At 68.9% G+C, this 50,508-nt stretch carries 47 protein-coding genes; 25 read left to right on the top strand and 22 right to left on the bottom strand.

Annotated features, from left to right (window positions below):
• The coding region (locus QZV94_RS02790; protein ID WP_293676278.1) for a PrkA family serine protein kinase at positions 1-1,254 on the top strand (1,254 nt) is incomplete at its 5' end.
• 139 nt (positions 1,255-1,393) lie between these two features.
• On the opposite strand, the gene QZV94_RS02785 is transcribed toward QZV94_RS02790, so the two are convergent.
• The 3 genes from QZV94_RS02785 to thrB form a co-directional block, all read right to left on the bottom strand.
• Positions 1,394-1,834: a MarR family winged helix-turn-helix transcriptional regulator gene (locus QZV94_RS02785; RefSeq protein ID WP_293676277.1), complete on the bottom strand. Its 441-nt coding sequence runs from the start codon at positions 1,832-1,834 to the stop codon at positions 1,394-1,396.
• Positions 1,835-1,909: 75 nt separating this feature from the next.
• Positions 1,910-2,362, bottom strand: a complete 453-nt coding sequence (rnhA, locus tag QZV94_RS02780; protein ID WP_293676276.1) for a ribonuclease HI — start codon at positions 2,360-2,362, stop codon at positions 1,910-1,912.
• Positions 2,359-3,324 (bottom strand): homoserine kinase, encoded by a 966-nt coding sequence (gene thrB, locus QZV94_RS02775; protein WP_293676275.1) that lies wholly within the window; start codon positions 3,322-3,324, stop codon positions 2,359-2,361. The genes rnhA and thrB overlap by 4 nt, the downstream gene beginning before the upstream one ends.
• A gap of 84 nt (positions 3,325-3,408) precedes the next feature.
• Here thrB and QZV94_RS02770 point away from each other — a divergent pair, with 84 nt between their 5' ends.
• Positions 3,409-3,630 (top strand): hypothetical protein, encoded by a 222-nt coding sequence (locus QZV94_RS02770; RefSeq protein WP_293676274.1) that lies wholly within the window; start codon positions 3,409-3,411, stop codon positions 3,628-3,630.
• 9 nt (positions 3,631-3,639) lie between these two features.
• On the opposite strand, the gene QZV94_RS02765 is transcribed toward QZV94_RS02770, so the two are convergent.
• The gene (locus tag QZV94_RS02765; protein ID WP_293676273.1) at positions 3,640-4,632 is read right to left on the bottom strand and encodes an SDR family oxidoreductase; all 993 of its coding nucleotides are present in this window, start codon (positions 4,630-4,632) and stop codon (positions 3,640-3,642) included.
• A gap of 148 nt (positions 4,633-4,780) precedes the next feature.
• On the opposite strand from QZV94_RS02765, the gene QZV94_RS02760 reads away from it, so the two are divergent.
• Complete coding sequence (locus QZV94_RS02760; protein ID WP_293676272.1) at positions 4,781-7,807, top strand: adenylate/guanylate cyclase domain-containing protein; 3,027 nt, start codon at positions 4,781-4,783, stop codon at positions 7,805-7,807.
• Between the two features lie 10 nt (positions 7,808-7,817).
• Here the strand turns inward: QZV94_RS02760 and QZV94_RS02755 are convergent, their stop codons facing one another.
• Complete coding sequence (locus QZV94_RS02755) at positions 7,818-8,543, bottom strand: methyltransferase domain-containing protein (RefSeq protein WP_293676271.1); 726 nt, start codon at positions 8,541-8,543, stop codon at positions 7,818-7,820.
• Between the two features lie 70 nt (positions 8,544-8,613).
• On the opposite strand from QZV94_RS02755, the gene QZV94_RS02750 reads away from it, so the two are divergent.
• Both QZV94_RS02750 and pdeM read left to right on the top strand, forming a co-directional pair.
• A complete protein-coding gene (locus QZV94_RS02750; RefSeq protein WP_293676270.1) occupies positions 8,614-11,112 on the top strand; it encodes a ligase-associated DNA damage response DEXH box helicase in 2,499 nt (832 codons plus the stop codon).
• The gene (gene pdeM, locus QZV94_RS02745; RefSeq protein WP_293676269.1) at positions 11,109-11,840 is read left to right on the top strand and encodes a ligase-associated DNA damage response endonuclease PdeM; all 732 of its coding nucleotides are present in this window, start codon (positions 11,109-11,111) and stop codon (positions 11,838-11,840) included. The genes QZV94_RS02750 and pdeM overlap by 4 nt, the downstream gene beginning before the upstream one ends.
• A 22-nt stretch (positions 11,841-11,862) precedes the next feature.
• Here the strand turns inward: pdeM and QZV94_RS02740 are convergent, their stop codons facing one another.
• Positions 11,863-12,861, bottom strand: a complete 999-nt coding sequence (locus QZV94_RS02740) for a hypothetical protein (RefSeq protein ID WP_293676268.1) — start codon at positions 12,859-12,861, stop codon at positions 11,863-11,865.
• Between the two features lie 142 nt (positions 12,862-13,003).
• Between QZV94_RS02740 and QZV94_RS02735 the strand changes: the two genes are divergently transcribed.
• Positions 13,004-14,548, top strand: a complete 1,545-nt coding sequence (locus QZV94_RS02735; protein ID WP_293676267.1) for a carboxylesterase family protein — start codon at positions 13,004-13,006, stop codon at positions 14,546-14,548.
• 29 nt (positions 14,549-14,577) lie between these two features.
• Here the strand turns inward: QZV94_RS02735 and QZV94_RS02730 are convergent, their stop codons facing one another.
• The 4 genes from QZV94_RS02730 to QZV94_RS02715 are packed head-to-tail and all read right to left on the bottom strand — an operon-like array spanning position 14,578 to position 19,466.
• Complete coding sequence (locus QZV94_RS02730) at positions 14,578-15,045, bottom strand: DUF3429 domain-containing protein (RefSeq protein WP_293676279.1); 468 nt, start codon at positions 15,043-15,045, stop codon at positions 14,578-14,580.
• Between the two features lie 6 nt (positions 15,046-15,051).
• On the bottom strand, positions 15,052-15,876 hold the full coding sequence (locus QZV94_RS02725) for a TIGR02186 family protein (protein ID WP_293676266.1): 825 nt from the start codon (positions 15,874-15,876) through the stop codon (positions 15,052-15,054).
• Complete coding sequence (locus QZV94_RS02720) at positions 15,873-16,796, bottom strand: sulfite exporter TauE/SafE family protein (protein ID WP_293676265.1); 924 nt, start codon at positions 16,794-16,796, stop codon at positions 15,873-15,875. The genes QZV94_RS02725 and QZV94_RS02720 overlap by 4 nt, the downstream gene beginning before the upstream one ends.
• A 42-nt stretch (positions 16,797-16,838) precedes the next feature.
• The gene (locus QZV94_RS02715; RefSeq protein WP_293676264.1) at positions 16,839-19,466 is read right to left on the bottom strand and encodes a Localization factor PodJS; all 2,628 of its coding nucleotides are present in this window, start codon (positions 19,464-19,466) and stop codon (positions 16,839-16,841) included.
• A 133-nt stretch (positions 19,467-19,599) separates the two neighbouring features.
• On the opposite strand from QZV94_RS02715, the gene QZV94_RS02710 reads away from it, so the two are divergent.
• On the top strand, positions 19,600-19,806 hold the full coding sequence (locus QZV94_RS02710; RefSeq protein WP_293676263.1) for a hypothetical protein: 207 nt from the start codon (positions 19,600-19,602) through the stop codon (positions 19,804-19,806).
• Here QZV94_RS02710 and QZV94_RS02705 read toward each other — a convergent pair.
• Positions 19,803-21,467 carry a phosphatidylglycerol lysyltransferase domain-containing protein gene (locus QZV94_RS02705; RefSeq protein ID WP_293676262.1) on the bottom strand — a complete coding sequence of 555 codons (1,665 nt, stop codon included), beginning with the start codon at positions 21,465-21,467 and terminating at the stop codon, positions 19,803-19,805. The genes QZV94_RS02710 and QZV94_RS02705 overlap by 4 nt on opposite strands.
• Before the next feature lie 116 nt (positions 21,468-21,583).
• Between QZV94_RS02705 and QZV94_RS02700 the strand changes: the two genes are divergently transcribed.
• The 7 genes from QZV94_RS02700 (at position 21,584) to QZV94_RS02670 (ending at position 30,406) form a co-directional block, all read left to right on the top strand.
• Positions 21,584-22,801, top strand: coding sequence for an acyl-CoA dehydrogenase family protein (locus QZV94_RS02700; RefSeq protein ID WP_293676261.1), 1,218 nt, complete (start codon positions 21,584-21,586; stop codon positions 22,799-22,801).
• Positions 22,802-22,826: 25 nt separating this feature from the next.
• Positions 22,827-24,035, top strand: coding sequence for an acyl-CoA dehydrogenase family protein (locus QZV94_RS02695; protein ID WP_293676260.1), 1,209 nt, complete (start codon positions 22,827-22,829; stop codon positions 24,033-24,035).
• Between the two features lie 56 nt (positions 24,036-24,091).
• Complete coding sequence (locus QZV94_RS02690) at positions 24,092-25,297, top strand: acyl-CoA dehydrogenase family protein (RefSeq protein ID WP_293676259.1); 1,206 nt, start codon at positions 24,092-24,094, stop codon at positions 25,295-25,297.
• Between the two features lie 146 nt (positions 25,298-25,443).
• The gene (locus QZV94_RS02685; protein ID WP_293676258.1) at positions 25,444-26,649 is read left to right on the top strand and encodes an acyl-CoA dehydrogenase family protein; all 1,206 of its coding nucleotides are present in this window, start codon (positions 25,444-25,446) and stop codon (positions 26,647-26,649) included.
• A 156-nt stretch (positions 26,650-26,805) separates the two neighbouring features.
• The gene (locus QZV94_RS02680; RefSeq protein ID WP_293676257.1) at positions 26,806-27,903 is read left to right on the top strand and encodes an acyl-CoA dehydrogenase family protein; all 1,098 of its coding nucleotides are present in this window, start codon (positions 26,806-26,808) and stop codon (positions 27,901-27,903) included.
• Positions 27,904-28,012: 109 nt separating this feature from the next.
• Positions 28,013-29,200: a DUF4238 domain-containing protein gene (locus QZV94_RS02675; RefSeq protein WP_293676256.1), complete on the top strand. Its 1,188-nt coding sequence runs from the start codon at positions 28,013-28,015 to the stop codon at positions 29,198-29,200.
• A 534-nt stretch (positions 29,201-29,734) separates the two neighbouring features.
• Positions 29,735-30,406, top strand: coding sequence for a hypothetical protein (locus QZV94_RS02670; RefSeq protein ID WP_293676255.1), 672 nt, complete (start codon positions 29,735-29,737; stop codon positions 30,404-30,406).
• A gap of 71 nt (positions 30,407-30,477) precedes the next feature.
• On the opposite strand, the gene QZV94_RS02665 is transcribed toward QZV94_RS02670, so the two are convergent.
• Together QZV94_RS02665 and QZV94_RS02660 are read right to left on the bottom strand one after the other, a co-directional pair.
• The gene (locus QZV94_RS02665) at positions 30,478-30,900 is read right to left on the bottom strand and encodes a VOC family protein (RefSeq protein WP_293676254.1); all 423 of its coding nucleotides are present in this window, start codon (positions 30,898-30,900) and stop codon (positions 30,478-30,480) included.
• Positions 30,901-31,034: 134 nt separating this feature from the next.
• A complete protein-coding gene (locus QZV94_RS02660) occupies positions 31,035-31,337 on the bottom strand; it encodes a hypothetical protein (RefSeq protein ID WP_293676253.1) in 303 nt (100 codons plus the stop codon).
• Positions 31,338-31,509: 172 nt separating this feature from the next.
• Here QZV94_RS02660 and ubiA point away from each other — a divergent pair, with 172 nt between their 5' ends.
• The 3 genes from ubiA to QZV94_RS02645 all read left to right on the top strand — a co-directional run bounded on the left by ubiA (position 31,510) and on the right by QZV94_RS02645 (position 34,954).
• A complete protein-coding gene (gene ubiA, locus QZV94_RS02655) occupies positions 31,510-32,487 on the top strand; it encodes a 4-hydroxybenzoate octaprenyltransferase (RefSeq protein ID WP_293676252.1) in 978 nt (325 codons plus the stop codon).
• A gap of 65 nt (positions 32,488-32,552) precedes the next feature.
• The gene (locus QZV94_RS02650; RefSeq protein ID WP_293676251.1) at positions 32,553-33,545 is read left to right on the top strand and encodes a fatty acid desaturase family protein; all 993 of its coding nucleotides are present in this window, start codon (positions 32,553-32,555) and stop codon (positions 33,543-33,545) included.
• Positions 33,546-33,589: 44 nt separating this feature from the next.
• Complete coding sequence (locus QZV94_RS02645) at positions 33,590-34,954, top strand: MATE family efflux transporter (protein ID WP_293676250.1); 1,365 nt, start codon at positions 33,590-33,592, stop codon at positions 34,952-34,954.
• A gap of 115 nt (positions 34,955-35,069) precedes the next feature.
• Here the strand turns inward: QZV94_RS02645 and QZV94_RS02640 are convergent, their stop codons facing one another.
• Positions 35,070-35,441 (bottom strand): MmcQ/YjbR family DNA-binding protein, encoded by a 372-nt coding sequence (locus tag QZV94_RS02640; RefSeq protein WP_293676249.1) that lies wholly within the window; start codon positions 35,439-35,441, stop codon positions 35,070-35,072.
• Between the two features lie 34 nt (positions 35,442-35,475).
• Here QZV94_RS02640 and QZV94_RS02635 point away from each other — a divergent pair, with 34 nt between their 5' ends.
• Together QZV94_RS02635 and QZV94_RS02630 are read left to right on the top strand one after the other, a co-directional pair.
• Positions 35,476-36,132 carry a methyltransferase gene (locus QZV94_RS02635; RefSeq protein ID WP_293676248.1) on the top strand — a complete coding sequence of 219 codons (657 nt, stop codon included), beginning with the start codon at positions 35,476-35,478 and terminating at the stop codon, positions 36,130-36,132.
• A 225-nt stretch (positions 36,133-36,357) separates the two neighbouring features.
• A complete protein-coding gene (locus QZV94_RS02630) occupies positions 36,358-37,662 on the top strand; it encodes a trypsin-like peptidase domain-containing protein (RefSeq protein WP_293676247.1) in 1,305 nt (434 codons plus the stop codon).
• A gap of 44 nt (positions 37,663-37,706) precedes the next feature.
• Here QZV94_RS02630 and QZV94_RS02625 read toward each other — a convergent pair whose 3' ends face one another.
• A complete protein-coding gene (locus QZV94_RS02625) occupies positions 37,707-38,957 on the bottom strand; it encodes an LLM class flavin-dependent oxidoreductase (RefSeq protein WP_293676246.1) in 1,251 nt (416 codons plus the stop codon).
• A gap of 175 nt (positions 38,958-39,132) precedes the next feature.
• Between QZV94_RS02625 and QZV94_RS02620 the strand changes: the two genes are divergently transcribed.
• A complete protein-coding gene (locus QZV94_RS02620; RefSeq protein WP_293676245.1) occupies positions 39,133-40,293 on the top strand; it encodes an amidohydrolase family protein in 1,161 nt (386 codons plus the stop codon).
• 54 nt (positions 40,294-40,347) lie between these two features.
• Positions 40,348-42,354, top strand: a complete 2,007-nt coding sequence (locus QZV94_RS02615; RefSeq protein ID WP_293676244.1) for a gamma-glutamyltransferase family protein — start codon at positions 40,348-40,350, stop codon at positions 42,352-42,354.
• 43 nt (positions 42,355-42,397) lie between these two features.
• Here QZV94_RS02615 and QZV94_RS02610 read toward each other — a convergent pair whose 3' ends face one another.
• Positions 42,398-42,958 (bottom strand): lipocalin family protein, encoded by a 561-nt coding sequence (locus QZV94_RS02610; protein WP_293676243.1) that lies wholly within the window; start codon positions 42,956-42,958, stop codon positions 42,398-42,400.
• 99 nt (positions 42,959-43,057) lie between these two features.
• Here QZV94_RS02610 and QZV94_RS02605 point away from each other — a divergent pair, with 99 nt between their 5' ends.
• Positions 43,058-43,399 (top strand): MmcQ/YjbR family DNA-binding protein, encoded by a 342-nt coding sequence (locus QZV94_RS02605; protein WP_293676242.1) that lies wholly within the window; start codon positions 43,058-43,060, stop codon positions 43,397-43,399.
• Positions 43,400-43,443: 44 nt separating this feature from the next.
• On the opposite strand, the gene QZV94_RS02600 is transcribed toward QZV94_RS02605, so the two are convergent.
• From QZV94_RS02600 to QZV94_RS02580, 5 genes are all read right to left on the bottom strand, one after another.
• Complete coding sequence (locus QZV94_RS02600) at positions 43,444-44,304, bottom strand: sigma-70 family RNA polymerase sigma factor (RefSeq protein ID WP_293676241.1); 861 nt, start codon at positions 44,302-44,304, stop codon at positions 43,444-43,446.
• Positions 44,301-45,194, bottom strand: coding sequence for an alpha/beta fold hydrolase (locus QZV94_RS02595; protein ID WP_293676240.1), 894 nt, complete (start codon positions 45,192-45,194; stop codon positions 44,301-44,303). Before QZV94_RS02595 ends, QZV94_RS02600 begins: the two co-directional genes overlap by 4 nt.
• A gap of 63 nt (positions 45,195-45,257) precedes the next feature.
• Positions 45,258-45,572, bottom strand: a complete 315-nt coding sequence (locus QZV94_RS02590; protein WP_293676239.1) for an EthD family reductase — start codon at positions 45,570-45,572, stop codon at positions 45,258-45,260.
• Positions 45,573-45,682: 110 nt separating this feature from the next.
• On the bottom strand, positions 45,683-46,702 hold the full coding sequence (locus tag QZV94_RS02585; protein ID WP_293676238.1) for an alpha/beta hydrolase: 1,020 nt from the start codon (positions 46,700-46,702) through the stop codon (positions 45,683-45,685).
• A complete protein-coding gene (locus tag QZV94_RS02580; RefSeq protein WP_293676237.1) occupies positions 46,699-46,923 on the bottom strand; it encodes a hypothetical protein in 225 nt (74 codons plus the stop codon). Before QZV94_RS02580 ends, QZV94_RS02585 begins: the two co-directional genes overlap by 4 nt.
• Positions 46,924-46,983: 60 nt before the next feature.
• On the opposite strand from QZV94_RS02580, the gene QZV94_RS02575 reads away from it, so the two are divergent.
• Together QZV94_RS02575 and QZV94_RS02570 are read left to right on the top strand one after the other, a co-directional pair.
• Positions 46,984-48,510, top strand: coding sequence for a UbiD family decarboxylase (locus tag QZV94_RS02575; RefSeq protein ID WP_293676236.1), 1,527 nt, complete (start codon positions 46,984-46,986; stop codon positions 48,508-48,510).
• A gap of 10 nt (positions 48,511-48,520) precedes the next feature.
• Entirely contained in the window at positions 48,521-48,922 is a 402-nt protein-coding gene (locus QZV94_RS02570; protein WP_293676235.1) for an MAPEG family protein, read from the top strand.
• 22 nt (positions 48,923-48,944) lie between these two features.
• On the opposite strand, the gene QZV94_RS02565 is transcribed toward QZV94_RS02570, so the two are convergent.
• Positions 48,945-49,193, bottom strand: coding sequence for a hypothetical protein (locus QZV94_RS02565; protein ID WP_293676234.1), 249 nt, complete (start codon positions 49,191-49,193; stop codon positions 48,945-48,947).
• A gap of 237 nt (positions 49,194-49,430) precedes the next feature.
• Between QZV94_RS02565 and carB the strand changes: the two genes are divergently transcribed.
• The coding region (gene carB / locus QZV94_RS02560; protein ID WP_293676233.1) for a carbamoyl-phosphate synthase large subunit at positions 49,431-50,508 on the top strand (1,078 nt) is incomplete at its 3' end.

Raw genomic sequence — 50,508 nt, 5'->3', positions numbered from 1 at the left:
AACAACCAGGACATCAGCTCGCTGGTCGGCAAGGTCGATATCCGCAAGCTCGAAATGCACGCGCAGAACGATCCTGACGCGTATTCCTATTCGGGCGGCCTCAACCGCGCCAATCAGGGCATTCTCGAATTCGTCGAAATGTTCAAAGCGCCGATCAAGATGCTGCACCCGCTGCTGACGGCCACGCAGGAAAGCAATTACGTCGGCACCGAGAATATCGGCGCGATCCCGTTCCAAGGCGTCATCATGGCGCACTCGAACGAGAGCGAATGGCAGACGTTCAAGAACAACAAGAACAACGAAGCCTTCATCGACCGGATCTACGTGATCAAGGTGCCGTATTGCCTCCGCGTGCAGGAAGAGCGGCTGATCTACGAAAAGCTGATCCGAGGTTCGGAGCTGTCGGAAGCGCCATGCGCGCCGGGCACGCTGGAAATGCTGGCGCGGTTCTCGGTGCTGTCGCGCCTGAAGGAGCACGAGAACTCCAACGTGTTCGCGAAGATGCGCGTTTATAACGGCGAGAGCCTGAAGGAGGTCGATCCGAAGGCGCGCACGATGCAAGAGTATAAGGACGCCGCCGGTGTTGACGAAGGCATGGACGGGATCTCGACGCGGTTTGCGTTCAAGGTGCTGGCCGCGACCTACAATCACGACACCACCGAAGTGGCCGCCGATCCGGTGCACTTGATGTACGTGCTGGAGCAGAACGTCCGGCGCGAACAATATCCCCAGGAGACCGAGAACAAGCTGCTGGAATTCGTGAAGGCCGAACTGGCGCCGCGCTATGCGGAGTTCATCGGCAACGAGATTCAGAAGGCGTATCTCGAGAGCTACCACGATTTTGGGCAGAACCTGTTCGATCGCTATGTCGATTTCGCCGACGCTTGGATCGAGGACATCGACTACAAGGACCCCGACACCGGCCAGCTGCTCAACCGCGAGCTGTTGAACCAAGAGCTGTCGAAGATCGAAAAGCCGGCTGGCATCGCGAACCCGAAGGATTTCCGCAACGAAGTCGTGAAGTTCACGCTGCGCGCACGCGCGGGGCATGGCGGCAAGAACCCGTCCTGGACTTCCTACGAGAAAATCCGCGAAGTGATCGAGCGGCGCATGTTCAGCCAAGTTGAGGACTTGCTGCCGATCATCAGCTTCGGCTCGAAGAAGGACGGCGACAGCGAGAAGAAGCACGAGGAGTTCGTGTTGCGCATGGTCGAGCGCGGCTACCTCACCTACGCGCCAGCCCAGCAAGACTGACGGCCGGACTTCCGGGCCGGTGGCGATGTACGCCTCGGCGGCCGGTTTTGGCCATCGATCGGGTGCCTGAGTTCAGCGGCCAGCCTGGAAGACGTGTCACCGAGCACAGCGCCGACATGGCCCCAAGGTGAAACTGGCCCTAGACCTGCTCGGTCATCCAGATTCTGAGCGCCCGCAGGAAAGGTAACGCGTCGCGGAATTCCTTCTGGGTGAAGCCATCGCGCAGCTTCTCCACCTTCGGCCGGATCGCCGCCATGGACCGTGCGTAGGCCTCGCGTCCGTTCGCGGTGAGCCGCACGCGCTTGCGCCGCCGATCCGCGCCGCACGGGTCCACGGTGATGAGCTTCGTCGCTTCGAGCCTCTGCAACGTGTTGGTGATCGCCCCGGGCGTCATCTTCAGAGACCTGGCGATGAACGCCGGCGTGAGGTCCTCGCCACGCCGGGCGATCAGGTTCAGCACCTCGTACTGCGGATACGTCAGCCCGACTGGCAGGCTGCGGCTGATCGCCGTTCGCACCCCGTACTCGATCATGCTGATCTCGTCGAAGACCTGAACCTCGGGATGGTCCTCGCTGACCATGCGCACAGCCTCCGAATCACCCGCCGGGCCATCATGATTCATTGCGCGCGAACAATCTAGTTCAAGATCGAACGATCAGCCCGTGGCTGCTTGCCGCGCCTCGGTCAGGCCCTGGCGGGCCAGCTCGTCGGCCCGTTCGTTCAGCTCGTGGCCAGCATGACCCTTCACCCAATGCCATTTCACGTCGTGACGCTGCCGCGCTTCATCAAGACGTCGCCACAGGTCTTCGTTCTTCACCGGCTTGTTGTCGGCGGTCTTCCAGCCACGGCGTTTCCAGTTGTGGATCCATTCGTGGATGCCCTTCTGCACGTAGGTCGAGTCCGTGTGCAGCTCGACCCTGCAGGGCTTCTTCAGCGCCTCCAGCGCTTGGATGGCGGCCATCAGCTCCATGCGGTTGTTGGTCGTCCCGGGCTCGCCGCCGCAGATCTCCTTGCGGCTCTCGCCGGAGATCAGGATCGCACCCCAGCCCCCCGGCCCCGGGTTCCCGGAGCAGGCGCCGTCGGTGAAGATCATCACGTGGGGCGTCAAGCACCGCCCCCGAACAGCACCAGGTCGGGCGACGACCTGTGCACTGCCAACTTGCGCTCGTACTCCAACGGATCCTTGGGGCGCACGAGCGCGCCGGCGGGCGTCGCGCCCCAGTCGTGCAGCCGGGTCAGGAAGAACCGCATCGCCGCGCCGTGCGCCAGCACCGGCAACACCGAGCGCTCCGCGTCCGACAGCGGCCTGCGCGCCTCGTACCCCGCCACCAGCGCGCGCGCCGAGGTGATGTTGAAGCTGCCGTCCGGCTCGAAGCACCAGGCGTTCAGGGCGACCGCGATGTCATAGGCCAGCGCATCGGTGCATGCGAAGTAGAAGTCGAAGGCCGCCGCGAACTTGCCGGCCTGGAAGAACACGTTGTCGGGGAAGTAATCGGCGTGGATCACGCCCTCCGGCAGCCCGGTCGGCCAGCCCGCAGCCAGCCGCGCCAGATCCCCCTCGATCACCGCCGCCAGCCCCGGCTTCAGCCCCTCAGCCTGCGCCTTCAGCGTCGAGAACATCGGCGACCAGGACGACTGCCCCAGGTCGTTCTCCCGTCGCATCGGGAACCCGGCGCCCGCCAGGTGCAGACGGGCCAGGCTGTCGCCGGCCTCGCGGCAGTGGGCCACGCCGGGCCTGCGCACCGACAGCCCGGAGAGGAAGCTCACCAGGGCGCAGGGCTTGCCCCGCATTCGCTTCAGCACCTGGCCGTTGCGGTCGGGGATCGGCCGCGCGCTAGGAAACCCGTGCTGCTCCAGCCACTGCATGAGGCCGAGGAAGAACGGCAGGTCCTCCTCCCGCACCCGCTTCTCGTAGACCGTCAGGAAGTACCGCCCCGTCTCGGTCTCCAGCAGGAAGTTGGAGTTCTCCACCCCCTCGGCCACGCCCTTGAACGAGGTGGCCGCGCCCAGGTTGAAATCGGCCAGGAGGGCGGCCAGCTCGTCATCGGTGATGTCGGTGTAGACCGCCATGGACGCCGCATGCGGTAGGTCGTGCGGCCGGTCAACCCTCGGCTCTGATTGTGCTACAACCGCGAGGACCTCGCGGAGGAACCCATGATTGCATTGAAGGTCGAGCAGATCGGCGACCGGGTGGCGGTCGTCCTCACCGAAGAGGCCTTGCACGCGCTGCACCTCGCCGTCGGCGATACGCTGCAGTTGGAGGCCGGCGGCGACGGATCCTTCCAGGCCGTGGGCCGAGCAGGCTGGGCCGAGGACCCCCATGCCAGGGGCCGCGCCTTCCTGCGCAGATACAACCGCAGCTTCACCCGGCTCTAGGGTTAGCGGCTACTTCGGCTCCGGGCCGGTTACCGAGGCCAGGCGCAGACCGCCCTCGGCCGCCATGCGCCGGCTGAAGTCGGGTTCGTAAGCCTGTTCGGGGTCGGCGCGGACCATGCGGTCCAGGACCTCCGCATCGTCGCCGACCAGGATCCGCCAGCGCTCGTCCTTGACGCCGTTGAGGATCACGGTGGCGGCCTGGGCGGCGCTCATCGGCGCGTCCTCCCGGAACCGGCGCGCCTGTTCGGCGATCATCCCCTGCACCGCCTCGTCGCTCAGCGCCTCGGCGTCGACGCCGCCGGCCGCCAGGCGCTTGCGGGCGCGCGCCATCTCGGCGGGCGAGAGCTTGTCGTCTTCGGTGTTGTTGATCACCTTCCTGGAGTTGGCGGAGATGTCGGTGCCGATGTGCCCCGGCATGACCACCGAACACTTGATGTGCGGGGCGTTGACCCGCAGGTCGGTGATCAGCGCCTCGGTGAAGCCCTTCACCGCGAACTTCGCCGCCGCGTAGGAGGTGTGGGGGACCCTTGGGCCCAGGCTGGCCCAGAAGCCGTTGATCGACGAGGTGTTGACGATGTGCCCCTCATCGGCGGGGATCATCAGCGGCAGGAAGGTGCGCACGCCGAAGTACACCCCGCCCCAGCAGATGTTGAAGGTGCGTTCCCACTCGTCGCGGTCGGTCTTGAACATGGAGCCGCCGCCGCCGATGCCGGCGTTGTTGAACAGCAGGTTCAGCTTGTCGCGGTCGTGGGCCTTCACGGCCTCGTCGCGGAAACGGATCAGGTCGCCCTCGATGGAGACGTCGGCGTGGTGGGCTGTGATCCTGGCGCCCTGCGGGATGCCGTCGGCGGTGGCGAGGCGGATGGTCTCGGCCATGGTCCGCTCGGAGACATCGCACATGGCGACGCTGCAGCCCTCGGCAATCAGCTGTCGGGCGAGCTCGCGCCCCATGCCCGTGCCCCCGCCGGTGACCACCGCGAACTTGCCCGCGAAATCCTTCATGGCGTTCCTCCCGCTCTGCTGCGGAGACCCTAGACGCGCGGGCCCGCGGCGGAAGTGGTCACGTGGCGTAAACGGGTCCTTCGCCGCCGCCGGGGCCCGTGACACCGCCTGAGATTGGGTGCGATAAGACAGTGGGCGGAGGGGTTTGATGGCGACGTCCGAGCAAGCGACGGGCCCGGAGCGGGCGGCGCGCGCCGGCGACCTGGCGCGGGGGCCGCGGTTCCTGTTCGCCCTGGCGGTCATCGCAGCCATGGCCCTCTTGTGCGCGCCGCTCTTCGTGGAGCAGATCGACCGCTCCGCCCCCAAGCCGGCCGCCGGCCTGGTGGACTACTCGGCCTACGGCGCCCTGAAGGGGCCGACGCCGATCTCGGGCGAATGGAAGCTCACCTGGCGGAGCGGGGCGCCCGGCCCGGCCGCCGGGTCGACCCAGCTGGTGGCGCTGCCCGGCCGATGGTCGGAGACGGGCAACGGACTGCCCGGCCAGGGCGCCGCGAGCTATCAGCTGACGATGCTGGGCGTGAAGCCCGGTCGCTACGTGCTCTACGTGCCGACCATCTATTCCGCCTCGCGCGTGGTGGTGAACGGTCGCGTCCTCTCGGAGGAAGGCGTGGCCGGGCTCAGCGACGCCACCACCCAACCGACGGTGCGGGCCCACGACGTGACCATCGACGCCGATGGCGGGCCGCTGGACGTGCGCCTGGACGTCTCGTCGTTCGGCCAGCGGGACAATGGCGTGGAAGGGGCGCCCCTGTTCGGGCCGGCCAAGGCCATGAACCGCTGGATCGCGCTGCACTGGATGCGCGGCATCCTGCTCCTGACTTCGCTCCTGGTGCTGGCCTGCTACGGGCTGATCATCTTCGCCTTCCGCCGCAAGGACCGGGTGTGGGCGTGGTTCGGGCTGGCCTGCCTGTCGATGATCCCGGTGATGGCGGTCTTCGCCCACGACAACCTGATCCTCCTGGCGGCGCCCGGCATGTCGCTCCTGACCATGCGGGCGATCGAGTACCTGACGGTCTGCGTCGCGATGGCCGCGCTGGTGGCCTACACCGACCACCTGTTCCCGAAGGAGAGCCCCAGGGTCCCGTTCTGGATCCTGGAAGGCATCATCGTCGCCGATTTCCTCGCCTATGCCGTGGCGATCCCGATCCACGGCACGATGGGGCTGTCCGAGGTGTCCTACTGGTCGGTATGGGTGCGGCTGGGCACGATGCTCTATGTCACCTTCATCGTGGCGCGCGCGGCGTGGCGGCGGAGGTCGGGCGCAGCGGTCTACCTGCTCGGCATGGCGATGTTCTTCGGCGCCATGATCTACACCGACTTCACGTCGAACGGCTTACTGCCGGAGCGCGGGATCGGCATCGACCTGATGCCATTGGGCATGCTGATCATGCTGCTGTGCCAGATCGTGGTGATGGCCGAGCGGTGGGGCGGGGCGATCGAGACCGCGGAGTCGACCAGCGGCGAGCTGCGCCAGCTTCTTGACGTCAACATCGCCATCGCCAGCGAGATCCACCTGGAGGAACTGCTGCGCAGGATCGTGCAAGTGACGTCGCAGATCATCCGCGCCGACCGCAGCTCGCTGTTCCTCTACGACGAACGAACCGACGAACTGTGGTCCGTTGTCGCCGAGGGGGTCGACGGCCGCGAGATCCGCTTCCCGGCGGGCTCGGGTCTGGCCGGCGAGTGCTTCACAATCAGCACGCCGATCAACGTCACCGACGCCTACGCCGACGAGCGGTTCAATCCCGAGGTCGACAAGGCCACCGGCTACGTCACCCGCAGCATCCTGTCGGCGCCGGTGGTGACCCGGGCGGGCAAGCAGCTGGGCGTGATGCAGGCCTTCAACCGGCTCGACGGCGAGGTGTTCGACGACGCCGATATCGCCCGGATGACCGCCTTCGCGGCGCAGGCGGCGGTGGCCATCGAGAACGCCACCCTGTTCGGCGAGGTGGCTTCGGAGCGGAACTACAACGACTCGATCCTGCGCTCGATGTCCTCCGGCGTGATCACCCTCGACCGCGCGGCCCGCGTGGTGAAGCTGAATGCTGCGGCGTGCGAGATCCTCGGCGTGGCGCCGGAGCTGGCCAGCGACCCGGAGACCCAGCGCGAATGGGCGTCCAGCAACCCTTGGCTGTCCGCCGAGATCACCGAGGCGGGGGCGACCGGGCGGCCGAAGTCGTTCCTGGACGCCGACCTGGTAACGGTGCGCGGCGACAAGATTTCGGCCAACGTCTCGATCGTACCGCTGATCTCCGACGAGGAGCAGGCCGGCCTGTTGATCATCGTGGAGGACATCACCGAGGGCAAACGCCTGCAGGGCGCCATGCGGCGCTTCATGAGCCAGGACGTGGTCGACCAGATCATGGGCCGCGAGGACGAGCTTCTGTTCGGCGCCGCCTGCGAGGCCAGCGTCCTGTTCGCCGACATCCGCGGGTTCACGAGCCTGGCCGAGCACCTCGGCCCGCGCGACACGGTAGACATGCTGAATGAGATCTTCACCGACCTCTTCGAGGCGGTGGCCGCCTCCGACGGCGTACTCGACAAGTATATCGGCGACGCCATCATGGCCGTCTACGGGGCGCCCTTGAGCACGGGCCGCGACGCCCAGAACGCCGTCGACAGCGCCGTCGAGATGGTGGGGATGATCGGGGCGATCAACGAACGGCGCCGCGACCGCGGGGCGCCCGACATCCGCCTGGGCGTGGGCATCGCCAGCGGCAACGTGGTGGCGGGCACCATCGGCTCCCCCAAGCGGATGGACTACACGGTGATCGGCGACAGCGTGAACCTGGCCTCGCGGCTGGAGGCGATCACCAAAGCCTACGGCGTCGCGATCGTGGTCTGCGAGGACACCGCCCGGGCGGTGGAAGACCTGCATCGCTTGCGCGAGCTGGACGCCATCAAGGTGCGCGGCCGTCAGCGGCCGGAGAAGATCTTCCAGGTCCTGACGCCAGACGCTGCGGTGAGCTCCGCCACCCTGGAGGCCTACGCTCGGGGACGCCGCGCGCTGAAGGCCGGCCGCTGGGACGGGGCGGTGGAAGCCTTCGCCGCGGCCCTGGCGGCCACCCCCGACGACGGGCCCGCGGCCCTGATGCTGGAGCGCGCCCGCCAGCTCGCCGCCTCTCCCCCGCCAGCCGGCTGGGACGGGGTCTGGGACTCGGCGAAGGCGGCGTAGCCGCGGCGGCTTATCGTGGGGCCTTGCAGGGCTTGATGCTGGCGGGTTGCGGGCGGGCCTTGGGAGCTTCGAAGATGGCGAGGTAGCCCACGCCGCCGTCCATTACGGTCAGGGACAACTGCTTGTAGCCAACGGCTTCGAACTCGCACTTCACCAGGGCGGGCGGCGCGCCATGGCCTTCGGTGGGACGGTCCAGGTCGATCACGCCGACACGGCCGTCGGGCTTCATGTCGGCGGCCAGGTTCCAGAGGAGCGCGTAGGGGTTGGCGATCTCATGGTACATGTGGACCATGATCGCCCGGTCGATCACGCCGTCCGGCAGTTCCGGATCATCCACGGTGCCCACCACGATGCGGACGTTCTTCAGGCCCCGCGCCTGCGCCTCCCTACGCAGGCCGGAGATGTAGGACTCCACGATGTCCTCGGCGTAGACGACCCCGGTGGGCCCCACGGCCGGCGACAACCGCAAGGTGTGATAGCCGGAGCCGGCGCCGATGTCCGCGACCGCCATGCCGGGCTTGATCTCCAGGCGGCGGATCAGCTGACCGGACTCATCGGCGATGTCGCGGTCGGGGCCGGTGGACCAGATCGGCGAGACGATGCCGGCGACCGGGCGGTCGGGTAGAGGGAAGCCTTCGGCGTCGCGCTTCACGGGCTTGGCCGCCGCGCCCTGCGGCGATGAGGGGGAGCACGCGGCGAGCGCGAGGACCGCGAGGATGGCGAGGCTGAAACGCATCGTTCCCTTTGCAGCCTGAATCCCGCGCCGACGCCAGTGAAACGGAACGGGAACGTGCTATAGGGCCGGCATGGCTGACGCCGGAGCGACCGCGCCCGATCTGTTGCCGCCCCGGTTCCAGGCGTGGTTCGAGGGGCGCGGCTGGGCGCCGCGCGCGCATCAGCTGGAGATGGTCGCCAAGGCGCGCGAAGGGCGCGACGCGCTGCTGATCGCGCCCACCGGCGGTGGCAAGACGCTGGCGGGGTTCCTGCCGACGCTGATCGAGCTTTCCGAGCGTCCGCCGGGCAATACGCCGCGCGGACTTCACACGCTCTACATCTCGCCCCTGAAGGCCCTGGCGGTGGACGTGGAGCGCAATCTCGGCAAGCCGATCGCCGAGATGGGCCTTCCGATCGTGGCCGAGAGCCGGACCGGCGACACCGGCGTCGCGCGACGACAGCGCCAACGGGTGAAGCCGCCGGACATCCTGCTGACCACCCCCGAGCAGCTGGCGCTGCTGTGCGCGTGGGAGGGCGCCAGGCTCTATTTCCAGGACCTGCGGTGCGTGATCCTGGACGAAATCCACACCCTGCACGCCTCCAAGCGTGGCGATCTGCTGGCCCTGGACCTGGCGCGGCTGCAGGTGTTGGCGCCGGCGCTCCGGCGAGTGGGGTTATCGGCGACGGTCGATGACCCGGAGGTGATCAAGAACTGGATGGCGTCACATGGGAGGGCGGACGCCCTCCCCTGCCCCCTGCGAGGAGGGGGGTCTTCAATCGACCTCGTCAGGGGCCCGCCCGGGGCCGAGCCGATCGTGGATGTGTTGCTGTCCGAAGGGCGGGTGCCGTGGAGCGGACACACGGCGCAGCACGCCATGGCTGAGGTCTACGAAGTCATCAAGAAGGCGCGGATCGCGCTGGTGTTCGTCAACACCCGCTTCCAGGCGGAGTTCGCGTTCCAGGAGCTGTGGAAGCTGAACGACGACGGCCTGCCGATCGCGCTGCACCACGGCAGCCTGGCGGCCGAGCAGAGGCGCAAGGTCGAGGCGGCGATGGCGCGCGGAGAGCTGCGCGCGGTGGTCTGCACCTCGACCCTTGACCTCGGCATCGACTGGGGCGACGTGGACCTGGTCATCCAGCTCGCCTCGCCGAAGGGCGCGTCACGGATGGTGCAGCGGATCGGCCGCGCCAACCACAGGCTGGACGAACCGTCCCGCGCGCTATTCGTCCCGGCAAACCGCTTCGAGATGCTGGAGTGCCAGGCCGCGCGCGAGGCGATCGCCGAGAACAAGCTGGACGGCGACCCGCCGCGGGTGGGCGCGCTGGACGTGCTGGCCCAGCACGTCATGGGCTGCGCCGTCTCCGAGCCGTTCGACATGCTGACGCTCTACGACGAGGTGCGTTCGGCGGGGCCTTACCGTGACCTGAGCTGGGAGGACTTCGAGGCGGTCGTGGATTTCGTGTCCACCGGCGGCTACGCGCTGAAAACCTACGACCGATTCCGACGCATCGTGAAGCTACCTGACGGGACGTGGCGGGTGCGCAACCTGCAGGTTGCACAGCGGCACCGGCTGAACGTGGGCGCCATCGTCTCGCCGGCCATGCTGTCGGTCCGCGTCGGGACGCGTCGGGGTCAAGGGGGCCGCAAGGTCGGCGAGGTCGAGGAGGGAATGCTGGAGATGCTCGACCCCGGCGATACGTTCGTCTTCGCCGGCCAGGTCTGGGAGCTGTTGGGCGTGACCAGCCTGGATGTGCTGGTTCGGCCGGCGAACGATCGGGAGCCGAAGATGCCCTCGTGGGGCGGCTCGAAGTTCGCGCTCTCCACCTACCTCGCCAAGCGGGTCCGGCAGCTGATGTTCGACGAGGAGCACTGGAAGGTGCTCCCGACCGACGTCTGTGAGTGGCTGGGCGCGCAGAAGGATCGCTCGCTGATCGTTGCAGAGGACGAGATGCTGCTGGAGACCTTTCCGCGCGGCCGGCGCAACTTCATGGTGGTCTATCCCTTCGAAGGGCGGCTCACCCACACGACCCTTGCCATGCTGCTGACGCGCCGGCTGGAGCGACTGGGCGTGGGGCCGTTGGGATTTGTCTGCAATGACTATGCGATGGCGATCTGGGCGCTGGAGCCGATGGACAGCCTGGATTTCGCTGAGCTGTTCTCCGAAGACATGCTGGGCGACGACCTGGAAGCCTGGCTCTCGGAGAGCTTCATGATGAAGCGTGCCTTCAAGGCCTGCGCGATCATCTCCGGACTGATCGAGAAGCGGTTCCCAGGCGCGGAGACGAAGACGGGGCGGCAGATCACCTTTTCCACCGACCTGATCTACGACGTGCTGCGGCGGCATGAGCCGGACCACCTCCTCTTGAGATGCGCGCGTGCGGATGCGGCGACCGGTCTTGTGGACGTGGCGCGGCTGGGCGACATGCTGACACGCATCAGGGGGCGCATCCGGCATTCTCCCCTGGACCGACTTTCGCCGTTCTCGGTGCCGATCCTGCTCGAGATCGGCAAAGAGCGCTCACCCGGCCAGGCCGGCGAACGAATCCTGGCAGAGGCGGAAGAAGACTTGATCGCAGAGGCTACTCGGTGAACGCGCCAGCGCCCTCCCCCTTTAATTATGCGTTCGCGGCCAGCGCCTGCGGCGGACTGGCCACCCGCGTGGCCCGCGCCGACGTGGTGATGCGCTGTTCGGGAGCTCTGTGGATCGAGGGGGCGCAGGCCCTGGTGGTGGCCGACCTGCACCTGGAGAAAGGCTCGTCCTACGCCAGGCGCGGACAGTTGCTGCCACCCTACGACACCCGCGAGACCCTCGGGCGGCTGGAGGCGGAGATCGCCGCGACGAAGCCCGCCGTGGTGGTGCTGCTGGGCGACACCTTCCACGACCGCAAGTCCGAGGCGCGTCTGGCGCCCGATGACGCCGAGCGGCTGCGGGGGCTGGCGACGGGGCGCAGGCTGGTGTGGGTGATCGGCAACCATGACGCCGACGGGCCGCAGACCCTGCCCGGCGAGGCAGTGGACGAGATCGTGCTGGGCGGGTTGACCCTGCGCCACGAGCCGCGGGCGGGCGCCCAGCCCGGCGAGGTGGCGGGACACCTGCACCCGGCGGCGCGCGTGGTCGCCCCGCGCGGGACGGTGCGGCGACGGTGTTTCGTCACCGACGGCGAGCGGACGGTGCTTCCTGCGTTCGGGGCCTACGCCGGGGGACTGAACGTGCTGGACGCGGCGTTCGCGGGCCTGTTCGTGCGGCCTCCGCTGGCGGGTGCGCTGGGGGCGGCGCGGGTGCGGGCGATCGGTTGGCGCCGGCTGGCGGGCGATTGAGCGGCAGCGCTCGCCGACCTCTCTAGGTATCGTCGCCGCCGTCGATGAGCGCGAAGGGACGATCCAGGCGGCGGGCGAGGTCGCGCGCGTCCGCCTCGAGCGCGCTCTGGTACATGCCGCTGGCGACGTGGAGAGCCTTGATCTGGTCGCCCGAGCGGATCGCAAGGCTAAGCGCCTCCCAGCCGCCGCCGCGCCCGGGGCGCACCCGCTCCAGCTCCAGGCGCACGACGTCCGCCATCGGCGCGACGAACAGGTAACCCACGCACAGCACGAGCCCCGCCCCATCCGCCGAGCGGCCCAGCCGGCCATTCAGCACGTCGGCGGACGGCGGCAGCGGGCGGGCGAATTCCAGGAGAAGCTCCGAAGCGGCGCTGTCGCGAATCTGCTGGGGTGTGAACCTCGGAGCATCCTCGAACAACGGGACGAAGGTGTTGACCCATTCCCGCTCCTGGGCAGACAGCGGCGGGCTGAAGCCCGTATTGACGCGGAGGTGGCAGGCGCCCTCCAGCCGCGGGTCGCGGGTCTCGGCGTCGATGGCCGCCTCGTAGGGGCCCTGCAGGTCGCGCGGCCAGGCGGTGAGGCGCACCGAGGCCGGGCCGAAGCGCCACTCCGCCTCGATGGTATTGTTGATGGGCGCGATCCGCTCGCGGCCGAACATCGGCGCGAGCTGGGCGGCCGCGGCCTTGAGGTTCGCCCGCGCGTCACCGCCGACGTTGAGCGCGCCGTGGAACTCGATGGCCGGCAGCCGCGTCGAAATCTCATCCCGCCAGTGGGCCGCAAGCGGGCGGAACAGCCCCGGCAGGAGCGGCGGCTCGGTCGGGACCTTGACGTAGTCCCCGCCGTAGGCCGGGTCGGGGGCGACGCCGTAGCGCCGGGCGAGCTCCGCGCGGCTGGCCCGCCAGGGGAATCCCGCGGCGTCGAGCCAGGCGTGGATCGGCGTGGCGTCGGGCGGGCCGGTCCAGCGCGGGGGACCCGCAGGGCGGCCGAGGCCGAAGAGGCGCAGGATCATGACGCCGATCATGGGCCGCGGGGCGGCCGAGGCAAGCCACAGCGTGAGTGGAGGGCCTGATCCTCCAGGGCCAGTTGGCAGGCGTGGTTCCGACTTGACCCGCTTCCTCGCCACTGCGTCAATTGTTCGAAGAACAGGTTTGGGGAGACGGTCGATGGGACTGCGCAGCTGGGCGGCGATCGCGGCGGGGCTGATGCTCGCGGCAGCCACAGGATCGGCCCAAGCCGGCGACACGGTGAAGGTGGCGCAGGGGACGATTCACGGGGCGACCGATGGGTCCGTGACCAGCTTCAAGGGCGTTCCGTTCGCCGCCCCGCCGGTGGGCGACCTGCGATGGAAGCCGCCGACCTCCCCGGCCGCCTGGAGCGGCGTGCGCGAGGCAACCAGGTTCGGGCCGGCCTGCATGCAGATGACCCGGGCGCGGGCCGGCGCGCCGCCGATGGAACAGTCGGAGGACTGCCTGTCTCTCAACGTCTGGACGCCGGCGACCGCCAAGCCCGGCGCCAAGCTGCCGGTGATGGTGTGGATCCACGGCGGGGCGTTCATCCTTGGGACAGGCGGCACGCCATTCTACGACGGAACTCACTTCGCCGAGCGGGGCGCGGTGATGGTGACCGTCAACTACCGCCTGGGCCGGCTCGGATTCTTCGCTCACCCGGCGATCAGCGCCGAGGGCGGCCCGCTGGGCAGCTATGGGTTGATGGACAACATCGCGGCGCTGAAGTGGGTGAAGGCCAATATCGCTCAGTTCGGCGGCGCCCCCGGCAACGTGACCATTTTCGGCGAGTCGGCGGGCGGCATCCTGGTCAACTTCTTGATGGCGGCGCCCGACGCGCGGGGCCTGTTCCAAAAGGCGATCTCGCAGTCCGGGTTTGGGCGCAGCAACGGCGTGCCGATCCGCGGCGAGGGCCGTACGGGCGAGGGCATGGGCGGCGCCTATGCGATCAAGGCCGGGATCACCGGGAGTGGGCCCGAGGCGGCCAAGGCGCTTCGAGCGCTGTCGGCGCAGCAACTGTCGGAGCCGGTGAGCGGCCTGACCGATCCGGCAATCCCCTCGCCGATCGTCGACGGCGTGTTGCTGAAGGAGGGCCCCGAGCTGGCGTTCGCGGGCGGGCGGCAGGCGAAGGTCCCCTACATCGCCGGCGGCACCAGCTATGAGGCCAGCCTGTTTCCGCAGGCGGCGCAGGCGCCGGATATCTTCCTGGCGCGAGCCGGAGCCTTGAAGGACCAGCTACTGGCGGCCTATGGCGGCGACAAGGCCGCGGCGGCCAACGACCTGATGACCGAATCGATGGTGACCGAGCCGGACCGCTACCTGGCGCGGCTGCACGCCAAAGCTGGGCAGAAGGCCTGGCTCTACCACTTCTCCTACCTGCCCGCGGCGCAACGGGGGAAGGTGCATGGCCTCGCGCACGGTGGCGAGATCGCCTACGTCTTCGGCAACCTTCCCACGGCGCCGGTCGTGATGGGACCCGTGACGATTCCGGCGGCGACGGCCGAGGATCGCCAGGTCTCCGACGCAGCGATCACCAGTTGGGTGAATTTCGCCAGGACCGGCGATCCTGGGGAAAATTGGCCGGCGTTCAGCGCGGGTGAAACGGTGCTGGAGTTCGGCGTCGATGGCGTGCACCCGCGGCCCAACTTCCGCAAGGAGAGCCTGGACCTGGTCGAGCAGATGGCCGCGTCAGGGGGACAGTAGCGCCTGCCATCCCAGCGACGGTCATCCCGCTACGCGCTCAAGGCCTTCTCCAGGCACAGGGCTAGCGAGACGCAGGCGGCGGTGGTGACGGCCGTTGAGAGAACCGGATAGCGCGAGGGCGTGTCGGGCGTCTGGTGGTCGAAGAGCCACTGGATCAGGAAGGCTGCGATGAAGCCTCCGATGATCCAGGTGTCGGGGGTGCGGCCGCGGGACAGCAGGATCACCCAGCCGGCGACGGCGCACATGGCGGAGAAGACCTGGCGCATGGGCCGCGGCGCAGGCTCCCGGGTTTCGAGCCCCCAGCGCACGCCCCCCAGGAAGGAGAGCACCACGGCGGACCACTGCAGCATCGCCGACAGAGCCGCCGCCATCGTCTCCTGGGGGCCGTAGCCATAGAGGCCGGCGGTGACCGGGAAGGGCGAGAGCGCCACCAGGGCGATGGCCCAAAGCGCGGGCGGAATCGACTCTCGTTTCGCGGGGACCCGCACGTCATCCATGAGCAATCAATCTCTCCGGAATGCCGCCGAGGCCGCCCAACCGGCTACCAGCGCGAACGCCATCGAAGCCAATCCGTAGGACCATGGCCTGTCATGCGCCCATACGTAAAGAGCCCGTTCGAAGCCGACCTTCTTCACGGTGAGGGTTCGCGTACGCGTGGAAACCGCCCGGCCGCCCTGGAACAGCAGGATGTCGGCGCGATAGACACCGGTCGGGGCGCCGGTGGGCAGCTCGATCTCGGCGCGAAACAGGCCGCGGTCGACGAAGCGCACGCCACGGCCGTCCTCGTGATAGAGGCCGGCCTTCTCCTTCAGCCGGACCACCGCGCGGCGCCATACGTAGTAGTCGGCGCCCTGGCGATAGACGACCACGTCGCGCACGCCATAGCGCGTCTCGATCCGCCGTTCCGCGGGCGCATTGATGGGCAGGTGGTCAACACCCGCGCCCAGGCGTCGCAAGGTGCTGAAATTGGCGATGTCCTCCAGCGGGCGGTTGGAGGCGGCGCGGTAGAAGCCCGGCGCCCCGCGGAACACCACGGGGCGGCTGTTCAGCCACAAGCCTGCGACCTTCTGCTTGCGGGTGATGCGCACCGGCTGTTCCGGCCCGCGCACCAGGATCACGACGTCGCTGGGCCGCGCCGCAGGGTCGAAGACGGCGCCGTAGAGCACGATACGGGCGCCCCGGAAATCGGACTTCACCTCGACCGTAGTGTCGGTCAGCGCCGCCGAGATAGCCGCCTGGCCTCCTGCTCCGCCCCCGGTGTGGGATGGGGCGGTGGAGGGGGCGGGAGGAGCAAGCGCGGCGGCGACGGCAAGGATGGGGCCGATCATCCGCCCAGCCCCGACATCAGGACGAACGGCTCGTCGGGGGCAAGGAACAGGTCGAGCCCCATGCGCAGGCCGACCACCAGGACGATGACGGCGAGGACGGAGCGCAACTCCTCCGCGCGGAACCTCGAAGAAGCACGGGCGCCGAACTGCGCGCCGACGATACCGCCGGCGATCAACAGCACTGCCAGCACGATGTCGACCGTCTGGTTGCGGCCGGCCTGGAGGACGCCGGTGAGGCCAGCGGTGACGATGATCTGCATCAGGCTGGTGCCCACCACCATGCCGGCGGGCATGCGCAGGACATAGACCATGGCCGGCACCAGGATGAAGCCGCCGCCCACGCCCATGATCGCCGAGAGCACGCCGACGAAGCCGCCCAGCGCCAGGGGCGGGATGACGCTGATGTAGAGACGCGAGCGGGGGAAACGCATCTTCAGCGGCAGGCCATAGAGCCACACCGGGCGGCGGTCGCGGCGCGGCGGCGGCGGCTGACCGCGGCGGCGACGCAGGATCGCCTGAAGGCTCTCCACCAGCATCAGCGCACCGATAACGCTGAGGAACACCAGGTAGGACGCCGCCACCACCAGGTCGGCCTGGCCCAGAAGGCGCAGGACGCGGAACAGTTCGACGCCGGCGAAGGCCCCGGCGATACCGCCCGCCGCCAACACCGCGCCCATCCGGAAGTCCACCGCGCGGCGGCGTCCGTAGGCGATGACGCTGGAGGTGGACGACGCGGCCACGTGATGGGCCATGGATGAGACCGCCACCGCCGGCGGAATGCCCAGGAACACCAGCATGGGGGTCATCAGGAAGCCGCCCCCGATGCCGAACATGCCGGAGATGAACCCGACGAAAGCCCCCAGGGCCACGATGAGCGGGGCGTTGACCGCGACCTCGGCGATGGGGAGGTAGATGTCCACGTTCCGCGCCTACGTCCGTGCGGGGCCGGGGTCCAGCGGCAATCAGCGCGACGCGAAATAGGGCTTGGGCCCCACGGCCTGGTCGCGCTGGTCCTGCTGATAGCGGAACAGAGCGACCTTGTAGGCCTCGCTGGCCTGACCGTCGGCGGGGCCATCATAGTAGCCGAGCTTGGCCAGTATGCCTTGGGCGTGCCGCACGTTCTCCGAAATCGCCGGCGGCGCCGCGGCGGCGCCGGAGGACGCGGGACGCTGGGCTGTGGGCCGCTGGGCTGTGGGCCGCTGGGCTCCGGGCGTGGCCATGTCGGCGAGCGCGCGCGTGGCTCCGGCGTCGCCCCGCTCAGCCGCCCGCGTGAACCAGCGGCGCGCCTCGGCCAGGTCGCGAGGCACGCCGCTGCCCGATTGGTAGAGCAGGCCCAGGTTGTACTGGCTCTCCACGACGCCGGCGGCGGCGGCCTTCTTGAACCACTGGGCGGCGGCGGTGAAGTCCGCGCCACCTCCCTCCCCGCGGAAATAGTAGACGCCGAGGTTGTGCATAGCGGCCGCGTCGCCGCTTTCGGCAGCCATGGCGGTAAGCCGCCTGGCCTCTTGCGGATCGCGGATCAGGCCCGCCTTCCCGGCGTCATACAGTTGGCCCAGGTAGAGCTGGGCCTGGGCGTCGCCGGCTTCCGCCAACGCCCGCAGCGACTGCAGCGCGCCGGGCGCGCCAGCTTCGACATCGGCGCGAACCTGGGCCAAGGTCGGGCGCGTGGCGCTGCCAGCCTGGCCCGGACCAGGCGCGAGGCCCGGGGTGAGGGCGACGGCGGCTCGAGGGGCGGGACCGAACGGCTGGGCGGCGGTTTCCTGGCGATCGTCCTGGCCCTGCATCAGGGCGATACCGGCCGCGCCGACACTGAGGAAGGCCGCGCCGCCGGCAACCATCAGGGCCGTCTGCAGCGTGGTGTTCTGGGCCCGGCGCGGACGGCCGCCGAAGGCCTGCCCGAAGCCCTGGAACAGCCGGCCGGTCGCCGCGCGCGGTGCGACCTTGGCGGTGACCTGCGGCATGGGCGGCTCGTCCTCGCCGCGGGCGGCGCGGGCGGCGGCGCGGGCCTGCTGGATCACCTCGCGCGTCGACAGCTGTGGCGGGTGCGTGGGCGGCTGGCCGTCAGGCAGTTCGTCCTTAGCGGCGGGCGCGGCGAAGATGTCGTCGTCGTCGGTCTCGGCGATGGGCGCGAAGGTGTCGGTCGCCTCAGGCTCCGGCGGATCGAGCTCCAGCCGTCGCCAAGTCGCGGTGACAACATCGGCGGCGGCCTCAGGGGCCTGAATGGTCTCGGGCCCCGACCGCAGCCCGGCTTCCGCGCGCGCGAAGAGCTCCGGCCCGAAGGGCGCGCCATCGGCGGGTTCGGGCTCCGGCTCGGGCGGCGGGCCGAGATTGTGCCGCCCAGCCTCCTCCAGCAAGCTGGCGGCCCGCTCCTCGCTCTGGCGGATCTGCGCTGCGACATCAGCGGTGGTGCGATCGTGGCGGGCCTCGATGCGCTCGGTGACCCTAGCCACCTGGTCGCCGACGCCTTCGATGGCGCTGGCCGCGCGCTGCTCGGACGCCGTGAGCCGCTCGGCAAGGCCCTGGCTGGCGCGGGTGAGTTCGGCGCTGAGGCGCTCGAAGGCCTGGGCCTGAGCCTGTTCGCCGCGGGCCAGGCGCAGTTCCACGGCGCCCGCTATGCGAGCGACCTCGACGCCGATCTGGTCGATGGCGTCGGCGCCGCGCTGATCGGCCTCCTCCAGCTTCTTCCCCACCGCCTGGGCCATCGACAAGACGTGGCGGCCGATCTCCTCAACGGCCTGGGTCGAGCGGCGCTCGGCCTGGCGGATGTGCTCCGCCATCTCGGCCAGGCGGGTTTCGACCGCACCGCCAGCGCTGTCGGCCAGCTTCTGGGCCACCTCGGCGCGGACGGCTTCGACTCGATGGGTGAGCACCTGGGCCAGGGACTCGAACTTCAGTTCCGCATGGTCGGTGGCGCCGTGCTCGACGCTCCAGACCCGCTGGTCGAGAGCCGACAGCGAATTCTGCAGCGCTTCGAGCGCCTGCGTCGTGCGGCCCTCGGCCTCGGCGATCCGCTCACCCAGTCGCTGCAGCACCGCCTCGACCACCGCGTCGGGCTCCGCGCGAGCCAGGCGGCCCTCCAGGGCGCGGATCGCCTCCAGCGAGCGCGGCCCGACCGCTGCCTCTACGCGCCCGAGGCGCTCGCCAAAGCCGTTCTGCTCGGCCACAGTCTCGGCCAGCGTGGCCTCCAGACGGCCCGCCACGACCGCCTGCTCGCGCTCGGTGGTGTCGATGCGGGCCAAGGCCTGTCGGACCGAATGCTCGACCCCGCCGATAGCCAGGCCGGTACGGGTCTCCGAAGCCTCGATGCGATCGGTAAGGCGGTCCAGGGCGAAGGCCACGCGGGCCAAGTCGGGAGACGTTGGGACCGCCGTTAGCCGCGGCGGCGCGGGCCGAAAGGGTTGCGCGGCCGCGCGGTGCGGCCGCTCGGTGAACTGGCTCTCCGCGCTGACCTCCTCGGGGAGGTCATCATCTAGGATCACGCGGTTCAGCCACTCGCCCAGGGTCATGCCGGAGCGCCGCGCAAGGTCCTTCGCGACCTCACGGGCCTTGGGGTCGATCCCCTTTACGCTCCAGGGCGCCCCCGCGCTCATCCGAATCGCGTCTCCGTGCAGTTAAGGACGTTAGGCGCCGATTGCTGGGGTGTAAACGCGGCGTAGACGCTACATCTGGTGTGCGGCAGCGGTACCTGTGGATGAGGTGGCCCGTCTCGGTTAGGGCTGTCCGATGGATGTTCGTATCATGCTGGGCCTGGCGGGAGGCCTCGCGGCGCTGGCCGGGTTCGCCGGTTGGCGGGGCGCGCGCCCGCCCAATCCCATGAAAGGCCCGCGCCTGATCCCGTGGCGGATGATCATGGTCCTGGCGACGGCGGCGGCGATCGCCGTTCTGTTCACCGCCCTTCAGGCGCTCGGCATCCACCGGCCGGGCGGCTAGGCGGCCTTCGGCAGCGCAGGCTCATCGGCCTTCTTCGGGCGCTTGGCGAGGCCAGCCATGCCGCCTGAGGCCAGCAGGCCGGCATCCGCGAGCAGCAGCGGAATCGCCCACATGCGCGTAGCGGCGACGAAGCGGGGTTGCCAGATGGGATCGTACTTCGACTTGTAATGGCGCACGCCCTGGAAGTTGTAGATCTCCTCCCCACGGTCAAAGATCAGCCGTCCAACGCGTGAGAGCGTCGGGGCCAGGGGACGGTCATCAAGGCCCGACAGCGGCGCCATGCCGAAATCGAAGGCTGCATAGCCCTCAGCTCGACCCCAGTTGATGAGCTCCACGAACAGGTAGTCCATGATCCGCGGCGGCCCCTCGGGCACGAACCGCATGAGGTCGATGGAGAAAGCACTGCGCGAAGCCACGGTCCACAAGGTGGCGAAGGCGATGATCCGGCCTTCCCAGCGCACCAGGGCCACCGGGAACTCTCCGACGTAGCGCTCGGAGAAACCGCCGAGAGAAAAGCCCTTCTCGCCGCCCGCGTGAGTTTCGAGCCAGGCGTCGGAGATTCGCTTTAGCTCCGGCATGATCGGGCCCAGGTCGTCCGGCTGGACGATCTCGAAGGTGGCACCCTCCTCGCCGGCCTTGCGCCACGCACGGCGCAGGTTGCCCCGCTTGGTTCCTTCTATGGTGAAGCTCTCCAGCGGGGCGACGGCCCCCTCGCCCATCTTCTGGATGGCGAAGCCCAGCTCGACCACGTCCGGCAGGTCCTCGGCCTCGAGGTTGTAGAACCCCGGCCGTGCGGCGTGCGCGTCGGCCAGTTCGCGGAAGCGCCAGAGCAGGTCCAGCCGCTCGTCACGGCGACCCACCGTGGCGCCGAGCGCGATCCAACTGCGGCCGCGGACCCCGAACATCAGGAAGCTCTCGCCGGAGGCGGAGAACAGAAACCGCTTGTCGCCCAGCAGCGCGAGGTTCGACGTCGGCCGGGACACCTCGGCCTTGGCCAGGATGGCGCGCACGCGCTCGTAGTCGGGGTCCGCCTCGCCGACGATGGGCGGCGTGGCGGCCGATCCCAGCAACCGCCACACGCCGAAAGCCAAGAGAGCCAGCGCGGAGCCCGCCCACGCCCGAAGCGAGCGGGCGGCGTCCTCGTCGGCCATGACGCGCCACCAGGGGAGGTCGCCGTAATCCGCGTTCTGGAACGACCACAGCCCGATCATCCCGGCGCCGATAACCAGGCACGCGGCCGACGCCAGCCAACCCGGTGTCACTTCCATGCGGCTCAGGCGCGCGGTCCGGGGGAAGGCGTGGTGGAAGGGCGCCAGCAGGGCGGCCAGGCCGAGGAGCAGGGCGCTCTCCTCCCAGACGAAGCCCTTCACCAGGCTGAGCGGGGCGGCCACCAGCAAGGTCACCAGCGTGGCCACCCATGCCCCACCGAGCCGGGCGCGCAGGCCGAACGCCAGCATCACGAGGACCAGGCCCAGCACGCTCGAGACGAAGTGGCTGATCTCGATCAGCAGGACCGGCTCGAACTCCATCAGGCGGATGAACCGGGTGGGCATCGACGGCCGCGCGCCCGAGGCCAGCAGCAGCACGCCGATCCCAAGGGTCAGCAACGCGGCTGTCCAGGGGGCGGCGGCGGTCACGGCGGGATGGCGGAAGAGGCGCATCAGGAGCCTGTATAGGCGAGGTTGCGTGCAGTCCGCTCAAACAACTGTTTCATCCCGCTTGCCCTGGCCCCGACGGGCGCTAAGTTCGGGGCCGACTTAAGTTCCTGGAGACCGCCATGGCCGACTTCGGCGCCACCGAGCTCGACGCGTTCCGCAAGGAGGCGCGTTCGTGGCTCGAGGCCAACTATCCGGCCGAGCTGAACGATACAACGACCCGGACCGATCCCGAGGCGGTGTGGGGCGGACGGCGGTTCGCGGACTCCAGCGATCCGCAGATCGTCTGGATGCGCCGAATGGCGGCCAGGGGCTGGACCACACCCACGTGGCCCAAGGAATACGGCGGCGGCGGGCTGTCGCCCGCCGAGGCGCGGGTCCTGGAGCAAGAGCTGTCGCGGATCAAGGCGCGGCCGGCCGTGCTGGCCTTCGGTATCTGGATGCTGGGCCCGGTGCTGATGGAATACGCCACCGAGGCGCAGAAGCAGACTCACCTGCGCCGGATCGTCAACGGCGAGGTCCGCTGGTGCCAGGGTTATTCGGAACCCGGCGCAGGCTCCGACCTCGCCGCGCTCGCGACCCGGTGTGAGGACAAGGGTGACCACTGGCTGATCAACGGCTCGAAGATCTGGACAAGCTACGCAGATCGCGCCGACTGGTGCTTCTGCCTCGTACGTACTGATACGTCCAAGAAGCACGAGGGCATCTCGTTCGTGCTGATCGACATGGCCACGCCAGGCATCGAAACCCGGCCGATCGCTCTGATCAGCGGGGAGAGCCCGTTCTGCGAGACCTTCTTTACCGACGTGAAGATCCCCAAGGAGAACCTGGTCGGCCGAGTGAATGGCGGCTGGGAGATCGCCAAGCGGCTGCTGCAGTACGAGCGGCAGAACATCTCGGCCGGCTTCGGTGATGGGGGTTCTGCAGGCGGCGCCTCCGGCGACCTGGCCATCCTGGCCAAACAGTATGCCGGCGACGACGGCGAGCTCAGCGACGTCGATCTGCGGGCCCGGATCACCAGGAACAAGATGGACTTCCAGGCCCTGCGCCTGACCATCGCGCGCTCCGCGGCGGAGTCGAAGGGCGGGAACGGGCCATCGGCGACCACGTCGATCATCAAGTACACCGCGGCCGAGTTCGCCAAGGAGCGATCGGAACTGATGATCGAGGCGCTCGGGCACCAGGGCCTGGGCTGGGAGGGCCAGGGCTTCGAGACACCGGAGATCGTCGCCACCCGCGGCTGGCTGCGGACCAAAGCCAATTCGATCGAGGGCGGCACCTCGGAAGTGAACCTTAACGTGGTGGCCAAGCGCGTGCTCGGCCTCCCGGATCCCAAGTAAGAACGAGCTAGGTAGGAGCAGTGTGATGGCGGACTTCGGCGGCGACGTGGAGACCTTCCGGACCGAGGTCCGCGATTGGCTCGAAGCCAACTTCCCCAAGGCGCTCGCGGGCAAACCGGAGCTGCAGCTGGCCAAGCTGCAGGCCCAGCCCGAAACGCCCGAGGCCACGGCCTGGCGCAAGGCGTTGGGCGCCAAGGGCTGGGGCGTGCCGCACTGGCCCAAGGAGGTGGGCGGCGGCGGCCTTTCGCGCGAGCAGATCAGGGTCCTGCAGGAGGAGATGGCCAAGATCGGCGCCCGCAACCCGATCGGCGGCATGGGCGTGACCTTCTTCGGCCCGACCCTCTTGGAGTATGGCAGCGAGGCCCTGAAGAAGGAGCACTTCCCCGGAATCGTGAGTGGCGACGTCTGGTGGTGCCAGGGCTACTCCGAGCCCGGGGCCGGGTCGGACCTGGCGAGCCTGGCCTGCCGGGCGGAGGACAAGGGTGACCACTTCCTGGTCAACGGTTCGAAAATCTGGACAAGCGGCGCACAGCACGCGGACCGGTGTTACTGCCTGGTCCGTACGGACACGTCGAAGAAGCACGAGGGCATCAGCTTCCTGCTCATCGACATGAAGGACCCGGGCGTCACGATCAAGCCGATCCACCTGATCAACGGGACTGCGCCGTTCTGCGAGATGTTCTTCACCGACGTGAAGGTGCCGAAGGACCAGCTCTGGGGACCGCTGAACGGCGGCTGGACGGTGGCCAAGCGGCTGATGATGTTCGAGCGGGACTCCATCGCCGGCTCCCTGGGCGGCGGCAACATCGGCCAGACCGGGCCCGTGCAGACGATCCCGGAGGCGGCGAAAGAGCGGCTAGGCGTCGACGAGACCGGGCGACTGAACGAGCCGGACCTGCGGCGGCGGATCACCGACCACCTGATGGAAAACCGCACCTTCCAACTGACCATGAAGCGCGCGGCGGACGATGCGCGCGCGTCGAACGGGCCGTCGAACACCGCGGCGATCATGAAGTACGCCGGCGCCAAGATCGCAATGGAGCGCAACGAGCTGATGCTCGAGTCGCTGGGCCTGGCCGGCCTCGGCTGGGAGGGCGACGGCTTCGCCGAGCAGGAGCTGGGGGCGGTGCGGTCCTGGCTCCGCTCGAAGGCCAACTCCATCGAGGGCGGGACTTCGGAGATCAACCTCAACATCGTCGCAAAGCGGGTGCTCGGATTGCCCGATCCGAAGTAGACTGCCGGGATTGAAGACGCGGTATTTGAAGCGCTGACATTTCTGGGAGGACGGTGATGGCCGATTTCGGCGGATCCGAGCTGGACGCCTTCCGGGCCGAGGCCCGGGCATGGCTGGAGGCCAACTATCCGCAGTCGCTGCGCGACGACCCCGACGCCGGGACGCGGATGATGATGGGCGGCGTGAAGCCCAGCGGCGACCACCTGGCCTGGAAGCAGGCCATGGCGCAGAAGGGCTGGGGCACGCCGACGTGGCCGACGGCCTACGGCGGCGGCGGCCTCTCCGGCCCGCAGGCTCGCGTCCTGCAGCAGGAGATGGACCGGATCGGGGCCTACAACCCGATGGTCGGCATGGGCCTGTCGATGCTGGGCCCGACGCTGCTGGAATACGGCACCGAGGCCCAGAAGCAGCGCCACATCCCGCCGATCGTGAAGGGCGAAGTCCGCTGGTGCCAGGGCTACTCCGAGCCGGGCGCGGGGTCGGACCTGGCAGGTCTCCAGACGCGCTGCGAAGACGCCGGCGACCACTGGAAGATCAACGGCCAGAAAACGTGGACAAGCGGCGCGCAGTACGCCGACTGGTGCTTCTGCCTGGTCCGCACGGATACTTCGCGGAAGCATGAGGGTATCTCGTTCGTGCTGATCAAGATGGATCAGCCGGGCGTGGAGACACGGCCGATCAAGCTGATCAACGGCGTCTCGCCGTTCTGCGAGACCTTCTTCACCGACGCTCGGGCCGAGAAGGACGACATGCTGGGGCCGCTCAACGGCGGCTGGACGGTGGGCAAGCGCCTGCTGCAGCACGAGCGCGTCGGCCAGGGCGGCGCCCGCACGGCGGGCGGCGGCGGGGTGAGCCTGCCGGACCTGGCCAAGAGGTACGTGGGCGCTGACGCCAAGGGCAGGCTCGCCGACGCCGACCTGCGCGCCCGTCTCGCCGCCCACCAGATCAACGCCAAGGCCCACGTGCTGACGGTGCTGCGGGCCATGGACGAGGCCAAGGGCAACGTGAACCCCTCGGCCACCACCTCGGTGATGAAGAACTCCGGCACCTGGATCGGCCAGAACCGGGCGGAACTGATGCTCGAGATCATGGGTCACCAGGGGCTGGGCTGGGAAGGCGAGGCCTTCGACAAGGACGAACTGGAGACCGTGCGGACCTGGCTCTACGGCAAGGCCACGACCATCTTCGGCGGCAGCCAGGAGGTGCAGAGCAATATTGTCTCAAAGCGCATCCTGGGCCTGCCGGACACGACGCAGGGGTAGGACGCCACCAAGACTCGTCATGGCCCGGCTTGTCCGGGCCATCCATGATCTCGGCCTCGGGAATTTTACCTGCCAGCGCAGCGATCATGGGTCCCCGGACAAGCCGGGGGATGACGATCCTAGATTTTGAAGAGGACGTATTTCACATGGCTGATTTTGGCGGGACGGATCTGGAGGCCTTCCGGAAGGAAGTCCGCGAGTGGGTGGCGCAGAATTTTCCGGCGTCGCTGAAGGGCGCGGGGGTCTCGGCGCTGACCGAGGAGCGCACCGAGCCGACGCCGGCCATGGAGGCGTGGCGCAAGGCCGTCGGCTCCAAGGGCTGGGGCACGCCGACGTGGCCGAAGGAATACGGCGGCGGCGGGCTCTCCAGCGCCGAGGCGCGCGTGGTGAGCGGCGAGTTCGCCCGCGCCGGCGCCTACAATCCCATCGGCGGCATGGGCGTGATGATGTTCGGCCCGACGCTGCTGGAATATGGCACCGAGGCGCAGAAGCAGGAGCACATCCCACCGATCTGCCGCGGCGAGGTGCAGTGGTGCCAGGGCTTCTCCGAACCGGGCGCGGGCTCGGACCTGGCGGCGCTCTCCACCAAGGCGGTCGACAAGGGCGACCACTTCCAAATTGACGGAAGTAAAATTTGGACAAGCGGCGCCCAGTACGCCGACTGGTGCTTCTGCCTGGTGCGCACGGACACGTCCAAGAAGCACGAGGGCATCTCGTTCGTGCTGTTCACAATGCACCAGCCGGGCGTCGAGGTTCGGCCGATCGGGTTGATCGCCGGGTCCTCGCCCTTCTGCGAGACCTTCTTCACCGGCGCGCGGGCCGAGAAGAAGGATCTGGTCGGGCCGCTGAACGGCGGCTGGACGATCGCCAAGCGGCTCCTGCAGCACGAGCGTTCGGGCCTCACCGGGGCCGGCGGGTCGCTGGGCGGCGCCGGCAAGGCGCTGGAGGACCTGGCCAAGGACTATGTGGGCGTGGACGCCAAGGGCAGGATCGCCGACTCCGACCTGCGCACCCGGTTGACCACCAACGCCATGAACATGCGCGCCTTCCAGCAGACGGCGGTGCGCGCGATGATCGAGGCCAAGGGTAACGCCAGCCCTTCCTCGGCCACCTCGATCATGAAGAACGCCGGTACGGAGCTGCTCCAGGAGCGCCACGAGATGACGCTGGAGATCATGGGTTGCCAGGGCCTGGGCTGGGAGGGCGACGCCTTTTCGGCCGCGGAGCTGGCGGCGGTGCGCGGCTGGCTGTTCGGCAAGGCGTTCACGATCTTCGGCGGCAGCCACGAGGTGCAGGCCAACATCGTCAGCAAACGCATCCTGGGCTTGCCTGACCTTACGCAATCCAAGTGAAGTCGTATCAACAACATCCGTCATCCCGGACGGCCTGAAAGGTCGAGCCGGGACCCAGAGGCCGGCGCACGGCCCCTCCTGGGTCCCGGCTCGGCGCCCCGCTCGCGCGGGGCTTGTCCGGGATGACAGCCTATTTTGAGAGAGGAAGAACTACCGATGGCCGTTCTCACCGAAGAACAGAGCATGCTGCGCGACGCGGCCAAGAGCTGGGTGCAGGAGAAGTCGCCCGTCACCGCCTTTCGCAAGATGCGCGATAGCGGGGTCGAGGTCGGCTACGACGTCGCCGCCTGGAACGAGATGGCCGAGATGGGCTGGGCCGGGGTGGTGATCCCCGAGGAGTACGGCGGCTCGAACTTCGGCTACCTCTCCCTGGGCCTGGTGCTCGAGGAACTGGGCCGCACGCTCACCGCCTCGCCGCTGATCGCGTCCGGACTGGGTGGCGCCTCGGCGCTGATCCTGGGCGGCAGCGATGCGCAGAAGCAGGCATGGCTGCCGAAGATCGCCGAGGGCTCGGCCATCGCCGCGCTCGCCATCGACGAAGGTCCCCACCACGCGCCGGACAAGGTCTCCGCGGAGGTGAAGGGCGGCAAGCTGTCGGGCAAGAAGGTGTTCGTGCTGGAGGGCATGGCCGCCAACGTGTTCGTGGTCTCCGCCAAGTCCGGCGGCAAGGTCGAGCTCTACCTCGTGCCGGCCGACGCGGCGGGGGTGAGCCGCACCAAGCTGTCGCTGGCCGACAGCCGCGGCGCCGCCAACGTCGAGTTCAAGGACGTGGCGGTGGGCGACGACGCCAAGCTGAACGGCGGCGCTGAGCTGCTGGAAAAGGTGCTGGACCGCGCCCGCGCCGGCCTCGCCGCCGAAATGCTGGGCGCCGCCACCCAGGCGTTCGAGGTCACCCTCGACTACCTGAAGACCCGCGTGCAGTTCGGCCAGGTGATCGGCTCCTTCCAGGCGCTGCAGCACCGGGCGGCCAAGATGTTCACCGAGCTGGAGCTGTCGCGCTCGGCGGTGGAAGCCGCACTCGCGGCGATCGACGCCGATAGCGCCGAGGTGCCGGAGCTGGCGTCCCTGGCCAAGGCCAAGATGGGCGACACCTTCCACCTGGTGAGCAACGAGATGGTGCAGATGCACGGCGGCATCGGCATGACCGACGCCCACGACGCGGGCTTCTACCTGAAGCGCGCCCGGGCGGCCGAGGCGGCGTTCGGCAACCAGGCGTACCACCGCGACCGGTATGCGCGGATCCAGGGGTACTGATCAGCGGCGGCTCGCGTCAGCGGGCCGCTAGCGGCTGAGTTGCGGGAGCCCCGTCGGTCACTGGCCGGCGGGGTTTTTGCTGCTATGCGACTCGCGTCACTCTAAGTGAGTGGCTGAACACAAGCGCCAGCACTATGTGCCGCGGTCCTACCTTCAACGCTTTGCAAATAATGCCGAGCGCACGACTATCTGTATCGGCAACATTTCCACGCAGCGCGTTATTCTGGGAGCAAGCATCCGAGATCAATGCTACAAGAATTATTACTACGGAACGGATGGTAAACTTGAGGTTGCGATATCATCCCTAGAAGGTCACGCGATCGATCTGTTCCGAAACATAGATCGGTTCGATAATTACCTTCCCAACCGCGCTGAGCGTGAGATTCTCTGGCTCTACGTTGCGACACTGCGCGGCCGCACAGAGGCTGGCGAATTACTGATAGCCAGCTTCCACGAAGGCAGCGCCGACCTCATGGCCAAGCTCTACGGGGCCGCCGCGGCGAAGAAGGCTCTCGAGGAGACACGGCCGCGCACGGACGTAATCGACTCTCTCAGGGCGCACACGCTTTCGTCGGCCTCCTTGTATGACCTCCGCGTGGTGTTCCTGCGGGCCGCTCCGGAAACTCATTTCCTCACCAGTGATGCCCCGGTAATCCAGACAAACATGTTTCGACCTTCGTCGAGGCCAGACCACTCTTCAGGCATGATAACCGCCGGGCTAGTGGTCATAATGCCAATCTCACCTTCGCACTGCTTGTTGGCTTTCGCCCCTGGCGTCTATTCGTACCGGGATACCAATCCAGGTCGAGTAACACTTACAAAGCGAGCGGACGTAATTGCGATAAACCGAGCGATCTCCGCGTCGTCTCTACGAAACATCTACTTTTCCGATCCATCTAGAATTGGATTCTCCGTCAACAGGCGATTGGCAGAACTGGCGCGGGAGGACCGGGAAGGCAAGGTGGTGCTCCAAGTCTATGCCGAGGTGGAGGCGGGAAAGTACGTTCGGACGACCGCTGATGCCGAGGAGGGAAAGAAAGGCTCCTACCTCATCAGCCACCACTTCACCCGGCCGACCGGAGTGCTTGTCCTGGGAGACTTCAATGTCCGGATGAAGCCGAGTTTCGCGGACACCCGAAGCGCAGCGGGACTCGTCCGAGACCGCGCCTGGGCGCAGATCGTGCAAGAGTATTCTGACTTGGGTCGAAAACCGGGATTGGTTCCGTCCGCTCGGGACTTCGCTCTCGCCCATCCCTTGTTTGAGAGGGTCGGTGGCTGGAAGGCTTGGCTAGCTTAGTTGCCCACACCGCGCCCTGAAACCCATGGACGGAGTTTGCCTGCGGGGTGAGGCGCTTCGCCTCGGCCCTGCGCTTGCGCTCCGGGCGTTCGTTGCTGCGATCAGTCTCCCGGACTGATCGCTCGGGCTGGCGCCCGACCGCGCCTCGCCTCAAGGACGGCCCGCAGGGCCGCCGCGGGGCGGCGCGCCAGAGGCGCGTCCTTGACACGCCTCACCTCGCAGGCTCGCAATCAACCATGGGGTTTAAGGGCGGGAGGCATCCTGAAGGATGGGCTTCCGAGGCGCCCCTTCCCGTTCACGGGAAGGGGGGACCGCTCGCCGAGCGTAGCGGAGAGCGAGGGGTGGGAAGGGCGAGCGGCCGGCAGGGCGGTTGGGCCGCCCGGTCGATCCGCTGAGCTTGAGGCTTGCCCTTTCCACCCCCCGCTCTTCGGCCTTCGGCCTCGGCGGGCGGTCCCCCTTTCCCGCAGGCGGGAAAGGAAGGGTGGTGGGGAGGGTGCGTCCGGATCTGGCGTGGTGGGCCCGTAGGGTGAGGCCATGCGCGACGACCGCTGCCCGGCCCGCGAGTGGGCCATTCCGCCGATGGACAAGGAGGCCGGGGACAAGTCCACCGCATTCACTTGGCCGATGGGGAACCTGATCCTGCGGCGGATCGCCGAGGGCGAGACGGTGAAGGCGATCACCGCCGATCCGCGGATGCCGGCCTACTGCACCGTGTTCCGCTGGATGCAGGTCGTGCCGGAGTTCGGGGCAGCGGTGGCGGAGCTGCGGGCGGAGCTCGCGCGGCTGCGTCGGGAGGAGCGGGCGGCCGTCGCGGCCGTGCGGCGCCGGGCGCACGGGCGGTGGTGGCGGGCGGGGCGCAAGAGCACCTATGCGCCGGCGCGGGCGAAGGCGGTGCTGGCGGCCGTCGCGGGCGGGGCCAGCCTGAGCGAGGTCGTGGCGCGGCCCGGCGCGCCGTCGTTCAAGGCCTGGTACCGGTGGCTGCAGGTCGTACCGGGCCTGGCGGAGGCGTACGCCGAGGCGTGCCGGCAGCGTGACCTGATGCTGGAGTTGGCGCGCTATGAGGTCATCGACGCGGCCGAGCCGGGAGGGTTGCGGGCGGCGGGCGCGGCGTTGCGGCGGATCGACGGGCGGCGGGGGCGGATACGGCCGAAGCTGTACCGGTTCGACGCCGAGGATACTCAGCCCACCACCGGCACGAACCGATAGGCTGAGCCGCCCTCTCCCTGCCCCTCGCTCCCCGCGCTGCGCGCGGGGGGAGAGGACGTGGACGGCGAGGCTCAGCCCTTGACGCTGAGCAGCTCGATCTCGTGGCCTTCGGGGTCGAGGATGAAGGCGACGCGCAGCGTGCCGGCGTCGAAGGGCTCGCGCTGGGCCTTGGCGCCTTGGCTGAGCGCGTGGGCGTAGCTGGCGTCGACGTCGCGCACGAAGAAGCCCACCGGGCCGTGGGCGTCGCCGAGGGTGAGCTTGCGGCCGTCCTTGTGCTGGAAGAGGACGAGGTTGGCGCCGCCCTGCTGGCCGGGCTTACCCAGGATGCGTTCGGCGATCTCGTCCATGTCGATCGACTGGGCGACCACGAGGCCGAGCACGCGGCCGTAGAAGTCGACGGCGCCGTCCAGGTCGGAGACGATCAGCTTCGAGAAGGCGTAGGTGGCCGGGGAGACGGTCGCGGCGGCGGCGGGGGCGGTGGCGGTTTCGGACATGGGACTTCCCTGAGCAGGCGGACGCAGAATGGCGCGGAGCCACGCTGTCAGGGGACGCCGCCGAGGTCAAATGGCGGACGCCTCCGCTGTCGCCCAAGCGACAGGGAGGCGGGATCGGCGACCGCGGCGCCGCCTTAAGGTGGCGGGGCGTTGACGGGTGGCGGGCTGCCTTCGGGCATGGTGGTCCCGCCTTCGGGCACGGTGGTCGCGCCCGCGCCGGGCGTCGCCGCCATGCCCGCCTCGCCGGCGGTCACAGGCGGCGGGGTGGTGCTCATGGCGCTCGCGTCGGAGGCGGGGACCGGCGGCATGGCGTCGGGCGCCTGGCCGGTGGCGTTGGCGGCTGCGGCCTCGGCCGCAGCGGGGTCTTCCGGCCTCTTGCAGGCGGTGACGGCGAGCGCGGTGGTGGCCAGCGCGACGAGGTAGAACAGCGGCCGCATGAGAGGCCCTCCCTGACTGAACGTGATCCAGGGGGTAACTGGCGGGAGGGGCCGGGGGTTCAACGCGTCGGTGAATCTTCTCCCCGAGGGGGCGCGGATGGCGGCCGGCGCCTGGCTGGCCGGCGACGAATGGTGGCTTTCGACGCAGCCCACGCCGGCCTAAACAGCGGCCATGGTCGCCCTGCCCGACGCCAAGCCCAGCAACTGGGTCGACGCCTATGCGCCGGCGGCGCTGCGGCCGTGGCTGAAGCTGGGCCGGTTCGACCGGCCGACGGGCATCTGGCTGCTGATGCTGCCGGGCTGGCAGGGCGTGGCGCTGGCCGCGGCGATGCAGGGGCGCTGGCCCGACCCGGCGATGCTGGTCCTGGTCTTCGCGGGGGCGGCCCTGATGCGGGCGGCGGGCTGCGCCTACAACGACATCGTCGACCGCGACATCGACGCGAAGGTGGCCCGCACCGCCGGCCGCCCGATCCCCTCCGGCCAGATCAGCGTGAAGCAGGCGTGGGCCTTCGTGGCGGCGTGCAGCCTGGCGGCGCTGGGCATCCTCGTGTGGCTGTCGCCGCTGGCGATCGGGCTGGGCGCGGCTTCGCTGGTGCTGGTCGCGGCCTATCCGTTCATGAAGCGGATCACCTGGTGGCCGCAGGCGTGGCTGGGGCTGACGTTCAACTGGGGGGTGCTGCTGGGCTTCGCCGCGGCCACGGGCGCGTCGGCGGCGTACGCGGCCTGGACATGGGCGACGCAGGGCTGGTTCCTGTGGGAGCCGGGCCTGCTCACCCTGCCGGCCCTCGTGCTCTACGCCTCCGGCGTCTGCTGGACCCTGGGCTACGACACCATCTACGCGATCCAGGACCTGGAGGACGACGCGCTGGCGGGGGTGAAGTCCTCCGCCCGGCGGCTGGGGCCCCGAGCGCCGCGGGCGGTGGCGCTCTTCTATCTCCTCACCCTGGCGTTCGCCTATCTGGCCGGGCTGGCGGCGGGCCTGGGCCTGGCGTTCTCCGTCGCCATGATCGCCTACGCCATCCACCTAGGCTGGCAGGCGCGCCAGGTGAAGGTGGACGACCCGGCCCTGGCGCTGCGGCTGTTCAAGTCCAACACCTGGGCGGGGCTGATCCTGGTCGTCGCGCTGGTCCTTGGCGGGCTCACGCCATAGCCGCCGGGGCGGGAAATTCGCCCGGTCACTGTTTTCATTCAGGCTGTCGCGTTACACTCACGGACATGCCCGCCGCCACCCGCGTCGCCCCCAAGGACTACTTCACCGCCGAGGAGTGGGCTCCGCTGGCTCGGAAGTCGGCGTGGAAGGGCCCGGCGCTGATCGCGCACGCCTGGATCGTGATCCTCGCGGCCGGTGCGGTGACGCTGTGGCAGCCGTGGCTGCTGCCGCTGGCGGTGATGGTCATCGGCGCGCGCCAGTTGGGCCTGGGCATCCTGATGCACGACGCCGCCCACAGCGCGCTGCACGGCGACATGAAGGTCAACGACTTCCTGGGCGACAAGCTGACGCCCGGCGGCCTGGCCGCCTACCGGCACTATCACCTGGGCCACCACAAGTACGCCCAGCAGTCGGAGGATCCGGACCTCGGCCTGTCGGCGCCGTTCCCGATCACCCGGCTCTCGCTGCGCCGCAAGCTGATCCGCGACCTCACCGGCCAGACCTACTACAAGCAGCGCTGGGCCAACCTGGTCGCGCGCCTGGGCGCCTGGCGGCTGGGCCAGCCGCTGTGGCCGATCCTCAAGGACGCCGTCGTCTCGCGCCGCCGGATGCTGCTGGGCATGGCCGTGACGATCGCGGTGACCGCGCCGTTCGGCTTCTGGTGGGCGTGGTTCGCCCTCTGGCTGCTGCCCCAGGCCACCTGGCTGCCGATGATCACGCGGCTGCGGAACATCGCCGAGCACGCCTGCGTGCCCAAGGACGAGCCGGACCCGCTGCGCCACGCGCGCACCACCCGCGCCAACCTGCTGGAGCGGATCTTCCTGGCCCCCTACTGGGTGAACTACCACTGCGAGCACCACATGTTCATGCATGTGCCCTGTTACAACCTGCCCAAGGCCCACCGCCTGCTGGCGGCGAAGGGCGTGCTGCCGCGCATGCTGACGGCGCCCAGCTACCTCGACGTCCTGCGCCAGGCGTCCTCCAAGCCGGCCAGCCAGGACAAGGGCGGCAACATCACCCCCGAGCAGCGCGGCGTGGTGCGGACGGTGATCCAGTAACGGCGCTGTCCTGCCGCTGCGACAGGACGCTAGCTTGGCCGGCGATGACCGCCGCCGCCGCGCCCCACCCACTGCTCACCGCCCCTGTCGCCTCGACGCTGGCGCGGCTGGCGGCGCCCAACCTCATGGGCATGCTGGCGACCACGGCGGTGTCCATCGCCGAGACCGCCTACATCGGCCGGCTCGGCCGTGAGCCGCTCGCGGCGGCGGCCCTGGTGCTGCCCCTGATCATGCTGATGGGGATGATGAGCGGCGGCGCGATGGCCGGCGGCGTGGCCTCGTCGATCAGCCGCGCCCTGGGCGCCGGCGACACCGAGCGCGCCGAGACCCTGGCGCGGCACGGCGCCTTGATCGCGCTCGCGGGAGGCCTGGTCTTCACCATAGCCCTCAGCCTGTTCGGGGCGCCGCTGTTCCACCTGCTGGGCGGTCGCGGCGAAATCCTGCGCCTGGCGACGCTCTATGGCGGCGTGGCCTTCTCCGTCTCGATCGCCGTCTGGCTGATCAATGTGCTGGCCGCGGTCCTGCGCGCCAGCGGCGACATGGTGCGGCCGTCGATCGTGATGATCTGCGGCGCCGTGCTCCAGATGGTCGTCGGCGGCTCGCTGTGCTTTGGCTGGGGCCCGGCACCGCGGCTCGGGCTGGTCGGGGTGGCCCTGGGCCAGGCCCTCACGACCATCCTGTCGCTCACCATCTTCATCGTGCTGCTGCGGGCGAAGGACGCGCGGGTGCGCCTGCGGTTCGGTGGGCCCCTGCATCGCTGGGCGTTCGACGATATCCTGCAGGTGGGCCTCCCGGCGCTGCTGTCGCCGGTGCAGACGGTCGGCGCGATCCTGATCCTCACCGCCATCGCCGCCCGGTTCGGGCCCGAGACCTTGGCCGGCTACGGCATCGGGTCGCGGCTGGAGTTCCTGCTGGTTCCCATCGCCTTCGCGGTGGGGGTCGCGGCCTTGCCGATGGTGGGCCTGGCGATCGGCGCGGGCGATGTCGCGCGGGCGCGGCGGGTGGCCTGGACCGCCGGCGGCATGGGCGGGCTGGGGCTCGGATCCATAGGGATCGTCCTGGCGCTGTGGCCTCAGCTCTGGGTGAGCGTCTTCACTCAGGATCCGGGCGTCTCGGCGGCCGCCCAGCTGTACCTTCGGTTTGCCGGTCCCGCGTTCATCTTCTTCGGGGTTAACCTCGCGCTCTATTTCGCCTCGCAGGGCGCGGGGCGGATCCTCGGGCCGCTGCTGGCGGGCACGTTGCGGCTGGTGGTGATCGCCGTAGGGGGCTGGCTTCTGGTGCGCGCCGACGCGCCGGACTGGACGCTGTTCGCGTTGGTCGCGGCCGGCATGGTCACCGCCGGCACAGCAACCGCGGCCTTCGTCGCGGCGACGCCATGGGGCCCGCGAGGCAGGCCTTCCCTCCCCTAATGGGGAGCGACAGATCGCCGAAGGCGATCAGGGTGGGGAAGTGTGGGCCAAACGCAGACGTCGGGGAGGATCTTGACTCCCCCACCCTGACCGCTTCGCGGTCTGTCCCTCCCCATTAAGGGAGGGAAGAGCGCTGCAGCTGCTTCGGCGCAGCCAGCCGCCAGCTGGTCTTCAGCCGCACCTCCACCAGATCCCAGTCCGCCCGTTCCAGGACGATCCCGACCCAGCCGGAGGGCCACAGGTAGGCCGGCTTGATGTAGGTCGCCGGATCGGCCTCCCACAGCATCTCCTGCTCGTCGCGGCCGGACGTCTTCACGCAGACCACGGTCATGCCATCGGCGTGATGGTCGTGGCGGAAGTAGGCGAACATCTTGCCGGCCACATCGAAGGCTGGGATCCCGTGGCTGACCCGCTCACCGGTCTCGGGCAGGGCCAGGCACAGGGCGCGGACGCGGGCTTCGACGGCGGTGGGGTCGGCGGCGAGCATGGCGGCAAGCTAGCCGGTCGGATAGAGACCGCCAATGATCCCGCCCGGCGAACGCCGCCAGTTCATCCTCGACAACACCCGCCGGCAACGACCGCCGCACACCCCGGAGCTGGAGCTCCACCTGGCCGACGAGGTCACGCCGATCTGGCGGCTGACCGAGGAGGCCCTGGAAGCGATCGGCCTGCCGCCGCCGTTCTGGGCCTTCGCCTGGGCGGGTGGCCAGGCGCTGGCCCGCTATGTGCTGGACAATCCGCAGGTGGTGGCCGGCAAGGCGGTGGTCGACTTCGCCTCGGGCTCCGGGATCGTCGGCATCGCCGCCGTCCGCGCCGGAGCCTCGCGCGTGCTGGCGGCCGACATCGACGGCTTCTGCGGCGCGGCGTTGGCGCTGAATGCCGAGGCCAACGGCGTGATCGTGGGCTTCACCGACGCCGACCTGCTGGACGCCCCGCCGCCGGCCTGGGCCGACCTCATCCTGGCCGGCGACATCTGCTACGAGAAGCCGCTGGCCGAGCGGGTCATGGCCTGGCTGGGCGCGGCGCGAGCCGCCGGCGCGACGGTGCTGATCGGCGACCCGGGCCGCAGCTATTTCCCGCGCCAAGGCCTGGTGAAGCTCGCCGAATACCAGGTGCCGACCACGCGGGAGCTGGAGGACATGGAGGTCAAGAAGACGGCGGTCTGGACTCTGCCCTGACCGCGCCCTAAGTTGGAACAAATATGGAACATAGAGATGGAACCAAGGTCTGCGCCGCCGGCGGGACCATCATGCGCCCCGTCTACGGCTTGCCCGGTGGGCGGAGTTTTCCACCCCGCCGGTCCGGCGGGAAACGAGCCGGCGGTGTGGAGCGAGGCGTAGGCGTGGAGTTCAGCCCGCTGCAACCTTTGCACTTGTAAGCTTGGCTGCGGCCTTGGGGGAGCGATGCGTACGATCCTGATGATTGCGGGACTGGTCCTTGCACTGGCCCACCCAGCGTTGGCCGCGGGGAAGCCCTGGGACTTCGTGGTGGGACCGACGACCACCGTCCAACCGTTGGGAGTTTCCGCCAAGCCGCGCTCCGTCTCCCTCGTCAGGGCCTTCGTCGACATGAGCGAAGGTCGAGAGTGGGCGACCTTGTACGACGGCGGCAGCATCGGAAGTGACGTGCTCGCTTGGAAGGGCAGCCGATCCGACGTGGCGACAACCGACTTGGCGCATGAATTTGCCGACGTCCTGGGCGCCTCGGGATTCTCAGATGGACCGAAGACACGACTCTTCGCAACGGACTCTGAGGCGGAGCTTCAGGTCGGGGTAGTCATTGGCAACCTCGCGGCACGGTTCTGCGCGGGATGCGGCCTGACCACGCCCGGCGATTACTTCAAAGGCCAAGTCTACATGACCGTGGAGTGGCAGGTCTTTTCACCGCTGGAGCGAAAGGTCGTCCTCACGGTTAAGACCGCCGGGGCATACGATGCGCCCAAGAGCCAGCCCGGGATGGCTCACATCCTGAACGGCGCGTTTCGCGAGAACGTGCGGCAGTTGCTGAACGCCGGCGAGTTCCGAGCGCTGATGGCGTCCGCTCCTGGCGCGGTCGCGGCGAGCTCCGCGAACCCAGCCGCCCTGGCTCCGTTGGCGCTAGCAGGCGCCGCCGCAAAGCCGCGCCCGATTCCAGAAGCCATGAAGTCGGTCGTCGCTGTGTTCGCGAACTCCGGGATGGGCAGTGGTTTCCTGGTCTCGGAGGATGGCTGCATCCTGACCAACCAGCACGTCGTCGGCGACGCGAAGTTTGTGAAGGTGAAGTGGTCGGACGGCGCTGAGTCCCTCGGCGAGGTGCTTCGCTCCGATCGCCGCAGGGACGTCGCCCTCGTGAAGACGGAACCCAGGCCGCACAGGGTTCTGGCCCTGCGGACGGACGCGCCGCCGCCACTAGGCGAGACGGTCTGGGCCATCGGCACGCCCCTCGACGAGAAGTACCAGAACACCCTGACCAAGGGCATCGTCTCAGGCCACAGGACGTTGGAGGGGCTGACCTACATCCAAAGCGACGTGGCCACCGACCACGGCAACTCCGGCGGGCCGCTCCTCGACGAACAAGGACGCGTCGTCGCGGTCGCCGTTGCGCGCGACGAGCGCGATGGCGTCGGTCACGACATCAACTTCTTCATTCCGATCGAGGACGCCCTGCGCGCACTGGGTCTCATCGTGCGCGCTCCGCCAGCGACGGCCGCCAACGGCGCCGCACGATAGGCGTCGCCGGAGCCTATCGGTGCGGCGGCCGCCCAGCCGGCCGCCTACTTGCCTGCCTTCATCGCCTCGGCCGCCTTGTTCAGGTCGGGCGCGTTGGGGGAGTTGAGCGAGACCGAGCCGGCCTGCATGCCTTCCTTCAGCGCCGCGGCGGCGCCCTCGTGGGACATGATCTTGCTCAGCACCGCTTCGCCGGCGCGCGTGAACACGTCGCGGTGCTCGACCACGTACTGGCGCGAGGTGCGGTAGCCTTCGAGCAGGCCCTGGATCTCGGGGATCACATAGCGCGCCACCAGCTCCCAGCTGCGGTTGGTGTTCTCGCGGTTGGCCCAGTCGTGGACGAAGCCCAGCACCACGCCGAACCCGCCCGCGGAATCGTGCAGTTTGCGGATCGCGGCGATCAGGTCGTCCGGCGTGCCGATCACCGCCGCCGCGCCATCGGCGAACGCCGTCAGGTCCACGGCCTCGTCCGGGCTCTTGAAGACGGGCGCGCCCGGCCGCATCAGGGTGCCGACGGTGTATTCGTTGTGCCAGTGCATCAGGCCCTGCCCGGCCTGGGCGCGAGCCTCCTCGCGGGTCTCGGCGATGTGCCAGCTCATCAGCACGCGCCAGTCCTTGCGGTCGATGGCCTTGCCGGACTTGGCGGCCGCCTGCTCGGCGAAGCCCCACTGGGTGGGGAGCGCCGCCAGGCCGGCGTTGGAGTTGGAGCCGATCGACAGCACGCCCATGCCGTACTTGCCGGCCAGCGTCATGCCCGACGGGCTGACCGAGGAGGCCGCGACCATCGGCATCTCTTCCTGCAGCGGGAACAGCTGCAGGCGGGCGTCCTGCAGGGTGAACCAGTCGCTCTTTTGCGTCACGCGCTCGCCCGCGAACAGGCGGCGGATCACGCCGATCGCCTCGTCCTGGCGGTCGCGCTGGGTCATCGGGTCGATCCCGAGCATATGGGCATCGGACGGCAACGCGCCGGGGCCGGTGCCGAAGATCACCCGCCCGCGGGTCTGGTGGTCCAGCTGGACCATGCGCTGGGCGATGGTGAAGGGGTGGTGGTAGGGCAGCGAAACCACGCCGGTGCCCAGGCGGATGTTCTCCGTCCGCTCGCCGACCGCGGCCAGCAAAAGCTCCGGCGAGGCGATCACCTCCCAGCCGGTGGAGTGGTGCTCGCCCACCCAGAACTCGTCGAAGCCCAGGGCGTCCAGGTGCGCGCCGAACTTGATGTCGTTGCGCATCTGCAGCATCGGGTGCTCGCCGATCGGATGGTGCGGGGCGAGGAATGCGCCGAATTTCATGCGGGCCATGGGGTCTCCGGAAGGCGGGCGTTGAAGAAGTTAGAGACGACTCTAACTGAATGCCGCAACGGCGCGCCTAGCTTTTTTTTCGACCGCAGGGAACGCGTCGGATTCGGCGCTCGCCATCGGTTGCTGGACGTCCGACTATGCGGGGCGCTCGGGAAGCGACGGAAGAGGAATGCCGATGACCTACGCACAGGGCCGCGTCATCAACGATGCCGACAGCCACATCATGGAGCTGCCGGACTTCCTGAAGGGCTATGCCGATCCCGGCATGGGCGACCGCGTGCCGACCTTCCCCGTCCCGACCGTGGGTGCGCTGGCGGTGCTGGACCCCGCGTCGGCCGCGGCCGGGCGCCATCCGCCCGAGAAGGTGGCCGAGCTGGTGGCGCTGGGCGACCGCCTGATCGCCGGTCCGAAGGGCCATGCGGCCCTCGGCGCCTTCGACCCCGAAGAACGCACCCTGGCGCTCGACCTCTTCGGCTTCCAGAGCCAGCTGGTGTTCCCCAGCTACTCCGCGGGCCCGGCCTTCGATCCCAGGCGGACGGTCGAGGAGCGCTACGCCGCGGCGCGGGCGCACAACCGCGCCATGGCCGACTTCTGTTCGCGCGACCGCCGGCTGTTCGGCGTCAGCCTGCTGCCGCTGGACGAGCCCGACCTCGCGCTGAAGGAACTGGAGCACATCGTCTCCCTGGGGCTGAAGGCCGCGTGGATCGCCCACCGCATCCCTGGCGATCGCTCGCCGGGCCACACCGACTTCGACCCGATCTGGGCGCGGATGGCGCGGGCGGGCATCCCGTTCCTGCTGCACGTGGCCGGCGCGCCGATCCAGGTCGACAAGCGCTGGTTCAACAACGGGCGCCCCGAGCCGAAGGACTTCATGGGCGCGGGCGAGAGTGTGCGCGGCAAGGACATGACCAGCCTGCACCACGCCGCCGAGACCTTCATTGGCGCCCTGGTGCTGGACGGCGTGCTGGAGCGGCATTCGACCCTGCGCGGCGGCGCGATCGAGCTGGGCGCCGGTTGGGTGCCGTCGATGCTGCGGCGTCTCGATTGGATCGCCGACATCTGGAAGAAGTCCGAGCCGGAGCTGGCGGCCCTGAAACGCCGGCCGTCGCAGCAGGTTATCGAGCAGCTGGCCTTCACCCCGTTCCCCTACGAGGACGTCGCCGCCCTGATCCGCGAGTCGGACCCGCGGCTCTACATGTTCTCCAGCGACTATCCGCACATCGAAGGCGGCCGCGCCCCCATCGCCAGGTTCGACGCGGCGCTGGCGGAGGCCGACGACAGCGCCAAGGATGCGTTCTTCGCCGGCAACTACGCGCGCCTGTTCGCGATGGCGTGAGGCGGTTGCGCAGGCACGTCCGTTTCTGACGCGGCGCGCCGCTAGCCTCGGCACATGTGGCTCTGCGAACCGCTGCCCTTCGACCCGCCGGACGCCGTCCCGCCGCCGATGGACCATGCGATCGGCGGCCACAAGCCGCGCCAGTACAGCAACGAGACCGCCCGCATCGTCCTGGCCCGCGCGGCCCGCGGCGAAACGATGAACGCCATCCTGGCCGTCCCCGGCATGCCGTGCCGCCCGTCGCACCCGCCACTGATCCTGCTAACCTGCGCCCCTCGCCGACCCGGAGCCCGCATGCGCCGTCGCACGTTCATCGCCAGCCTGCCCGCGGCCGCGCTCTCCGGGCCCTCTTTCGCCACCGCACGGGCCGAGAACCCCAACCGCGACCGGCCGGACGTGCGCATGGGCGATCGGGTGGACGGGGCCACCTGGGCCGGGCGCTCGGCGGTGTGGGGGACGCACGGCGCGGCGGCGACCGCGCATCCGCTGGCGAGCCTGACCGCCATCGAGATCCTGAAGGCCGGTGGGTCAGCGGCAGACGCGGCGATCGCGGCCAACGCGGTGCTGGGCTTTGGCGAGCCGATCGCCTGCGGCATCGGCGGCGACTGCTTCGTGCTGTTGTGGGACCCGAAGGCCGGGAAGGTCGTGGGTCTGAACGGGTCGGGCCGCAGCCCGCGGGGGCTTTCGCTGGAGACGGTGCGCCAGCGGGCGACACCTGCGGGGCTGATCCCGTCGCACGGCGCGATCTCGGTCAGCGTGCCGGGCTGCGTGGACGCCTGGGCGAGCCTGCACCAGCGCTATGGGAAGCTTGCGTGGAAGGACCTGTTCCAGCCGGCGATCCGGGCCTGCGAGGAGGGTTATCCGGTCATCCAGAACACCGCCTTCTACCTCGCCGCCTCGCAGCGCAACTTCAACAAGCCGGACGCCGGCATCGAGGAGGTGGCGAACTTCAACGCGCTGTGGGCGCCTGACGGCAGGACGCCGCGGGAGGGCGACCTGTTCGCGAACCCGCAGCTAGGCCGCACCTACCGGCTCATCGCCGAGGGCGGCGGGCGGGCCTTCTACGAGGGCGAGATCGCGCAGACCCTCGAACGCTACTTCAAGCGGATCGGCGGCTGGATGACCAAGGCCGATCTCGCGGCCCACAGGAGCGAGTGGGTGGAGCCGGTGAGCGTCAACTACCGCGGCGTCGACGTCTGGGGCCTGCCGCCCAACAGCCAGGGCGTGGTGACGCTGCAGATCCTGAAGATGATGGAGCGGTTCGACATCGCCGGCATGGGCTTCCAGTCGGCGGCGGCGCTGCACCATTCCATCGAGGCCAAGCGCCTGGCCTTCGAGGACCGGGCCCGCTTCTACGCCGACCCGACGTTCTACAAGCAGCCGACCGAATGGCTGGTCTCCAAGGACTACGCCGTCCAGCGGGCGAAGCTGATCCGCCCGGACCGGATCATGCCCATGGCCTATCCGGGCCAGGCGCCGGCGCACGGGGACACCACCTACTTCACCGTCGCCGACCAGGACGGGATGATGGTGTCGATCATCCAGTCCAACTACCGCGGCATGGGCTCGGGCCTGATGCCGGACGGGCTGGGCTTCATGCTGCAGGACCGCGGCGAGCTGTTCGCGCTGACGGACGGCCACCCGAACCTCTATGCGCCGGGCAAGCGGCCGTTCCAGACCATCATCCCGGGGTTTGCGACGCAGGACGGCAAGCCGCTGCTCAGCTTCGGCGTGATGGGCGGCGACATGCAGCCCCAGGGCCAGGCGCAGATCATCTCCAACCTGGTCGACTTCAAGCTGGGCCTGCAGGAGGCCGGCGACAGCCCGCGCTGGCATCACGAGGGCGGCAGCGAGCCCACCGGCGAGGACCTGGGCGCCATCGGCTGGCTCAATCTGGAGAGCGGCGTGCCGGCCGCGACGCAGGCCGCCCTGGCCAAGCTCGGCTGGCCCATGAAGGCCGCGCCCGGCGGCTATGGCGGCTACCAGGCCATCCAGGCCCACCCCGGTCGCTACGCCGCCGCCACCGAGATGCGCAAGGATGGCGTGGCGCTGGCCTACTGAGCCACAGGAAAGCCGGCAGGCCTCCGCCGGGTCGACTGAGCGCCTAGCGCACGCCCGGTGGAAAGACCTCGGGGAATTCCAGCTTCGTCACATCGTACCCGAAGCGGCCGACGCGGGCGGTCAGTTCGGCCACCCTCTCTCGCGTCGGGCGCGGCTCACGTGTGTAGATGTTGATCAGCTTGAGGTCAGGCGTCGCCTGGACGAACCAGTCTTCACCGTGGTCCAGCATCCAGTATTCGCGGGCGACGGGGATGAAGCCGAACAGCCGGTAACTGACATGGACCTTGTTGTTCTGGCCGGGGTTCAGGATCCTTAGCGGACCGGCGACCACCTTTTCCTTGCCGGCCGGCGAGCCTGCGCGGCAGGCGTCGCGTTCGATCAGGCGCCCGTTCTCGCGCAGATAGTCCGTGTAGCCGGCGACGCAGCCGTCGGTCAGCCTCATCGGCGTGCGACCGATCTCGTACCAGCGGCCGGCGAAGAAGGTCTCCGCCGCCACCGCTCGCGCCGGCTCGGGCGCTCGGACCCTGGACGACTTGGCCATGGTGGCGCAGCCGGCGAGCAACAGAAGGCCGCCAATGGCGGCCGCGACGGGGAGGACTTTCATCCCGGCGCAACCCCGCGGCGTCGAGACGGTTCCGCGGGCAGATTGACGGCCGCGGCGCCGGGCGCAAAATCGCGCCGCGACAACGGCGGAGTAGACGGTATGACCCAGGACGAGATGCGCGACATCGTCCTCAGCTTTCCCGGCGCCGAGGAAGGCGTGAGCTATGGCCGTCCCTCGTTCAAGGTGAACGGCAAGTTCTTCACCCGGCTGCGCCACGAGGACGACAGCGTGGTGCTGTTCGACGTGCCGCACGACGAGCGCGAGATGCTGATGGAGGCCGAGCCGGAGACCTTCCATTTCACCGCCCACTACAAGGACTATCCCAGCGTGCTGGCGCGGATCGCCACCCTGCACCCCGGCTCGTTCCGCGCCTTCCTCGAGCGCCGCTTCCGCAAGGTCGCCAAGAAGTCGGCGATCAAGGCGTGGGAGGTTGAGCGTTAGCGATCGCGCGATTGCGGGTGTGACAGCTGGCGGCTCCCGGGCGTCTAGGCGGCCCCCAATCGCACCCAATCCGCCGATTCGAGCGCATAGGGCGCGAACAGGAAATCTCGGATCTCCGAAATCTGGTCATCGCGCCAGTCGATCAGCACGAAGTGCGCCGGCTTCTCCATCGCGCCAGCTTCGAAAACCAGCATGGCCGGACTGCCTTCGACAGCACCGAGAGAGAACCTCCATTTCGTCTCTTCGGCGTAACGGGTGAAATAGGGGACGATTCTGTCGCGTCCTTCCCACTTGAGCCGGTTTACCAGTTCAAGCTTCACGTCGTCGGCAAGCATCGCTCGGATCGCTTCGAAGTCACCCAGGCGGAACAGGTCGACAAAGGTCGCCATTTTCTGCCGGGCCGCCTCGGGCATGAGCGGCAACCGCGTGTCCACGGGCGTCTGCGCGAGGCGCCGCAGCGAGTTACGACCGCGTTGAAGAGCCGATTTGGCGGCCGCGCCCGTACAATCGGCGATGTCCGCGACCTCTTCGATCGAATGACCGAGCACATCCTTGAGGATCACCGCACAGCGCTGAAGCTCAGGCAGTTGCAGGAAGGTGTGAAAGCTGATCGCGACGACATCCGCTTCGGGCAGGCGCGCAGCCGCGATGTTGTCGGTGAGCGGTAGGACCGTGTTCCGGGACCTGCGGCGAAGCAGGTCGAGGCTCGTATTGTGGGCGATGCGAAACAGCCAGCCCTCGAAATTGGCCACCCTGGCGCCTTCAGCGCGTGCGCTTAGCGCTTTGACCAGGGCATCCTGCAACACGTCCTCGCCATCGACCGTCGATCCCGTCATGCGGGCGCAGTAGCGATGAAGGCGCGGCCTGAGGGCGGCCAGCCGATCCTCGAATTCGTCGGCGCTCATGTCGCGGGACCCGCTTGCCTCCGCTCCGCCAGCGACAGGGCGGAGATGTCGAGGAGGATCGTCGCCAAGGCGGCCGGCTGCGACAGGAAGGGCGAATGACTACTCTCCAGTGTGTGCGTGATCGTCGCGCCGCCGATCGTGCCGTCGACCGTGGCGATCATGTGGTCCTGGCCGGTCAACGGGACAGCACGGTCCTGCGTGGTGCGGATGTAATGGCGCGGGACGGCGCCGAATCGACCAGGCGTGATTGCGGATGGGGTCAGGGCGCCGCCGTTCGGTTCGTCGCAGTGCAACTGGGACGCCGCCTGGGCAAAGTCCGCATCGGTCACATCCGCATAGAACGACGCCTTCAGGAGCGACTTGTAGGCCGCGTCGGCGGGACCGGGGTTGATCCGCGTCGCGCCGATCGCAGCGGGATCGCCCACGAACAGTCCAGTCGACAGCGCCGAGGACATGGCTTCATGCGGAAGCATCGCGAGCAACGACAGGCCGGGCGGGACCATGAACCCAGCAAGATAGACGATCGCGGCAAGCCGTTCGGGAACCTGTTCAGCAACCGCCGAGATGGTCATCCCGCCGGCCGAGTGCCCGACCAGCACGACGTTGCCCTCGCTGAGCGACGCCCCTTCGTTCACCAACGCGACAACCGCCTGTGTGCGCTCGTCCTGGGTCACGTCGGCGACAGGGGAGGGTTCGGTGGCGAACGCGGCAGGGGCGAACGGGCGGGCCCCAAGCGACTTCGGCGCAATCGCATTTGCCCCGGCGCCCGGAAGATCGAGCGTAAGGACCGAATGGCCCTGAGCTTCAAGGATCGGCGTGACCTTGTCCCAGCTCGATCGGTTGTGCCAACCGCCGTGGACGAGGACATAAGCTGCTTTGGGTGTCGACATTGTCGATCCTGCTTCGTGCGATTTCATCATTGCGGCCGATGCAGACGGCCGCTGCGGATCGGCTCAGACTTCCCGGGTGTCGAAGACGAAGATTTGGACGCCCGTATCATCGGGGGCGTACAGTTGGCGGTCCGCCGCGGTCGCGCGACCCTCCGGGCTGGCGAAAGCCCTTTGCATCGCCTCAAGATCATCGAAATGCACGGTCCCGATCAGGTAGACATCGGTTGGCCCGGCCAAGACCGAAATGGGACCGGAGCTGACCTCATATTTCCTGAAACCTGGCATCGCTTTGGCCAGGGGTATGTGCGTCTCGAAATAATGCTTTTCGAACGCTTCGACGTCAGCCGGCCTTCTGTAGATGGCGACGAGTCCAGCCATTGCAGCCCCTCCTTGTGCAAACGGACACAACCAAGGACGAAACCGCGGGCGGAAACGGATCGGGGCTTCGAAAAATCTCTTGAGAAGCCATCCGAATGAGCCGGGAAAGCCTAGGCGGGCCAGAGGTGCGGCAGCTTGGCCGCCAGCCAGCGGGCCAGGTGGGCGTTGACCTCGAGGGGCTTCTCCTGCGCCATCCAGTGGCCGCTCTCCACCACCGCTTCCGAGAGGTCGGCGCAGTTGGCCTTCATCGGCCGGGCCAGGGGCGCGTCGTCGACCGTGTAGCAGGTGTAGTCCCAGGCGGCGTGGAGGAAGAGCGCGGGCATCGCCAGGCGCGGCTTGGCGCGCGCGGCGAAGGCCATGTTGGCCTTCCCGTTCATGTACCAGCTGTCGGGGCCGAAGAAGCCGTTGCGGGCCAGGGACTCGGCGTAGGTGTCCTCGTCCGCCTGAGTGATCACCTCTTCGTCGCGCGGCGCGTCGGGCAGAGCCGCCCCGCCGAACCCGCCGTTGGCGCGGACGAAGGCCGAGCCGGACGGCTTTCCCTTGCCCTCGGGACTGCCGCGCCGGAACGCCAGCTTCACGAAGGCCCGCGGGTTCGCGTCCAGGCCGGCGGCGGCGGCCTCGAAGTTCTCCTCATAGGCCAGCATGTAGTCCCACTGCGCCGCCGGCAGGGTGTCCTCCGGATAGAGGTTGCGGTCGGCAAGCGCGATGAGCGTCTCGGGGGCGTAGCCCTCGGGCACATAGGGGACGCAGAGCGCCGCGACCCCGTGGGTGCGCTCGGGGTGCTGCTGGGCGAGGCTCCAGGCCACCGGCGCGCCCCAGTCGTGGCCGACCCAGATGGCCTTCTCGGCGCCAAGGTGGTCGAGCAGTTCGATCACGTCGGCGACGGCGTGCTCGAGCCCATAGTCCTCCTGGCGGCCATAGACCGACGAGCGCCCGTAGCCGCGCATGTCCGGGGCGACGGCATGGAAGCCGAGCCCGCCGAACACCGGCAGCTGGTGGCGCCACGAGATCGACAGCTCGGGCCAGCCGTGCGTGAAGATCATCGGCACGCCATCTTCCGGACCGCTGGCGAGGTAGAAGCTCCGGTGCCGGGCGCTCTTGGCGAATTTCTCACGGATCGCTTGGGTCAAAATTCATCCTCGATGGAAGAGCGGAAGTTCTCGAAGACCTCGCGCAGTTTCTGGTCCGGCTCGAGCTCGGGCTCGGTCTCCTCCGGCTCTGGCGCGTTGGACGCCATGAGCCTGCCGACCACGGCGCCGTGCTGGACGAGCAGCAGCTCCTCGCCGGCCGGGAGGTCGGTGAGCAGGGCGGCCACGCGCGGCGGCAGGTCGTCGAGATCGAGACGGGCCATGTTCCGGTCCTTTGGGGGTCCGATCCTAGACCCCATCCGGCGCCGCAGGTAAACCGCGACATGGCTTACCGCTCCCTGCGCGAATTCATGGCGAAACTCGAGGCGGCCGGGGAACTGGTGCGGGTGACAGAGCCGGTCTCCAGCCAACTGGAGATGACCGAGATCCAGCGCCGGCTGCTGCGCGACGGCGGGCCGGCGGTGCTGTTCGAGAACGTCCTGCGCGCCGACGGCGAGCGGTCGGCCATGCCCTGCCTGGTCAATCTGTTCGGGACGGTGAAGCGGGTGGCCATGGGCGTAACGCTCGACGGCAAGGAACGCACCACCGCCGGCGAACTGCGCGAGGTGGGCGAGCTGCTGGCGTTCCTGCGCCAGCCCGAGCCGCCGCGGGGCCTGAAGGACGCCATGGACATGCTGCCCTTGGCCCGCACGGTGATGAGCATGCGACCGCAGGTGCGCAAGCGCGCGCCGGTGCAGGAGGTGGTCTGGACGGGCGACCAGATCGACCTGACCAAGCTCCCCATCCAGGGCTGCTGGCCGGGCGAGCCGGCGCCGCTGATCACTTGGCCGCTGGTGGTCACCAAGGGCCCGTCCGAGAGCCGCGAGGACGACTACAACCTGGGCATCTACCGCATGCAGGTGGTGGGCAAGGATCGCACCATCATGCGCTGGCTGGCCCACCGCGGCGGCGCCCAGCACCACCGCCGCTGGAAGGCCGCCGGCAAGCCCGACGCCCTGCCCGCCTGCGCCGTGATCGGCGCCGACCCCGGCACGATCCTGGCCGCCGTGACGCCGGTGCCCGACACGCTCTCGGAATACCAGTTCGCCGGCCTGCTGCGCGGCGCCAAGCTGGACCTGGTCCCCGCCAAGACCGTCCCCCTGATGGTGCCGGCCCAGGCGGAGATCGTCATCGAGGGCCTGGTCCACCTGGACGACTACGCCGACGAAGGGCCGTACGGCGATCACACCGGCTACTACAACTCGGTCGAGAAGTTCCCGGTGTTCCAGGTGACCGCGATCACCATGCGCAAGGACCCGATCTACCTGACCACCTTCACGGGCCGGCCGCCGGACGAGCCCTCTGTGCTGGGCGAAGCGTTGAACGAAGTGTTCATCCCGCTGCTGCAGCAGCAGTTTCCGGAAATCGTCGACTTCTGGCTGCCGCCGGAGGGGTGCAGCTACCGGATCGCCGTGGTGTCGATGAAGAAGGCCTACGCCGGTCACGCCAAGCGGGTGATGATGGGCGTCTGGAGCTATCTGCGGCAGTTCATGTACACCAAGTGGGTGATCGTGGTGGACGCCGACATCAACGCCCGCGACTGGAAGGACGTGATGTGGGCGATCTCCACGCGCATGGACCCGGCGCGCGACATCACCGTCATTGAGAACACCCCCATCGACTACCTGGACTTCGCCTCGCCGGAGAGCGGGCTGGGGTCGAAGATCGGTCTGGACGCCACCGACAAGTGGCCGCCGGAAACACATCGTGAGTGGGGCCAGGTGCTGGGCATGGACGAGGCCACGATCGCGGCGGTGAGCGAGAAGTGGGCTAGGCTGGGCCTGCCGGGCGACGGCCGGCCGGTGGACTAAGAGGCTGCCCATGGATCCCAAGGACGCCGTCCACGCCGCCGCCCTATGGGCCGGGCTGCATCTGATCCTGCTCCTGGTGCTGTCGGTGCTGGTCACGCGCCAGCGGCGGCGCCACCGGATCGAGGTCGGGGACGGGGGCGTGCCGGCCCTGGCCCAGGCCATCCGGGCGTTCGGCAACGCCTCCGAGCACGTGCCGGCGGCGCTGGCGGGGCTGGCGATCCTGGCGCTCGCCGGGGCGCCGCCGCTGTTGATTCATCCGATCGGGCTGGTGCTGTTCGTGGGTCGCGTGCTGCACGGCATCGGCCTGTCGCGCTCGACGGCCGCGACCTGGGTGCGTGCGGCCGGAGCGGTCGGGACCTGGATCGCCTACATCGCCATGGCCGCGGCGCTCCTGTTCTACGCCATCCCGTAGGGTCTCTTTCCGGCGGACGCCCTCAGGCCGCCGCGGAAGACTGGCCGGAGGCTTGGCGAAGCGTCGCCTTTCGGGTGGCGGCGCGCTTTTCCTTGGCGCGTTCCAGTCGGGCGTGACGGCGTTCCCCGTCCTCGGCTTCGAGGGCTGGGAGCAGACCTTCCGCGGCCACGCGCTGCTTCTCGTCGCCGTGCTCCATGAGGCGGCGCGCATTGGCGAGCAGGTTGGCCACTTCCTCGTCGCTCAACGTCGGGATTCGTTCCAGCAGACTCATGGGCGCTCCGGCTTCCGCAGGCGCTCAACGAACGGCGCCTGGGAAGATAGCGTCCGGGCAGGCAGCTAGTTGCGTGATTCGGTTCACAAATTTCCGGGAACCAAAGCCTCGGTCGCGGCTTGCCGCCCTGCGGCCTTGCGCGCGAGGCCTCGCCCCTCTAAACGGCCCGCTTAACCTGCAGTTCTGACCTGATGCGGCGGCGCATTCGATCCGCGCCGGCGCCTGCGCGCGAGACACATGCCCAAACGCACCGACATTTCCTCGATCCTGATCATCGGCGCGGGGCCGATCGTCATCGGGCAAGCCTGCGAGTTCGATTACTCCGGCGTGCAGGCCTGCAAGGCGCTGCGGGCCGAGGGCTACCGCATCGTGCTGGTGAATTCCAACCCGGCCACGATCATGACTGATCCGGACGTGGCCGACGCCACCTACATCGAGCCGATCACGCCCGAGATGGTCGAGAAGATCATCGCCAAGGAGCGGCCGGACGCCCTGCTCCCCACCATGGGCGGGCAGACGGCGCTGAACACCGCGCTGGCGCTCGAGGCCTCTGGGGCCCTTGCGAAGTATGGCGTGGAGATGATCGGCGCGCGGGCCGAGGTGATCGACAAGGCCGAGGACCGCCAGAAATTCCGCGACGCGATGGACAAGATCGGCCTGGAAAGCCCCAAGTCCAAGGCCGCCCACACCATGGACGAGGCCCTGGAGGGCCTGGAGTTCGTGGGCCTGCCGGCGATCGTCCGCCCGTCCTTCACCCTGGCCGGCACCGGCGGCGGCATCGCTTATAACCTCGAAGAGTTCCGCGAGATCGTGGAGCGCGGCCTCGACCTGTCGCCCACCACCGAGGTGCTGATCGAGGAGAGCGTCCTGGGCTGGAAGGAGTACGAGATGGAGGTCGTCCGCGACAAGGCGGACAACTGCATCATCGTCTGCTCCATCGAGAACATCGACCCGATGGGCGTGCACACCGGCGACTCGATCACCGTCGCCCCGGCGCTGACCCTGACCGACAAGGAATACCAGTGGATGCGCCGCGCCTCGATCGCGGTGCTGCGCGAGATCGGCGTCGAGACCGGCGGCTCCAACGTGCAGTTCGCGGTCAACCCGGCCGACGGGCGCATGGTGGTCATCGAGATGAACCCGCGGGTGTCGCGCTCCTCGGCGCTGGCCTCCAAGGCCACCGGCTTCCCGATCGCCAAGGTCGCCGCCCGCCTGGCCGTCGGTTACACCCTGGACGAGTTGATGAACGACATCACCGGCGCCACGCCGGCCTCGTTCGAACCCTCCATCGACTACGTGGTCACCAAGATCCCGC

This window comes from uncultured Phenylobacterium sp., from assembly GCF_902826855.1.
In the GTDB taxonomy this organism is placed as follows: Bacteria; Pseudomonadota; Alphaproteobacteria; order Caulobacterales; family Caulobacteraceae; genus Phenylobacterium.
Note: the sequence above shows the minus strand (reverse complement) of the source record. Positions and strands in the feature narration are given on the sequence as shown.

Bases quoted from the DNA above. Each gene is read 5' to 3' on its own strand.
- QZV94_RS02740 (WP_293676268.1), bottom strand. From the start codon at position 12,861: ATGATCGGCGTCATGATCCTGCGCCTCTTCGGCCTCGGCCGCCCTGCG.
- QZV94_RS02710 (WP_293676263.1), top strand. From the start codon at position 19,600: ATGGATGTTCGTATCATGCTGGGCCTGGCGGGAGGCCTCGCGGCGCTG.
- QZV94_RS02705 (WP_293676262.1), bottom strand. From the start codon at position 21,467: ATGCGCCTCTTCCGCCATCCCGCCGTGACCGCCGCCGCCCCCTGGACA.
- QZV94_RS02565 (WP_293676234.1), bottom strand. From the start codon at position 49,193: ATGAGTCTGCTGGAACGAATCCCGACGTTGAGCGACGAGGAAGTGGCC.
- QZV94_RS02575 (WP_293676236.1), top strand. From the start codon at position 46,984: ATGGCTTACCGCTCCCTGCGCGAATTCATGGCGAAACTCGAGGCGGCC.
- QZV94_RS02760 (WP_293676272.1), top strand. From the start codon at position 4,781: ATGGCGACGTCCGAGCAAGCGACGGGCCCGGAGCGGGCGGCGCGCGCC.
- QZV94_RS02730 (WP_293676279.1), bottom strand. From the start codon at position 15,045: ATGGATGACGTGCGGGTCCCCGCGAAACGAGAGTCGATTCCGCCCGCG.
- QZV94_RS02620 (WP_293676245.1), top strand. From the start codon at position 39,133: ATGACCTACGCACAGGGCCGCGTCATCAACGATGCCGACAGCCACATC.
- QZV94_RS02640 (WP_293676249.1), bottom strand. From the start codon at position 35,441: ATGCTCGCCGCCGACCCCACCGCCGTCGAAGCCCGCGTCCGCGCCCTG.
- QZV94_RS02770 (WP_293676274.1), top strand. From the start codon at position 3,409: ATGATTGCATTGAAGGTCGAGCAGATCGGCGACCGGGTGGCGGTCGTC.
- QZV94_RS02595 (WP_293676240.1), bottom strand. From the start codon at position 45,194: ATGTCGACACCCAAAGCAGCTTATGTCCTCGTCCACGGCGGTTGGCAC.
- QZV94_RS02630 (WP_293676247.1), top strand. From the start codon at position 36,358: ATGCGTACGATCCTGATGATTGCGGGACTGGTCCTTGCACTGGCCCAC.
- QZV94_RS02650 (WP_293676251.1), top strand. From the start codon at position 32,553: ATGCCCGCCGCCACCCGCGTCGCCCCCAAGGACTACTTCACCGCCGAG.
- QZV94_RS02610 (WP_293676243.1), bottom strand. From the start codon at position 42,958: ATGAAAGTCCTCCCCGTCGCGGCCGCCATTGGCGGCCTTCTGTTGCTC.
- QZV94_RS02750 (WP_293676270.1), top strand. From the start codon at position 8,614: ATGGCTGACGCCGGAGCGACCGCGCCCGATCTGTTGCCGCCCCGGTTC.
- QZV94_RS02665 (WP_293676254.1), bottom strand. From the start codon at position 30,900: ATGTCCGAAACCGCCACCGCCCCCGCCGCCGCCGCGACCGTCTCCCCG.
- QZV94_RS02605 (WP_293676242.1), top strand. From the start codon at position 43,058: ATGACCCAGGACGAGATGCGCGACATCGTCCTCAGCTTTCCCGGCGCC.
- QZV94_RS02715 (WP_293676264.1), bottom strand. From the start codon at position 19,466: ATGAGCGCGGGGGCGCCCTGGAGCGTAAAGGGGATCGACCCCAAGGCC.
- QZV94_RS02660 (WP_293676253.1), bottom strand. From the start codon at position 31,337: ATGCGGCCGCTGTTCTACCTCGTCGCGCTGGCCACCACCGCGCTCGCC.
- QZV94_RS02685 (WP_293676258.1), top strand. From the start codon at position 25,444: ATGGCTGATTTTGGCGGGACGGATCTGGAGGCCTTCCGGAAGGAAGTC.
- QZV94_RS02615 (WP_293676244.1), top strand. From the start codon at position 40,348: ATGTGGCTCTGCGAACCGCTGCCCTTCGACCCGCCGGACGCCGTCCCG.
- QZV94_RS02695 (WP_293676260.1), top strand. From the start codon at position 22,827: ATGGCGGACTTCGGCGGCGACGTGGAGACCTTCCGGACCGAGGTCCGC.
- QZV94_RS02735 (WP_293676267.1), top strand. From the start codon at position 13,004: ATGGGACTGCGCAGCTGGGCGGCGATCGCGGCGGGGCTGATGCTCGCG.
- QZV94_RS02625 (WP_293676246.1), bottom strand. From the start codon at position 38,957: ATGGCCCGCATGAAATTCGGCGCATTCCTCGCCCCGCACCATCCGATC.
- QZV94_RS02755 (WP_293676271.1), bottom strand. From the start codon at position 8,543: ATGCGTTTCAGCCTCGCCATCCTCGCGGTCCTCGCGCTCGCCGCGTGC.
- QZV94_RS02570 (WP_293676235.1), top strand. From the start codon at position 48,521: ATGGATCCCAAGGACGCCGTCCACGCCGCCGCCCTATGGGCCGGGCTG.
- QZV94_RS02635 (WP_293676248.1), top strand. From the start codon at position 35,476: ATGATCCCGCCCGGCGAACGCCGCCAGTTCATCCTCGACAACACCCGC.
- QZV94_RS02580 (WP_293676237.1), bottom strand. From the start codon at position 46,923: ATGGCCCGTCTCGATCTCGACGACCTGCCGCCGCGCGTGGCCGCCCTG.
- QZV94_RS02645 (WP_293676250.1), top strand. From the start codon at position 33,590: ATGACCGCCGCCGCCGCGCCCCACCCACTGCTCACCGCCCCTGTCGCC.
- QZV94_RS02785 (WP_293676277.1), bottom strand. From the start codon at position 1,834: ATGGTCAGCGAGGACCATCCCGAGGTTCAGGTCTTCGACGAGATCAGC.
- QZV94_RS02690 (WP_293676259.1), top strand. From the start codon at position 24,092: ATGGCCGATTTCGGCGGATCCGAGCTGGACGCCTTCCGGGCCGAGGCC.
- QZV94_RS02765 (WP_293676273.1), bottom strand. From the start codon at position 4,632: ATGAAGGATTTCGCGGGCAAGTTCGCGGTGGTCACCGGCGGGGGCACG.
- QZV94_RS02725 (WP_293676266.1), bottom strand. From the start codon at position 15,876: ATGATCGGCCCCATCCTTGCCGTCGCCGCCGCGCTTGCTCCTCCCGCC.
- ubiA (WP_293676252.1), top strand. From the start codon at position 31,510: ATGGTCGCCCTGCCCGACGCCAAGCCCAGCAACTGGGTCGACGCCTAT.
- QZV94_RS02600 (WP_293676241.1), bottom strand. From the start codon at position 44,304: ATGAGCGCCGACGAATTCGAGGATCGGCTGGCCGCCCTCAGGCCGCGC.
- QZV94_RS02700 (WP_293676261.1), top strand. From the start codon at position 21,584: ATGGCCGACTTCGGCGCCACCGAGCTCGACGCGTTCCGCAAGGAGGCG.
- QZV94_RS02670 (WP_293676255.1), top strand. From the start codon at position 29,735: ATGCGCGACGACCGCTGCCCGGCCCGCGAGTGGGCCATTCCGCCGATG.
- thrB (WP_293676275.1), bottom strand. From the start codon at position 3,324: ATGGCGGTCTACACCGACATCACCGATGACGAGCTGGCCGCCCTCCTG.
- QZV94_RS02590 (WP_293676239.1), bottom strand. From the start codon at position 45,572: ATGGCTGGACTCGTCGCCATCTACAGAAGGCCGGCTGACGTCGAAGCG.
- QZV94_RS02680 (WP_293676257.1), top strand. From the start codon at position 26,806: ATGGCCGTTCTCACCGAAGAACAGAGCATGCTGCGCGACGCGGCCAAG.